This window comes from Cupriavidus sp. HY129, from assembly GCF_059492215.1.
The window spans coordinates 2,003,214-2,059,583 of sequence record NZ_CP083254.1 but is presented as its reverse complement, the minus strand read 5'-3'; the positions used below and the strand labels follow the sequence as shown (position 1 = coordinate 2,059,583).

Below are 56,370 nucleotides of genomic sequence, written 5' to 3'. Positions count from 1 at the left end.
GTGGCGACCGTTATCCTGGCGCCACCGAGGTCTGGCTTGGTGACACAAGCGGACCGCTGGCGTGTTTCCAGTTGGCCGATGTCGAACGGCCCCAGACTGCCGAGCTTCTGGCTTCGCTGACCCGACTCGGTGTGCGCTGTCATCTGGTTTCGGGCGATCAGCCGGCAGCGGTGCGCTGGTGGGCGGACCGCTTTGGCATCGAGACCGCCGTTGGCGCGGTCACGCCTGAAGGCAAACGCGACTATGTAGCCAACCTTCAACAGCAGGGCGCCGTCGTTCTGGCGGTGGGCGACGGCATCAACGATGCGCCGGTGCTGGCCCAGGCGCAGGTTTCGATAGCGATTGGCAGCGGCGCGCCATTGGCGCAGGCCGGTGCCGATGCCGTGCTGACACACGGCGGCGTGGGCGAGATCGCCAATGCCATCGCCGTGGCCCGCAAGACGCGCCGCGTGGTGCGCCAGAACCTGGGTTGGGCCTTTTTCTACAACGTCGTGGCGATCCCCCTGGCAGCTACCGGACTCGTTACGGCATGGATGGCAGGCATTGGAATGTCCGTGTCGTCGTTACTGGTTGTCGGCAATGCATGGCGCCTGTTGCGCGCCGCGGCGGCGCCGGCCAGGGAGTCCTGAATATGGAAACACTCTATCTATTGGTGCCGATGAGCCTGGTGCTGGTGGCTGTGATCGCCGGGGCGCTGTGGTGGGCATTGCACGCAGGGCAGTACGACGATCTCGATCGCCCGGCGGAAGCAATTCTGCTCGACAACGACAAGCCTTGAATGTCAAGGCATATAGGTGACCGTTGCGGCGAACGCGCATTGACCGGAATTAATGCAAGCAGTTCGCAAGGGATGCTGGTGGCTTGATGAAAGTCAACGCGACTTGTAAGCCGATTTTCTAAAGTCACACCGTCAGTAGGTTTATTTTTACTTTTTGCATTGGGGGTCTGAATGGCTGTCACCACCGCGTCCTCACGCGCCGACACCTTCAACTATGGAGTCGTGCGGCAGTTTGCCGTCATGACCGTGGTTTGGGGGATCGTTGGCATGGCCGTAGGCGTTCTGCTTGCGGCGCAATTGATCTGGCCGGATCTGAATTTCAATACACCGTGGTTATCGTTCGGTCGCTTGCGACCGCTTCACACCAATGCGGTGATCTTTGCATTTGGCGGTAGCGCGCTGTTCGCCACGTCGTACTACGTCGTGCAACGCACCTGCCAGGCCCGGCTGTTCTGCGGCCCGCTGGCGTCGTTCACGTTCTGGGGCTGGCAAGCCATCATCATCGCGGCGGTGATCACGCTGCCGATGGGCATTACTTCTTCCAAGGAGTATGCCGAGCTCGAATGGCCGATCGATATCCTGATCACGCTGGTCTGGGTTGCCTACGCGGTGGTGTTCTTCGGCACGATCATCAAGCGCAAGACCCGTCACATCTACGTGGCGAACTGGTTCTTCGGCGCTTACATTCTGACGATCGCCATCCTCCATATCGTCAACAACATTGAAATGCCGGTGTCGATGTGGAAGTCGTACTCCGCCTATGCAGGCGTGCAGGACGCGATGATCCAGTGGTGGTACGGCCACAACGCGGTGGGCTTCTTCCTGACCACCAGCTTCCTGGGGATGATGTACTACTTCATCCCGAAGCAGGCGGAGCGTCCGATCTACTCGTATCGCCTGTCGATCGTCCACTTCTGGGCGCTCAACTTCACGTATATGTGGGCGGGTCCGCACCACCTGCAATACACCTCGCTGCCTGACTGGGCGCAGTCGCTGGGCATGGTGTTCTCGCTGATCCTGCTGGCTCCGTCGTGGGGCGGCATGATCAACGGGATCATGACGCTGTCCGGTGCCTGGCACAAGCTGCGTACCGATCCGATTCTCAAGTTCCTGGTGGTGGCGCTGTCGTTCTACGGCATGGCCACGTTCGAGGGCTCGATGATGTCGATCAAGACCGTGAACGCGCTGTCGCACTACACGGACTGGACGATCGGCCACGTGCACTCGGGTGCCCTGGGCTGGGTCGCGATGATCTCGATCGGCTCGCTTTACTACCTGATTCCGCGCCTGTTCGGAGAGAAGGAGATGTACAGCACGCGCCTGATCGAGTGGCACTTCTGGATTGCGACGATCGGCGTCGTGCTCTATATCGCCTCGATGTGGATCGCCGGTGTGATGGAAGGCCTGATGTGGCGCGCCACGCAGCCTGATGGCACGCTGACCTATGCGTTCGTCGAAGCGGTCAAGGCAAAGTATCCGTTCTATCTGATCCGTCTGCTGGGTGGCCTGTGCTTCCTGAGCGGCATGATCCTCATGGCTTACAACGTGGCACGTACCATCATTGGCAAGCCTGCGGTTGACGCTCCGATTCCGGCCAACCTGCCGGCTTCCGCCCACTGATCGCCGAGGACCGAACGATGTCTCAAAAACAAGGATTCTTTTCCCACGAAACGCTGGAGAAGAACGTCGGCTGGCTGATCATTGCAACCATCATCGTGGTCAGCATCGCTGGCCTGGTGCAGATCGTGCCGCTGTTCTTCCAGCACTCGACGACCGAGCCCGATCCGGGCATCACACCGTACTCGCCGCTGCGCCTGATGGGGCGCGACATCTACATCCGCGAGGGTTGCGTTGGTTGCCACTCGCAGCAGGTGCGTACCCTGCAGGCGGAGACTGAGCGTTATGGCCATTTCTCCACGGCGGGCGAGTCGGTGTATGACCACCCGTTCCTGTGGGGCTCGAAGCGTACCGGTCCAGATCTCGCGCGTGTTGGCGGCCGTTACTCGGACGACTGGCAGCGGATCCACCTGCGCAATCCGCGTGATGTGGTTCCCGAGTCGGTGATGCCTTCGTACCCGTGGCTGGAGAAGACGCAGTTGCCCACCAACGACATCCAGGCACGCATGCACGCGCTGAAGCGTCTGGGTGTGCCGTACAAGGACGAAGAGATTGCTCGTGCGCCTGAAGAGCTGGCAGGCAAGACGGAAGAAGATGCGCTGGTGGCGTATCTGCAGGGGCTGGGCCTGAATCGCCGCAACGTGCGCGTTGACTCGGCGGCGGCTCCGGCGCCGGCGAAGGAGTGATGCCATGGCGATCGTGACCGCAATTGCAACCGTCGTGTCGATGCTGACGTTCATTGGCATCTGCTGGTGGGCATGGTCGGGCGGCCGCCAGGCCGCCAATCAGGAATCGGCGATGTTGCCGTTTGCCCTGCCTGACGAAACCACAACTACAAGCCGGAACCCACAGCCATGAGCGATTTCATTTCCGATTTCTGGAGTTATTACATCGCGGCCATCGCGCTCATCGGGATCGTCTGGTGTGTCTGGCTGCTGTTTTCCCAACGCAAGATGCCGAAAGGTGTCAGCACCACTGATGACACCGGTCATGTCTGGGATGGTGACCTGCGCGAACTGAACAACCCGCTGCCACGTTGGTGGATGTGGATGTTCCTGCTGGCCTGCATCTTCGGTCTTGGTTACCTGGCGCTGTATCCGGGCCTGGGATCGTACGCCGGTATGCTCAAGTTCTCGACGCAGGGCGAGCTTGCCGCTCACCGCGAGGCCGCCGAGAAAACGCAGCACCAGATCTACGCCAAGTATCTGAGCATGGATATCAAGCAGGTGGCGGCGGATCCTGACGCACGCGAGATCGGCCAGCGGTTGTTCCTGAACTACTGCGCGCAGTGCCACGGTTCGGATGCGCGTGGCAGCCGAGGCTTCCCCAACCTGACCGACAACGATTGGCTCTACGGTGGCGAGCCGGAGACGATCCAGCAGACGATCACCAAGGGCCGCAATGGCGTGATGCCATCGTTTGCCAGCACGATCGATGCGAAGCAGGCCGGCGATACTGCCCAGTACGTGCGTTCGCTGTCTGGTCTGTCGTCGGATCCGATTCGCGCATCGCGTGGCGAAAGCACGTTCAAGTCGACCTGCGCGGCCTGCCATGGCGCCAACGGCAAGGGCAACCAGGCACTCGGCGCGCCGAACCTGACCGACAACACGTGGTTGTACGGCAGCTCGGAAGCGACGATCGTCGACGCGATCCTGAAGGGACATAACGGTCATATGCCGGCGCACGAGGAGATTCTGACGCCTGAGCGCATCCGCATGCTGACCGCATATGTGTGGGGTCTCTCAAATACGGGAGGCGCTGCAAAATGACTAACTGCCCCGGGGCCGGGCGGCGTGCCGCCCACCGGGGCGTGAGGGCAACACGATGAGCGCGCCCCTTAACGCCCCCGATCACTCGGACGATCACGCCTCGAACGATCCGTCTGCAAGCCAGTCGGCGAGCGATCGTAACGGCAACACTTGGCGTCCCGCGCCGCCCCCCAAGGGGGCCGAGACCACCGAGGAAGCGCTGTACGAGGTCCGCCGCAAGATCTATCCGCGCTCGACTTCTGGCGCGTTTTCGAGCTGGCGCGTGTGGCTGGTCATCCTGACGCAGTTGATTTACTACGGAACGCCCTGGCTGCAGTGGAATGATCGCCAGGCCGTGCTGTTCGATCTCGGCGCGCGCAAGTTCTACATCTTCGGTCTCGTGCTGTGGCCGCAGGATGTGATCTATCTCGCTGTGCTGCTGGTCATTTCTGCGCTATCGCTATTTCTGTTCACCGCCATCGCGGGACGCCTGTTCTGCGGCTATGCCTGTCCTCAGACGGTCTACACAGAGATATTCATGTGGATCGAGCGACATGTCGAAGGGGATCGCATCGCGCGGATCCGACTCGACGGCGATCCCTGGAGCCTGCGCAAGCTGCGAATCAAGGCGACCAAGCATGTGCTCTGGGTGCTGATCGCACTGTGGACGGGCTTCACGTTTATCGGGTATTTCGCACCGATTCGGGAACTTGGTAGCGAGGTCCTGCATTTCACGCTAGGACCCTGGCAGAGCTTCTGGATGCTGTTCTACGCATTTGCGACCTGGGGCAACGCCGGATTCATGCGCGAGCAGGTGTGCAAGTACATGTGCCCCTATGCGCGTTTCCAGAGCGTGATGGTCGACCGCGATACCTATGTCGTGACCTATGACGTGGGTCGTGGGGAGCCGCGTGGTAGCCGTTCCCGCAAGACCGATCGCCATGCGGCTGGTATTGGCGATTGCGTGAATTGCAGTATCTGCGTGCAGGTGTGTCCGACCGGTATCGATATTCGTGATGGCCTCCAGTACGAGTGCATCGGTTGTGGCGCCTGTATCGACGCGTGCAATCTCGTCATGGACAAGATGGAGTACCCGCGCGGCCTGATCCGATACACGTCGGAAAACGCCATGCGCAAGTCCCTGACGACATCCGACGCGCGCAAACGGCTGCTGCGACCACGCACGATCATCTATACGCTGATCTGGCTGGTTCTGGCGGCGGGCTTCGTCGCATCGCTGGCAATGCGGTCGCCGATCAAGGTCGACATCATTCGGGATCGCGGCGCGCTGGGCCGGGAAGTGGAGGGCCGCTGGATCGAGAACGTCTATCGGCTCCAGGTGATCAACACCACGGAAGCGCCGATGCGGATTCGCGTGCAGGCTGAGGGCGACGATCTGACTGGACTGACGGTCGAGTATGACAAGTCCGCCGAGGCCATGCAGCCAACGTCCAACCGGTTGTTGCCGATTCGCATTCGCGTGCCGATCGACGATGCCAAGGAGGGCACGCACAAGATCAACGTAACCGTGACGGCGGAGGGCGAGGACGGCCGAGACGCGCATATCAGGCAATCCACGAGTTTCATTGTTCCCCGCAATCTGTGATGCTGAGGGTGAAATGGCAGCAAACAAGGAGAGCGCAATGACATCCCAACAGTCCAAGCCCTGGTACAGGGAACCGTGGCCGTGGCTTTTGATGAGCGGTCCGTTGCTTGCAATTATTGGCTGCGGCGTGACCATCTGGCTTGCCAACACGCATCCGGATTTGCCGATTTCCGGCGTGGAGCGTCATGGCCTGGTCGTGGAGAAAACGGGGGCGGAGCATGTAGCGTCGCCGGCTGCGAGGCGCCCATGAGACTCCGCTGGCTGATGTGGGTACTTTGGCCGGCGTTTCTGATGGGCGGAGCGGCCACCGCCACCGTGTTTTCGGTCGTTGATCCGGGCGATCTCACGTTCTTCGGGCACCAGGTGGAAGCGTCTCGTGAGGCGGTCTACACGATTGGCTTCCTGGTGGCGTGGTTGTTTTGCGCATTGTCCAGTGGGCTGACGCTCTACACCATGCCAACCAAGCTCGAGGAGACCGACGAACTCGAGTAATGGCTCGAGTGCTGGCAGAAAGCAAAACGGCCGCACCGGGAGATCTGCTCCCGATACGGCCGTTTTCCTGGCCACGATGCCCGTTAGCAGTTTCGGCTATAGACCTGCCTGATGCCTTCCATGTCCACGAGTTTCACGTGTCGTTGGCGAATCTGAATCAGGCCGGCTTCGGCGAATCGAGAAAAGAGCCGACTCACGGTTTCGAGCTTGAGGCCAAGATAGCTGCCGATTTCTTCGCGGCTCATCCGCAGCACGAACTCGCTCGACGAGTAACCGCGCATCGACAGGCGCTCGGACATGTTGACGAGAAATGCTGCCAGGCGCTCTTCGGCACGCATCGAGCCAAGAGTGATCAGCATGATCTGGTCCTGCGAGATTTCCTTGCTCATCAGCCTCAGGAACTGCTGCTGGAGAGAAGGCAACGTGCCGGACAGCGATTGCAGGTCATCGAATCGCACGACGCAGACCTCTGTGTCCTCGAGCGCGGTGGCGTCGGACGCATGCTGCATCTCGCTGAGGCCGTCGAGCCCGACGACCTCACCGGGCAAATGGAAGCCGGTGATTTGCGTGCGTCCGTCCTCCATGGTCACGTGGGTCTTCAATGTGCCAAAGCGGATCGCATAGACTGCGGTAAGTGGTTCGCCCATGCGATAGAGCGTTTCGCCCTTGTGAACACGAACGCGTTCCTGTACGAGCGTGTCCATCTTTGCGAGGTCCTGTTGCGACATGCCCACGGGAAGGCAAAGCTGGCCCATGGCGCAAGTGGAGCAACGCGGAGACATCTCGGTGACGGGAATGGAGGTAAGCAATTGATGGTGCTCGCATGAATGCGCTTGCGATGGAGGCGCGATGCAGGCATTTTACAGCGTGATGTGACGCAGAAGCGAGGAACAGTTGCCATTTGGTGTGCTTTTCAGTGTCTTTACACTTGCGTTGCTTGGTGGCGTGCATTGCGCCGCCATGTGCGGAGGAATTGCCATTGCCGTCGAGCAACGGCAATCCGGGGGGGCTGTTGCGGTCGTTAGCCTCGTGCATCGCTCGCGATTTCACTGGTGGCTGGAACTGCTGGTCATGCACGCCGGGCGTCTCACGACCTATGTGCTGCTTGGGGCGCTGATGGGAGCGGTGGGTGCGACAGTCTGGAAGCAGGACTACCTTCCAGTGCAGCGCTGGCTCTATGGCGCGGGCAGCCTGTTACTGGTTCTGACCGGGGTGTGGTTGTTGCGGGGCCGCGTCATGCGTGCAGCATGGCTCGAACGGCTGGCGGCGCGGGCTGCCTCGTATGTCGTCCGGGGCGTCGCGTCGCTGGGCATGCAGATGCCGCTTCGCTTGCGTCGGCACGCGCCCATCATGCGGCGCTATGGGATGGGGTTGGCCTGGGGGCTGGTGCCCTGTGGTATGGTGTATGGCGCACTTGCGCTGGCCTTGTTGGCTGGAAATGCGCCATCTGGAGCACTTGTCATGGCGGCCTTTGGCATTGGGACGCTGCCCAACCTGCTGGTGATCTCGGGTTTGTCGGGCTACCTGCGGCAACTGTCGCGCCGCCCCGGCGTTCGAGTGGGCGCCGCGCTTGTTGTGATCGGTTTTGGGGCGCTGGGTGTCGCACGCGCCGTCTGGCTGCCCGATACGCTGGCCAATCACGGCTTCTGCGTCGTGTTCTAGACTTTTTTGCTGGTTGCAGGGCGGGGCTGGAATGCCATACAATCGCGAAAACCACGGTATCGCGCTCCGATGCGCTCGTGGCGTCGCCGGGGCTGCATTCCCGATCTGGGATGTGTGCCCAGGGGGTCTGGGCAGGTCTGGCTTGCCGGGATCGTCCCCACAGTTCATCCGGTTCACAAGATCTGGTTCCAAAGTCCGATGGGGCTGTGTGGAGAGGTGGCGCTGGTGCCAGGCGAAGTTGCCTGGGCCGATATCGATTGTTTCTTGCCGCCTTGGCGATCTGATTGTCCAGGTGAATGTCCACCCCAAAAGGGAGAGGGTGCGACGCAAGAGGTCCGTTGACTGGCGTAGTCTGTCAGCCCCGGACGATCTCCTGCCGGAACGACCCGGCAATTCGATGCAAAGAAAATGAGGTGCACGGCTCCGCTGCGAAAAGCTGCGAGTTGGCTGCGCGATGAGATGGCGGTGGCTCAGGCCTCGCTGTATCTGCAATCTCCAGTGCTTCAGGATTCGTCCAGAAGCAGGTGCAAAGACAGGCTGCACACAATCACATGAATACCCAAGAGGCGAAGATCGTCCTCGAGACCGCGCTGATCTGTGCGCAGGAGCCATTGCGCGTTGGTGATCTGCGACGGTTGTTCGCCGACGACGTCGGTGCCGACACCATCCGGGTTCTGCTCGAAGAGCTGCGCAACGACTGGCAGCAGCGCGGGGTGGAGCTCGTGGCCCTGGCCAGCGGCTGGCGGTTCCAGAGCCGCCCCGAGATGCGCGAGTTTCTTGATCGGCTCAACCCGGAGAAGCCGCCGAAGTACTCGCGTGCCGTGATGGAAACGCTAGCGATCATCGCGTATCGCCAGCCGGTGACGCGCGGTGACATCGAAGAGATCCGGGGCGTAACGGTCAGCACGGAGGTGGTCAAGAAGCTTGAGGACCGGGACTGGATCGAAGTCATCGGTCACCGGGACGTGCCTGGTCGCCCCGCGTTGTATGCAACGACCAAGGCATTCCTGGATGATCTTGGTCTGCGCTCGCTGGATGAGTTGCCGCCGCTCGAGGATGCCCAGGCCCAGGCTCAGGCGGCTCTGCTGGATCAGCAGGCCATCGATTTCGAAGCGGTCGCGACGGCGAATCCGCCTGCTGGTGACGAGGAGGCCTTTTCGGAGGCCACCGTAGAAGTGGCTGAGACGGGTGAGCCGGCAGTTGAGCAGTTGTCGGTCGAGCCGCAATCCGAAGATCTGTCCGGTGGCGCGAGCGATGCCGCCGGCAATGAAAACGAACAGAACGACAGCGTCGCGCAGTTGCCCGAGGGTGATGGGCAAGGCGATGACGCGCCGGTGGCTCTGGCCAACGGATTCCATGTGGACACAGAGTCTTCCTCGCAGGAAGACGCCGCAGTTCCGGCCCCCGACGGTGATATGCCGCTGGCGACCGAGGACGACGACGAGCGCGTGTCCAACTGAACAACATGCAACATCGATAGTGAATACTTTGTCTGATTCCGCTGAGCAAGACGTCCGCCAGCCGGACGTGCCGGGCGACACCGGCGCTGCCCCCGAGGGTAACGGCGCCGAAGGCGCGCCCCGCCGCAAGGGGCTGCGCCGCGGCCTGCGCAATCTAGTGGCTTCCCGTCGCCAGTCGGCGCAGGACCGCGATGGCCGGGAAACGGGGCGCGACGATGCCGAGCCCTCGTCGTCTGGCGAAGGCGGCGATGCTTCGCCGGCCGCTGCCCCCGCGCGTGGCCGCGGGCGTCGCAAGCCGGCGCCGGCCGCCGATACGCAAGCAGTTGCCGGTGCCGAGGAGGCAGGTGGCGACGCGCAGCCGCGATCGGATCAGTCCGCGCAAGGGGCTCGCAAGCGCCGTCAGCAGCCGCAACGCAAGGCTGCGCTGGTAGATGGCGACAACAAGCCAGCCTCGCAACAGCCGGGTCGCCGTAACAAGGGCGGTCAGCGCAAGGGTCAACAGCCTGGTGGCAAGCCGGGTGCTGACAGGGGCGACCAGCGTGTCGAGCAGCGCCAGGGCGACAAGCCCGGTCGGCAAGCCGGCAAGGGCGGCGCGAAGCCTGCTGCCGGTGGCGAGGATCTGTTCCGCTTCGTGATTTCCGAGCAGTTCGATCAGGAAGACACGATCGTGCCGCGCACCAAGGCCAAGCCGGTGCGCGAACTGTCCGCTGACGACGACGCGCCCAAGCTGCACAAAGTCCTGGCGGAGGGTGGACTTGGCTCGCGCCGCGAGATGGAAGAGCTGATCCTGCAGGGGCGTGTGTCGGTCAATGGTCTGCCTGCCCACATCGGCCAGCGTATTCTGCCGACCGACCAGGTCCGCGTGAACGGCAAGCTGATTCACCGCAAGGTGACGACCAAGCCTCCACGCGTGCTGCTCTATCACAAGCCTTCCGGTGAGATCGTCAGCCAGTCGGATCCGGAAGGCCGTCCGACCGTTTTCGATAGCCTGCCGCGCATCAAGAACGGCAAGTGGGTCGCGGTCGGCCGCCTCGACTTCAATACCGAAGGGCTGTTGATTTTCACCACGTCGGGCGATATTGCGAACCGTTTCATGCACCCGCGCTATGGCGTGGAGCGCGAATACGCAGTGCGCACGCTGGGCGAACTGGCCGAAGCCGATCGTCAGCGACTGCTGCATGGCATTCAGCTCGATGATGGCGAGGCAAACTTCCTGCGGATCGCCGATGGCGGTGGCGAGGGTGTGAACCAGTGGTATCACGTGGCGCTGACCGAAGGCCGTAACCGCGAAGTGCGTCGCATGTTCGAGGCCGTTGGTCTGACCGTGTCGCGCCTGATCCGCACGCGTTATGGTCAGTTCCTGCTGCCGCGCGGCTTGAAGCGCGGTCGCTGGCAAGAGTTGGATCCGACGGATGTGCGCGGCCTGATGGCCAACATTGGACTGAAGGCGCCGTCCAAGGAAGCCCAGAGCGGCGGCAAGGGTGTGACGAAGGTTGGCGGCCGCAAGCAGCGCGAAGAAGCAGCGCTGGCGGGCATGCCGATGCACACCGGCATGGATGGTCTGCCGCGCTACGAGAAGAGCGGTGGCCGGGGTGGTAATGCCGGGGGTGCGGGCCGTGGGCAGCCTGACCCGATGCAGACCTCGATGGGATACATTCCGTCCGGCCCTGCGCCGCTGACATCGCACACGACCAAGTTTGGCGGCGGGATGGGCGGTGGCCTGCGAGGCCCCGGCGCCGGTGGTGGTCGCGGCGGGCGGGGTGGCAAGGCCGGAAACGCTGGCAATGCGGGCAACGCAGGTGGCAATCGCCAGCGTCGCGGCGGCGGCGAGGTCAATGGAAATGTGATGCCAAAGGCCGCCAAGGGTGCGGGAGGCGGTAGTCGCCGTCCGCGCGGCCGAGGTCAGCGTTGATTGACGGATCGGGCGGTGCCGGCAATGGTCGGCAATCGCCCTGATCCGGAGCGGAACCTCGGAGGCTTTTGCCTTTTGGACATAATCCGCGTATAATCAAAGTCTATTCAAAAGTATCATCCTCGGCGAGGATGGGCGAATGATGGGCATTGCGCCCATTTTTTTTTGGTTCGCCCGTTTGTACTTGCGGCTGGTTTTCGTCACATGGCGGGCCGGCAGGATGATTGGGCAGGCAGGACGGTTTGCAGGTCGCGTCGAGCATCAATTCCGAGCGTATTGCGTTGTCCGGTGTCTGCCACAGTATTGAAGGCCACTACTCGGGATTACAGTGCATCTGGCAGATTTGATCGAAACCACCCTTATCGGCATGGGCTACGAGTTGGTTGAGCTTGAGCGTGCCCCGGCCGGACTTCTGCGTGTCTACATCGATCAGCCTGAAACTGGCATCGTCATTGAGGATTGCGAGAAAGTCAGTCGCCAGCTCACTCACGTGCTCACTGTGGAGAACGTTGATTACGAGCGCCTCGAAGTGTCGTCGCCAGGCCTGGACCGGCCGCTGAAGAAGTTGGCCGATTACGTTCGCTTTGCCGGTGCTGAGGTCAGGGTTACGCTGCGCCTGCCGGTCAATGGCCAGAAGAATTTCGTGGGCATCCTGTGTGAACCCGCAGGAGACGCTGGGGCCGAGAAGATCGGCCTGGAGTTCGAAGGCAAGGACGGTCCGGCACTGCTGGAATTCGCCATATCCGATGTCGATCGCGCACGTTTGGTGCCGGTGATCGACTTCAAGGGAAATCAAAGAAAAGGGAACAAGCAATGAGCCGCGAAGTTCTGTTGCTCGTCGATGCGCTAGCTCGCGAAAAGAACGTCGACAAGGATGTGGTTTTCGGTGCACTGGAGGCGGCTCTCGCCTCTGCCACCAAGAAACGTTTCGAGGAGGACGTGGATATTCGCGTCCATATCGACCGCGAATCCGGTGAGCACGAGACGTTCCGCCGCTGGCTCGTCGTTCCTGATGAACAAGGTCTGCAGGAGCCGGACAAGCAGATCCTGCTGTTCGAGGCACGTGAGCAGAATGCCGATATCCAGCTCGACGACTACATCGAAGAGCAGATCGAGTCGGTCGAGTTCGGCCGTATCGGCGCGCAGGCGGCCAAGCAGGTCATCCTGCAGCGTATTCGTGACGCCGAGCGCGAGCAGATCCTGAATGATTATCTGGATCGTGGCGAAAAGATCATGACCGGCACGGTCAAACGCGCCGACAAGAAGGGCCTGATCGTCGAGTCGGGCCGCGTGGAAGCGCTGCTGGCACGTGACCAGATCATTCCGAAGGAAAACCTGCGCACCGGCGACCGTGTGCGCGCGTATATCCTCAATGTGGACCGCGCCGCGCGTGGCCCGCAGATCGAGCTGTCGCGTACCGCGCCTGAGTTCCTGATCAAGCTCTTCGAGAACGAAGTGCCTGAAATGGAACAGGGCTTGCTGGAGATCAAGGCTGCCGCACGCGATCCGGGCGTGCGCGCGAAGATCGCCGTGGTGGCGCATGACAAGCGAATCGATCCGATCGGTACCTGCGTGGGCGTGCGTGGCACGCGCGTGACGGCCGTGCGTAACGAGATCGGCGGCGAGGCCGTGGACATCGTACTGTGGTCGGAAGATCCGGCGCAGTTCGTCATCGGTGCGCTGGCGCCGGCACAGGTGCAGTCGATCGTGGTCGACGAAGAGAAGCACAGCATGGACGTGGTGGTCGACGAGGAAAACCTCGCCGTCTCCATCGGCCGCAGTGGTCAGAACGTACGCCTGGCGTCGGAGCTGACCGGCTGGCAGATCAACATCATGACGCAGGAAGAATCGGCGCAGAAGCAGGCCGAAGAAAGCGAAGTGGTGCGCAAGCTGTTCATGGCCAAGCTGGACGTGGACGAGGAAGTGGCGGACATTCTGATCGAGGAAGGATTCTCCTCGCTGGAAGAAGTGGCCTACGTGCCCATCAGTGAAATGATGGAAATCGAGGCATTCGACGAGGACACCGTCAACGAGCTGCGCAATCGCGCCCGCGATGCGCTGCTGACGATGGAACTGGCCCGGGAAGAAAAGGTGGAAGAGGTGTCGCAGGATCTGCGCTCGCTCGACGGCCTGACGCCCGAGCTGATCGGCAAACTGGCCGAAGGCAACATCCACACACGCGACGACCTGGCCGAGCTGGCCGTGGACGAACTGGTCGAACTGGCCGGCGTGGGCGAGGAAGAAGCCAAGGCGCTGATCATGAAAGCACGGGAACATTGGTTTAACTGAGGGACACGTCCGGGGTGAAGCCTGGACGCGCTTTCCGCACACGAATTGTCCCGACGTAGAAACCGAGCATTGAAAGGGTTTGAATGGCAAGCACAACAGTTGCCCAACTGGCCGCAGAACTGAGCCGCAGCCCTGCTGCACTGCTGGAACAATTGCAGGCAGCTGGGGTGGGCAAAGCAACGCCAGACGACGTCATCACCGAATCGGACAAGACCAGGCTGCTGGATTACCTGAAGCGGTCGCATGGTCAGTCCGACGACAGCGCGCGCAAGAAGATCACGCTGACCAAGCGTGAGACTTCCGAGATCCGCCAATCCGACTCCACCGGCAAGACACGCACGGTGCAGGTGGAGGTGCGCAAGAAGCGCGTCCTGATCAAGCGTGACGACGTGGAATCTCACGGCGACGGCGCCGACGCCCAGGAATCGGCCGAGGCCGTTGCCGAGGAAGTGCGTCGCGATGAGGAACAGCGCCGCGAGCAGGCCGAGGCCCTGGCACGTCAGGAAGCCGAGGCTCAGGCAGCCCGCGAGGCCGCCGAGCGCGAGGAAGCCGAACGCCGCGCCAAGCAGGAAGCCCTGGAGGCCGAACAGCGCCGCCAGGCCGAGCTGCTGGCCCAGAAGGCTGCTGAAGAAGCTGCCGCCGCACAGGCCGCAGCCGACGCCGCCGAGGAAACCGCGCGCAAGAAGGCAGAAGACGACAAGGCACGTCTGGCCACGGAACGCGCGCAAGCGCAGAAGAACGCCGACGACGCCAAGGCTGCCGTCGACAAGGCGCGCGCCGAGCAGGACAGCGCGAAGGCTGCAGCCGACAAGGCGCGTGCCGAGCAGGATGCTGCCGCCCGTCGCCGCCGCGAAGCCGCCGAAGCGGAAGCCCGCGCGATTCAGCAGATGCTGAATGCGCCGGCACGTGTGCTGAAGGCGCCGTCGGAGCGCAAGGCCGAGGAAAAGAAGGCCGAGCAGACCGGCACGCTGCACAAGCCGGTGAAGCCGGCTGGCGCCACGACCGAAGCGAAGAAGGACGACAAGAAGCCCGCACCGGCGGCCACGACGACCACGGCTGCCGCTGGCGACAAGAAGGGCGCCAAGGGTGGCAAGACCGGTACCTGGCAGGATGAAAGCAGCCGCGGCAAGAAGGGCGGTGGCCTGAAGACGCGCGGCGATTCGTCCGGCGGTGTCGGTGGCTGGCGCAGCGGCCCGCGTGGCCGTGGCGGCAAGCACAATGCCGATGACGCACGCAGCAACTTCCAGGCGCCAACCGAACCGGTGGTACGTGAAGTGCACGTGCCGGAAACCGTCTCGGTGGCCGATCTGGCGCACAAGATGGCCGTGAAGGCATCCGAGGTCATCAAGCAGATGATGAAGCTCGGCCAGATGGTGACGATCAACCAGGTGCTGGACCAGGAAACCGCCATGATCGTGGTGGAAGAAATGGGCCACAAGGCGTTCGCCGCGAAGCTGGACGATCCTGAAGCGCTGCTGGTGGTGGATGGCGAGGATCACGCCGATGCCGAGATGCTGCCGCGTCCGCCGGTGGTGACGGTGATGGGTCACGTCGACCACGGCAAGACTTCGCTGCTCGACTACATCCGCCGCACGAAGGTTGCAGCGGGCGAAGCGGGCGGCATTACGCAGCACATCGGTGCCTACCATGTGGAAACCGATCGCGGCGTGATCACGTTCCTGGATACCCCGGGTCACGAGGCCTTCACGGCCATGCGTGCCCGCGGCGCCAAGGCAACCGACATTGTGATTCTGGTAGTGGCCGCCGATGACGGCGTGATGCCGCAGACCAAGGAAGCGATTGCGCACGCCAAGGCTGCCGGTGTGCCGATCGTGGTGGCGATCACCAAGGTCGACAAGCCCGAAGCCAACCCGGACCGCGTCAAGCAGGAACTGGTGGCAGAGCAGGTCGTGCCCGAAGAGTACGGTGGCGAGTCGCCGTTCGTGCCTGTTTCGGCCAAGACCGGCCAGGGCATCGACGATCTGCTCGAAAACGTGCTGCTGCAGGCCGAAGTGCTGGAACTGCGTGCACCGGTGGACGCCCCGGCCAAGGGCCTGGTGGTGGAAGCCCAGCTCGACAAGGGCAAGGGCCCGATCGCGACGATCCTGGTCAGCAGCGGCACGCTCAAGCGTGGCGATGTGGTGCTGGCTGGTAGCGCCTATGGCCGTGTGCGTGCGATGCTGGACGAAAACGGCAAGCCCTCCAAGGAAGCTGGCCCGTCGATCCCGGTGGAAATCCAGGGTCTGTCGGAAGTGCCTGCCGCCGGTGAGGAAGTGCTGGTGCTGCCGGACGAACGCAAGGCGCGCGAAATCGCGCTGTTCCGTCAGGGCAAGTTCCGCGACGTGAAGCTTGCGAAGCAGCAGGCCGCCAAGCTGGAAACGATGCTCGAGCAGATGGCCGAAGGCGAAGTGCAGACGCTGCCGTTGATCGTGAAGGCCGACGTGCAGGGTTCGCAGGAAGCGCTGGTGCAGTCGCTGCAGAAGCTGTCGACGGGCGAAGTGCGCGTGCAGATCGTGCACGGTGGCGTGGGTGGCATCTCGGAGTCGGACGTCAACCTGGCGACGGCATCGAAGGCGGTCATCATCGGCTTCAACGTGCGTGCCGACGCAGGCGCGCGCAAGCTGGCCGAGCACAACGGCATCGACATCCGCTACTACAACATCATTTACGATGCGGTAGACGAGATCAAGGCGGCCATGTCGGGCATGTTGGCACCGGAGAAGCGCGAGACCACGATCGGTCAGGTGGAAGTCCGTCAGGTCTTCCGTGTGCCGAAGGTGGGTGCGGTGGCTGGCTGTATGGTCACCGACGGTCTCATCAAGCGGAACTCGATGGTGCGCGTGCTGCGCAACAACGTGGTTATCCACGACGGCGAACTCGACTCGCTCAAGCGTTTCAAGGACGACGTCAAGGAAGTCAAGCAAGGCTTCGAGTGCGGTCTGTCGATCAAGAACTTCAACGACGTTCAGGAAGGCGACCAGCTCGAGGTGTACGAAATCACAGAGGTGGCGCGTACGCTGTAAGGCGATACGTAAAGACGGCAGGCTCCGGCCTGCCGTTTTCACTTCTGCTCACGCTCAGTTTTGAATGGCCAAGAAAGGCAATATCACCTCCCGTAACCTGCGCCTCTCCGATCAGATCCAGAAGGAACTGGCGGAGATGATCCAGCGCGAGATTCGCGATCCGCGCCTGGGCCTGGTAACGCTGCAGTCGGTGGCGCTGACGCCCGACTACGCGCATGCCAAGGTCTACTTCACGGTGCTCGGCGCCGAACCCGAGACGGCTGCCGCCATCCTCAAGGAAAAGGCCGGCTACCTCCATTCGTTGCTGTTCAAGCGACTGCATATCCATACCGTGCCGACGCTGCATTTCCATCACGATACGTCGGTGGAGCACGCGATCGAGATGTCGAAGCTGATCAACGAAGCGAACGCCACGCGCGCCAAGGACGACGAGTAAGTCCACGGTTGCCCAAGTGGTGCCGGTGGATGCCGGCACCACGTTTTTCCTCCCCTGCAATGACCGATTCCTCTGCGACTCGACCGCCCCGGCTGCCACGCCGCGACGTGCACGGTGTGCTGCTGCTCGACAAGCCTCTGGGTCTGTCGTCCAACGATGCGCTGGTACGCGCCAAGCGACTGCTGCGCGCGAACAAGGCTGGCCACACGGGCACGCTGGATCCGCTGGCGACTGGGCTGCTGCCGCTGTGTTTTGGCGAGGCCACCAAGTTCTCCCAGGATCTGCTCGACGCGGACAAGACCTACGAGGCGGAAGTCCGGCTCGGCGCGACGACGACCACAGGCGATGCCGAGGGCGAGATCGTCGTCGAGCGGTCGGTGACATGCGATCGCGCCGCACTTGATGCGGCGATTGCGCGCTTTACCGGCGAGATCGAACAGGTGCCGCCGATGTACTCGGCACTCAAGAAGGACGGCAAGCCGCTGTACGAGTATGCGCGGGCCGGACAGACCGTCGAGCGCGCCGCGCGGCAAGTGACGATTCACGCCATCACGCTGCTGGACGTTGATTTGCCTGCGGCGACGTTCACGATGCGTGTCACGTGCAGCAAGGGCACCTACATCCGCACGCTGGCCGAAGACATCGGTGAGGCGCTGGGTTGCGGCGCGCACCTGACCGGGCTGCGCCGAACCGCTGTCGGAGATCTGACGCTGGAAGGCGCGGTCACGCTCGAGCAGATTGATGCACAGGCTGACGAGGCACGGCCGGGAATGCTCGCGCCTGTCGACGCCTTGCTGCAACGGTGCCCGCCGGTGCATCTCGATGCCGCCGCGACGGGGCGCTTTCTGCAAGGCCAGCGCATCGCACGCCGCGATCTGCCGGAAGGGCAGGTGCCGGATGAGGGCACGCTGGCACGTGTCTATGGCGACGAAGGGCGTCTGCTTGGCGTGGCGCGGATGAAGGAAGGGGCCTTGCGCCCCGAGCGGCTAGTCAAACTCTAGGACGCGGCACAAGTCACGCCCAAGTAAAAAAGGCATCGGATGAACCCGATGCCTTTTTTATTCGATGTTCGACGTCAGTGCGCCCCGGCCGCTTCCGCGCCGCCGCCGCCCTTGGCGCGCTTGGTCAGCCAGACAAAGCCGATCAGCACGAAGAACAGCACGCCGGAAATCCAGAAGATGTCGTTGGCGCCGAGCATCGATGCCTGCTGCGAGATATTCCGCTCCATCAGGCCGATCGCCTGCATCCGGCTCATCCCCATCGACATCAGGTGGTCGAGCTGTGCCTGGTACGTCGGGTTATACGGATTGATCTGTTCGACCAACTGGGCGTGGTGCAGCGCCGAGCGGTTCTCCCAGATCGTCGTCGAGATCGAAGCGCCGATCGCGCCGAATGTGATCCGCACGAAGTTCGACAAACCGGAAGCCGCCGGGATCTTCTCGGCCGGCTGGCCAGACAGGATGATCGACGTCAGCGGGATGAAGAACATCGCCATTGCGGCGCCTTGTATCAGCGTCGGGATGATCAGCGCGCGCGTATCAACGGTTGTGGTAAAGCCAGCACGCATGAAACTGACCACGCCAAACGTAATGAACGCAGCGGTTGCCACCCAGCGAGAGTCGACCTTCGGCAGGATGCGGCCGATGATTGGCGACAGGATGATCGCGAAGATCCCCACTGGCGCCATCACCAGACCGGCGTCCGTCGCGGTGTAGCCGATGATGGTCTGCAGCCACAGTGGCAGAATCACCAGGTTGCCGAAGAACAGCCCGTACGCCACGGAGATTGCCACCACGCCCGCGGCGAAGTTGCGTCCCTTGAACAGGTGAATGTCGACGATCGGGTGCTTCTCATAGTTCTCCCAGATCAGGAAGAACAGGAATCCGACTACCGCCACCACCGTCAGCGTCACGATGATCGAGGAATGGAACCAGTCAAGTTCCTTGCCCTTGTCGAGCATGAGCTGCATCGACCCCACCCAGATCACGAGGAGAGCCAGGCCGATGCGGTCGATTGGCAGGATCTTCGTCGGTGTTTCGCGATCACGATAGATGGCCCATGTGGCATACGCGGTCATGATGCCGATCGGCACGTTGATATAGAAAATCCACGGCCATGTCATGTTGTCGGAGATCCAGCCGCCAAGCAGGGGGCCCATGATCGGCGCTACGAGTGTAGTCATGCCCCATAGCGCCAGCGCCATCGAACTCTTGGCAACCGGATAGCTAGCCAGCAGCAGCGACTGCGACAGCGGGATCATCGGCCCGGCAACGGCGCCTTGCAGCACGCGCGCGGCCAGCAGCGTCTCCAGGTTCGGTGCCACGCCGCACAGCCAGGACGAGAGCACAAACAGCAAGATCGACAGCACGAACAATCGCACGGCGCCGAAACGCGTGGTCAGCCAGCCCGTCAGCGGCACCGAAATGGCGTTGGCGACGGCGAACGACGTGATGACCCAGGTGCCCTGGTTCGGCGACACGCCGAGGTCGCCCGAGATGGCCGGGATCGACACGTTGGCGATCGACGAGTCGAGCACGTTCATGAACGTGGCCAGCGACAGGGCGATGGTGCCAATGACGAGCTTGCCGCCCGTTAGCGGAGGGGGCGCGGCATGTCGGGCTGGCGCTGGCTTCGGCTTTGGGGCCGGCGTCGCGCCGGAATCCGGCACTGCGGTAATGGAATCTGCCATGGACTTCTCAGGCCGCGAATCAGGTGTTGGCAGGCTTGGCCGCTGCGCGTGCCGCGCTGGCGCCGCCCGGCGCCGCCGGTGCCGGCGTGCGGCCGCCGTTGTTGACGGAGATGATGCGGGCGATCAGTTCGTCGGCATCTTGCGCCACCTTGTCATAGACGTCCGTCTGCAGCGGCCGGGCGTTGGCTGCGGTGACCATCGCTGCGCCTTCTTCCTTGCGCACGTCAACGGTGACGTTCATCGACAGGCCGACACGCAGCGGATGCTCCTTGAGTTGTTGGGCGTCCAGCGCGATACGCACCGGCAGACGCTGCACCACCTTGATCCAGTTGCCGGTGGCGTTCTGCGCGGGCAGGAGCGAGAACGCCGCCCCGGTACCGGCCGAGAAGCCCTCGACATGGCCCTGGTACTTCACCTTCGAGCCATAGACGTCAGCTTCCAGTTCCACCGGCTGGCCGATGCGCATATGGGTGATCTGCACTTCCTTGAAGTTGGCATCGACCCAGACCTGATCGAGTGGCACCACGGCCATCAGCGGTGTGCCGGCGGCCACGCGCTGGCCAACCTGCACCGAGCGCTTGGCCACGTAGCCGGTGACCGGCGCCGGCAGCGTGGAGCGGGCGAACGACAGGTAGGCCGAACGCAGATTGGCGGCAGCGCGCTGCACGTTCGGGTGCTTTTCCACGGTGGTCTGGTCGGTCAATACCTGATTCGACGCGAGCTGCTCCTTCGAGGCAAGCAGCGCCGACTCGGCCGCTTTCAGCGCGGTCTGGGCGTGCGATATTTCCTCGCTCGAGACTGCGCCCGAGCCGGCAATCGCCTGGCGGCGGCGCAGGTCATCGCGTGCCTTGGCCACATCGGCATCGCGCAATGCCACGTTCGCAGCCAGTGAGGCGTTGTTCACGTAGAGCGTGCGCACTTCACGCACGGCTTGCGCGAGTTGGGCTTCGGCCTGTTCCATGGCCACCTGCGTGTCGGCGCGGTCAAGCTGGATCAGCGGCTGGCCAGCGGTGACGAGTTGCGTGTCGTCGGCGGCGATTGACACCACCGTGCCGCCCACCAGCGGGGTCACCTGGACCACGTTGCCGGCCACATAGGCATCATCGGTGCTTTCGAAGTGCCGGGCGTAGAGGCCCCAGTACAGGCCATAGCCGATGCCGGCCACCACGATCGCGGCAGTGAGCGTCGTGAGCAGGCGCTTGCGCTTGCTGTCACCGGTTGGAGCGGGTTTCTGGCTGGCCGATTGCTGGTTGTTGCTCATATCGATCTCGTACGTATTTTCGTCGTGTCTTGCATTGCCCGGCGTATCAGCCCCGGGTGCCCTTTTCCGTGTTCTGTTCTACGGCCCCGGCTTTTTCGTCGGCTTCCTCGTGATAGCCGCCGCCGAGAGCCTTGATCAGGCCCATCTGCAGATCCAGGCGGCGCGCCTGCAGATCTGTCGCCTGACGGCGTTGCTGCAGCACGGTGCTCTCCGCGTTCAACACGGTCAACTGCGTGCCGAGGCCGGCCTTGTAGCGCGTGGTGGCCAGCGAGTACGCGTGCTCGGCCAGTTCGAGTGCTTCGCGCTGCGTCTTGATCTGCTGATCAACGCTGCGGATGCTGATCACCGTATCGGCGGCCTCGCGCAGCGCGTCGACCAGCGTCTGGTTATAGCTGGCCACGGCGATGTCGTACTGCGCGTACTTGCCCTTGAGGTTGGCGCGCAGGCGGCCACCTTCGAAGATCGGCAGGCGCAGCGTCGGGCCGAAGCCGAACGTGCGGCTGACACTCATCAACAGGTTGGCGGGGTCCAGCGACGCCAGGCCGGCGAACGCGGTCAGTGTCACGTCGGGCAGGAATTCCTTCTTGGCGACGCTGATGTCCTTGGACGTGGCCTCCACGCGCCAGCGGGCGGCAACGAGGTCGGGGCGGCGGCCGATCAGGCCGATCGTCAGGTCGTCCGGCAATTGTGGCGTCGGGTTAGCCAGCAGCGTCGGGCGCGTGATCTGCAGGCCGCGGTCCGGACCCTTGCCGAGCAGCGCGGCGATCTGGTTGCGCGCCAGGGCGATTTCCTCGTCGATGGCCTGCAGTTCCGTTTGCGCCGATGCAACCGTGGCACGGGCCTGCGTGGTTTCCACCTGGGTGTCGAGGCCAGCGGCCAGCCGCTGACGGGACAGATCGGTCAGGTCCCGGCGCTGGGCGATGGCACGTTCGGCCACGTCCCGCTGCGCGAAGAGCGCGGCCAGCCGGTTGTAGCTGCGTGCGATCGACGTGGTGAGCATCAGGCGTGCGGCCTGGCTCTCGGCCTCCATTGAGCGGTCATCCGACAGGGCAGCTTCGAGCGCGTCGCGATTCTTGCCCCAGAAGTCGAGATCCCACGACAGTCCGAACTGCAGGCGGGACTGGTTCTGCCAGGAGCCCGCTAACGGCGTGCCAGTGAAGAGGTCGGTGGCCGAGAAGCGCTGGCGAATGATGCTGCCTTCGAAATCGACGCTCGGGTACAGCGCCGCGCGCGTGGCATCGGCCATTGCGCGCGATGCCTCCAGGCGTGCCAGCGCGACCTGCAGATTCGGGTTGTCCTTGACGGCTTCGTCGGCCAGTGCGCGCAGTTGCGGATCATGGAACTGGTCGACCCAGTCCTGTGACGGCCATTGGCCGTGATCGGCGGTGAACGTCTGCGGCGAGGCCATCGTGCCGGGTTCGGCCAACGTCTGCGTGCTGTGCGAGTTGCCCAGCGCGGCACAGCCGGAAATGACAGCGGCAGCCAGGACCGTCAAGGCCAGGCTGCCGGTGCGGGCCGCAACGCCATTGCGGCCGAGGGTGGAGGAAGGGGAGAGATTCATTGTGTGACTGTGACCAGATCTTGCTTCAACGGGAAGGGCGCTCATCCTCGATTCGAATATTTGTTCAGCGCTATCCCGTGTTCCTTTCGAGCGGACAACTGGCCGCCGACGCAACGCCACCGTTGTTGGCGATCAGCCTTAGCAACATGTCGCGCAGGCTCTCTATTTCTTCCTGGCTGAATCCCACGAAGTGTCGGCGCATCACGTTGCAAAACACCACGGGCAGTTTTTCGACCATGGCTTCACCTTCGGCGGTCAGCGACAGATCCACCACGCGGCGATCATCGTCGCGCCGCGTGCGTTCGATCAGGCCGCGCTTTTCCATGCGGCTCAGGAGCCGGGTTACCGAGCCGGCATCTGTATTGAGATTGCGGGCCAGGTCGGTCACCGTTGTGGCCTCGCCCTTGGCCAGCATCATCAGGCAACTGGCCTGGGCGTGCGTCATGTCCAGGCTGCTGACCTCCTGCTCAACGCCCTGGGAGAGTGCACTCTTGGCGCGGGCGAGCAGATAGCCGACACTTTTGCCGATTTCGTAGTGATCCGGATCGAACAGGTCGCCGGGTGTGTTTGACGTCATCTCTTGTCGCTGCAATCTTTGCCTGGGCAAATATAAGCATGTGCTAATGATATGGCAACAATAGAAATTTGCCATTGCAGGAAACGCAATGGTGTCCCTTGATCTATTCTGAGCAAAAGCACATCGTTCCGCGCTGCAACATGCTAGAATGTTGGGTTAATTTTTTCGATCGCTCCGCCTTCAGGGGACGCCGCAATGACCCGCGCCATCCGTAATATCGCCATCATCGCTCACGTTGATCATGGCAAGACCACCCTGGTCGACCAACTCCTGCGCCAGGCAGGCACCTTCCGCGAGAACCAGCAAATCGCCGAACGGGTGATGGACTCGAACGACCTGGAAAAGGAACGCGGGATTACCATCCTCGCGAAGAACTGTGCCGTCGAGTACAACGGCACGCACATCAATATCGTGGACACCCCGGGCCACGCCGACTTCGGCGGTGAAGTGGAGCGCGTGCTGTCGATGGTCGACGGCGTGCTGCTGCTGGTGGATGCCGTGGAAGGCCCGATGCCGCAGACGCGTTTCGTGACGCGCAAGGCACTGGCCCTGGGCCTGAAGCCGATCGTCGTGATCAACAAGGTTGACCGCCCGGGCGCCCGTCCGGACTGGGTGATCAACCAGACCTTCGACCTGTTCGACAAGCTCGGCGCCAACGACGAGCAGTTGGACTTCACCGTGGTGTACGCCTCGGGCCTGAATGGCTATGCCGGCCTGACCGAAGACGTGCGCGACGGCGACATGAAGCCGCTGTTCGAAACCGTGCTGGACAAGGTGCCAGTGCGTAACGATGACCCGAACGGTCCGCTGCAGATGCAAATCATCTCGCTGGACTACTCGAGCTACGTCGGCAAGATCGGCGTCGGCCGTATCTCGCGTGGCCGCGCCAAGCCGCTGCAGGACGTGGTGGTCAAGTTCGGTCCGGAAGGCAACCCGATCAAGGGCCGTATCAACCAGGTGCTGAAGTTCAGCGGCCTGGAGCGCGAGATCGTGGACGAGGCGGAAGCCGGCGACATCGTGCTGATCAACGGTATCGAGGAACTGGGCATTGGCTGCACCGTGTGCGCCCCCGAGGCCCAGGATGCGCTGCCGATGCTGAAGGTGGACGAGCCGACGCTGACGATGAACTTCTGCGTCAACACGTCGCCGCTGGCCGGCCGCGAAGGCAAGTTCGTGACCAGCCGCCAGCTGCGCGAGCGTCTGGACCGCGAGCTGAAGTCGAACGTGGCGCTGCGCGTGGCCGAAACGGGCGACGACACGATCTTCGAAGTCTCGGGTCGTGGCGAACTGCACCTGACCATCCTGCTGGAAAACATGCGTCGTGAAGGCTACGAGCTGGCCGTGTCGCGCCCGCGCGTGGTGTTCAAGGAAATCGACGGCGTCAAGAACGAGCCGTACGAACTGCTGACCGTGGACGTGGAAGACGGCCACCAGGGTTCGGTAATGGAAGAGCTGGGCCGCCGCAAGGGTGAACTGCTCGACATGGCATCGGACGGCAAGGGCCGCACCCGCCTGGAATACCGTATTCCGGCGCGTGGCCTGATCGGCTTCCAGGGTGAATTCCTGACGCTGACGCGTGGTACCGGCCTGATCAGCCACATCTTCGACGACTACGCGCCGGTGCGCGAAGGCGGCCTGGGCGAACGCCACAACGGCGTGCTGATCTCGCAGGACGATGGCGACGCCGTGGCCTACGCACTGTGGAAGCTGCAGGATCGCGGCCGCATGTTCGTGAAGCCGGGCGATGCCCTGTACGAAGGCATGATCATCGGCATCCACAGCCGTGACAACGACCTCGTCGTGAACCCGATCAAGGGCAAGCAGCTGACCAACGTCCGTGCCTCGGGTACCGACGAAGCGGTACGACTGGTTCCGCCGATCCAGATGTCGCTCGAGTACGCGGTGGAATTCATCGCCGACGACGAACTGGTGGAGATCACGCCGAAGAGCATCCGTCTGCGCAAGCGCCACCTGAAGGAGCACGAGCGCAAGCGCGCCTCGCGCGAATCGGTGGCCTGACAGGCATCCGCTCGAAGAAGAAACCGCGCCCGGTGTGGCGCGGTTTTTTTATGGGCGCTTGCCGCCCCAAGTGCGCAGGTTCGTATCAGATCGCGTCGGAGCGCTGTCCGTGCCCGGCAGCGGGCGTTTGGCCCGCACCGGGCATCAATGCGGATCGAGGGCTGCGCCACTCGGGCGGCTTCCACAGATATCGTGGGTCACGCTCGCGCCAGGCATCCGCGAACATGTCGCGCCATTCGTGGAATGTCAGCGTCAGCGGGTTGTAGGTGCGGACCTGCCGCGTAATGCCGTACTGCGGCGCTTCCTCTTCGGGCACGAAGGTACCGAAGATCCGGTCCCAGATCGTCAGCACTCCGGCGTAGTTGCGGTCGATGTACTGAGGATTCTTCGCGTGGTGGACGCGATGGACCGATGGTGTGTTGACGAGCCTCTCAACCAGCGGCCAGCGTCGCCCCAGTCGCGTGTGCACGAAGAACTGGAATGCCAGGTTCAGTCCCACCGCAAGGATCACCCAGTCAGGCGTGAAGCCGATGAGGGCCAGAGGGATCCAGAATATCCACATGCCGGAGATCGGGTAGGTCAGGCTCTGCCGGAAGGCCGTCGAGAAGTTCATGCCCTCCGACGAGTGGTGCGCCACGTGCGACGCCCACATCCAGCGGACCCGGTGGCTGGCACGATGGAACCAGTAGTAGAGGAAGTCCTGCAGGATCAACAGCAGCGCGAACGACCACCAGGTTTCCGGCACCGCGCGAAGCCCGTGCGCGTAGCACCACGTGTAGATCGTGCGAACCATCAGCCAGAGAAACAGCGCATCAGATGCCTGATGCATCAGCGCAAGCGTGGCATTCGAGAGCGTGTCGCGCCAGCTATAAACCGAGCGATCGCGCTTCCACCAGTACCAGGCTTCCCAGCCTATCGTCAGCACGAAGACCGGCGCAAAGGCCAGGAGAATCAGGCCGGGATCGAACGCCTCGGGGGCAGGGGTTTGGGGTGTCATGGCCGACAGTGTGCATATTTTTCGCAGTTTCGCATGGAGGGATTCCTCCATACGCATACGCGCATTGGGGGTTTCCCGCGGTGTGCCCTGGCAGGCGCTTAGGCGGGTCTGTCGTAGAATCGCTGCCTGCAATAATGGAGACAGAAATGACGGAGTTTGTATCGACCCAGGTGCAGGGCGGCGTGGCGTATCTGACACTGACCCGGCCGCAGGCCCTCAACGCGCTGTCGCTCGAGATGATTCGCGCGATCACCGGCGCACTGCAAAACTGGGAGAACGATCCCGCAGTCCACGCCGTGGTAGTGGCTGGCGCGGGCGGCAAGGCATTCTGCGCCGGCGGCGATATCCGCTGGTTCTACCAGGCGCACCAGGCGAACGATCCGCTGCTGGACCAGTTCTTCGTCGAGGAATATGCGCTCAACCATCTGATTCATCGCTATGCCAAGCCTTACATCGCGCTGATGGACGGCGTGGTCATGGGCGGTGGTATGGGAATCTCGCAAGGTGCGCGGCTGCGCATCGTCACCGAGCGGACGAAGATGGCGATGCCGGAGACCAATATCGGTCTGTTCCCCGATGTTGGCGGTGGATGGTTCCTGGCGCGCACGCAAGGCCATATCGGCGAGTACCTGGGCCTTACCGGCGCGGTAATCGGCGCGGCCGATGCCATTTACGCGAAGCTGGCCGATGCCTATCTGCCAACGAACGCGATCGCCGAGATGGTTGCAGCGTTGCAGGCGCGGCAGTTCACCAGTGGCGATGCGGTGCTCGGTCAGATTGCGTCGTTCACGCGCCAGCACGCCGACGCCTGCGTGCCATCCACCAGCCAGCTGGCTTCGAATGCTGCCCTGATCGATAGCTTGTTCGCCTGCGCCTCCGCACAGGCGATTCTGGCGGCCGTCAGCGACGCCGATGGCGATTGGGCCGCGCAAACCGCCGCCACGCTGCGCAGCCGCTCACCGCTGATGCTCTGCGTCACGCTCGAACAGATCCGCCGCGCTCGCACGATGTCGCTCGAGGATGAACTGCGGATGGAGCTCGACATGATGCATGACGTGTTCCGTCACGGCGACGGCATCGAGGGAATCCGCGCGCTGGTGATCGACAAGGACCACCAGCCGAAGTGGAATCCGCCACGCCTGGACGAGGTAAGTGCGGCGCGCGTGCGTGCGTTCTTCGATAGTCCGTGGCGCAAGGATGACCATCCCTTGGCCACGCTGGGCGCGTAAGTCGAGTAGAGTGTCGGCTGGACTGGCCCGCAGCGTTGTCGCGGGCCAGGCTTCACTTCGTTCGAACTCGTTCAAGCCGTGAAAGGAACCGTTATGAGCAATCCTCGCGATGTTGCCGTATTGGTGGGAAGCCTGCGCAAGGACTCCTTCAACCTGAAACTGGCCAAGGCCCTCGCGGCGCTCGCGCCGCCGCAGCTGAAGCTCGAGATTGTCGAGATCCGGCAGCTGTCGCTGTACAACCAGGACGACGATGCCAATCCGCCGGCGGAATGGTTGGCGTTCCGCGACCGTGTTCGTCGTGCTGACGCCGTGTTGTTTGTGACGCCCGAGTACAACCGCTCGGTGCCAGCCGCACTTAAGAACGCGATCGACGTTGGCTCGCGCCCCTATGGCCAGAGCGCCTGGGATGGCAAGCCGGGCGGTGTGATCAGCGCATCGCCGGGCAATATCGGCGGTTTCGGCGCCAACCACCATCTGCGCCAGTCGCTGGTTTTCCTGAATGTCCCGGTGCTGCAGCAGCCCGAGGCCTATATCAGCGGTGTGGACAAGCTCTTCGACGATCATGGCAATATCGCCAATGAATCCACGCGTGGCTTCCTGAACAAGTACCTGACGACTTTCGCGGCCTGGGTGGAAAGGAACGCACCGCGCTGATTGCAGCGGATGGCATTCCGAGTATCGTGACGGCGCCTTTGGGCGCCGTTCTTGTTGGCAGCTGCGTTGATGTGCGGGCGATGCCTCAGCCTGTCCCAAATCGGCAAGTCGCGTGTGCTTTCGCATCTTCCTTCTTGAGGCCCGATTCGTGGCTGCAAATGCCCGCGTCTTTCGTGCCGCTTCTCCATGCTTGGAGCGCAGAGCCTGATCAGGGTGTGACAGCGGCCAGAATTTTCTTTGCAAATTGCAGAGTTACGCCCAAAGCCCGTACGGTTCACGCCGCGCGGGCTTTTTTGCATTTTCTTGTATCAATGCGCTGCAGATCCGCGTATAGTTCGCCCCGCGGGGTGGAGCAGTTGGCAGCTCGTCGGGCTCATAACCCGAAGGTCGCAGGTTCAAGTCCTGCCCCCGCAACCAAATTCGAAAGCCCGCTCGGTTCATGCCGCGCGGGCTTTATGTTTTTGTGTTTTTGGCATGATTGTCAAAAGTCCAGAATTATTTCGACGCAGCATGATGGCATCGGCGTCAGCGTTTACACGAATGAAGATCGGTGCATGGCGTGGTTGTCTTTCGTGTGGTTCGCTAGAGTGGGCGCGGCCGCCAAAAAAAGCCGGCATGACATGCGCAAACTTGTGGACTCCATTCGGCGCGACTCCTTGGGCGAAGGCGTGTGGGCGCGTCGTCGCAAGCTGAGCGATGTTGCCGGTGTAGTTCGTCGGCTCCGGAGCGGCGCGAGCGACGTTGCTTTGTCGGAGGCCGTCGGCGTTGGCGCTGAGGGCACGCCAGGTAGACCTGCGGACGGGTTTGATGTTCTCAATCTGCGGACGGTGGCGACTTGAATCGAACCAGAAAGTAACCACCCGTTAGCGAGAGCACCACCGCGGCCACGCCCATCAGGGCACTGCCCGACATGTGTTCCACATCTAAATTAATCACGTGGCGGCCGACGGCAATGATGGCCACGGCCAAGATGGTTTCCAGCCGAACGCGGTGCGATCTGAAATACACGCGCAGTGTTTCCATAAGTTCGAGCCCGAGAATGATGAGCAGTACGCCGGAAAAGGCTGTCTGCACCGACTTCATCAACTCCGGGACGGTATCGATGCTGCTAACGCGCTCGAGAATATCGGACGAAAACATGATCCAAAGCTGAATGACCATCGCCAAGATTACCGCCATCAGCAGGATCTGAGCAGCCACAAGGATGGATTGTTCGAACCAGAATGTGATTTTGGCAGTGATCTTCTTTTCCACTTGCATAACCGGCGAGACTCCTCGTTAAGAACTTGTCCGCAAATAGTTGGTGCCGCCAAGGCGTCCTGACCGAGAGTTTCGCGTCAGATCACGGCGACTAGGATGACTGCGTAGACGGCATAGATTGTCGGTTTCACCTTCATACCTTCCCCGCTTGATGGGTCTGTCCCGCTTCAGGAAAATTTCGACCATCTGGTCGTCCCTGAGGTGCCCGTAAAGAGCCGGTTTGGCGCCGACTGCAAAGAGGTTGGCGCTAAATATCAGACCGAGGCAGGCACACGCGCCGATGGCAGGGAGGTGGCTCAAAACCCTGAGTGACTCACGAGACCTCAATTGCGCGCCCTCTCACACGCAAAAGATTCCCCTTTTTCAAATGGGAACTCAAATGGCTGGAGTCAAAGGGCGCAACGGAGGGGCTCGTTCGGGGACGGTCCGCAAGCCGAGGGTGGTCAACACTGAGGAGGCGCACATTTCCATGAGCGTCGCGACGAGTAAAAGGCCGGACGTCCACTTCGAGGCCGCCCTAGCGGTCGGCGCTGCGGTTCTTGGTGCTAGACCTGATTTCGTTCTTGCGTTCGCGGCGGAGGGCCTCCGAGTTGGCGATGAACGCGCCACCTTCAGGACGATACTCCAGGATGGCTTCGGCCTTGGATGTGCGCCATCGGTAATGGTGTTTCAGATCGGGATGGGGCTGGCTGGGTACACCGTATGCTTCGGTTAGCGCCAGCTTTATCGCGTCGCCGTCGCGTTCGCTCGGGAACGTAATGACCAAAGAAGAGAACCGGTCCTTGTAGAAGCAATATCGGATGTCGCTCAAGGTTGCCTTGCCCATTGTGAGCGTGTCGTCTGGTCGCTCATAACAGTGCTCCCCTATTGCAAGACTCTGAGTTTTCCGGGCATTCGGGATTGACGAGACAGGATCACCCCAGCGCAAACCGCGGAACCCGTTGATGGGCTGTGCTGCGAAGACGGCGCCGTTGAATACTGAGACGGCCAAGACGAGCAGGAGCAGCGCTGGGGCAGGGGATTTCATCGGTGAGTCCTACCGCTCGCACTAGAGCTAGTCGTTCCGTTGCTCGTCGAGATAAATCGACTGTAGTCCGTCCGCAATCTGCGTGGTCGTCAGGTCCGGGACTTTGCCTCCCCAGGGGTCTGGTGAGGCCAATATCTGGAGGTCTGTAGGAAATAGCTCGAGGACGGCTCCAGGGTAAAGACATGCTGGAACTGCATCCAACTCACCTGTCGGCTTCACCAGAAACACCTCGAAAAGGCGTGGCCTGCCTTGGTGGTCTTTGCCAGCTACGTAGTAGTAACGTCGTTCGTTCGCTACAAGAGACGATGCAATGTAAGGCGGGATGATGTCGGGAATTTGCGAGCTCTTTTCGGCGAATATGCGAGCGAGCTCAATCAGAGTTGGTTCTTCTGCGGCAGGTTCCAGGGATTCTGTCGTTCTTATCCTGCTGTCCATCTATGCAATCGAGCGCCCCAGATTCTCCGGTGCGTACGTGTCGTGGTGTATGCACTTCTCGAAACGCCATAGTCCGGGCCGCGTCGATGTCGCAGAAAAAAGCGCCCGACGAGGGGCGCTATGCAGATAGCGGGGGTTGAGCGCGCTAGTGGCGTTTTGATTCTGCTTACGTCGCGCCAGGTGGTCCATAGGCCTGGGCTGAAAGTGCTGGGAGCACATGCTGCCTCGTTCCGCATGTCATGGAAGTGCAGGTTGCCGATTTCGAGCATTTTGCAGGCGCGGGTAAAGGCGGTGCTCACGGGGTCGCCTGTTTCCGGTCAAACGTCTTGGCCTCGGTGAACATCACGCCGCCGCCTTGCTTCAGGCGAATCTGCGCGGTGTACCCTATACTTCCGTCCTTTCGCACGCGTTGCATGATCGTCCCCATGGCCCCGGTGCTACACGAGTAATAGTGGTGCTATATCGTGGCGCTTTACCCGGAAAATGGGACGAAACAGGCAGAATCAGTAGGCAATGGAACAGACCAGCAGCACCCCGCAAACCGATTCCAGAGGCGGAATCCAAGGAAATATCAGGCCCCGTAGAATTTCTGTGGCGCCCATGATGGACTGGACTGATCGCCATTGTCGGACGTTTCACCGCGCCCTGAGTCAATACACCTGGCTCTATACGGAGATGGTGACGACTGGTGCGCTGCTGCACGGCGATGTCGCGCGGCATCTCGATTTCAGTGCGGCGGAGCAACCCGTGGCGCTGCAGCTTGGCGGTAGCGAGCCGGCGGACCTTGCCCAGGCGGCAAAACTGGGCGAGCAATGGGGCTACAAGGAAATCAATCTGAACTGCGGTTGTCCGTCCGAGCGCGTGCAACGCGGTGCGTTTGGTGCGTGCCTGATGGCCGAACCGCAGCTTGTGGCCGACTGTGTGAAGGCAATGCGCGATGTCGTGTCGGTGCCGGTGACGGTCAAGCACCGCATCGGCATTGATACGATCGAACACTACGGATTTGTGCGTGATTTTGTCGGCACCATTGCGGAGGCCGGCTGTGACATATTTATCGTCCACGCGCGCAATGCGATTCTGAAGGGGCTGAGCCCAAAGGAGAATCGCGAAATTCCACCGCTGCGATATGAAGTTGCCTATGAGCTAAAGCGGGAATTTCCACATCTGGAGATCCTGATTAATGGTGGCGTTGTTTCGTACGGTGAAATAGACGAGCACCTGAGGCACGTCGACGGCGTAATGATCGGGCGTCAGGCTTATCACGATCCCTATTTCCTGTCGGAAATGGATGCGCGTTTCTATGGCGGGACTGAGCCTAACGTGACGCGCGAAATGGCCGAACTGGCGATGCAGGCATATATCGGCGATCTCGTGGAGAAGGGCGGGTATATGGGGGCTGCAACGCGCCATATGCTTGGCCTCCATCGCGGAATCTATGGTGGCCGTGGTTGGCGCCGTGTGCTTTCCGATGCCCGTCGAATGAACGCAGCGCGCTCCCGTGCAGATGTTGATGCCCTGTTCGAGGAGGCGCGCTCACACCTTCGTCCAGGCCTCCAGGAAGCGGCGTAATTTGATGTCAGTCAGATTTCTGCATGTCGAGGAAAGGTTCTAAAAACGAACGCTCGTGCCATGCGATCGGGCGCAAATGTATGCTGCTGAGCCGTTTGCGCCCGTCGGACCGTCCGAAACCCGCGCCGGCAAAGGGATTCCCCTAATTCGCCAGTGGCGCCTCATGTTCTTAAACTGTGCCTGCCCTCGAATACAGGGCTTTCTTCAACTGATTTTGCAGCCCGCCTTGTGCGGGCTGTTTTTTCTTGTTGGGCCTGTTTCGTCACATCTCGACCCTTGGGTTTGCCCGGATAGTGTGTGCTGCATGCAGCGACTACATTGAAAGCGCCTTCAGGGCATTGAGATCGCAAATTGAGAGTCCGCGCTGCGGGCTCTTTTTTTGTCTCCATACCTGTGAGGATGCTTTTCGGACACAGCGCTTCGACGCACATGTGGTGAAAGAGTTCCGTGCCTGTCGGGTGGAAATAATATAATTGGCCGGCAACGAATTATTCCAATTATCCTGGCCTGACAAAAAAACAGGCGACGCTTGTTCGAGAGTCGCCTGACGGGAATGTCGAGGGGGGTCAATTTCCCTCGCGAAAGAGTATCTATCAGCACCGCCTTCAGGTTGTACCCTGCATTGGTGGGGCAGGCAGTTCACATTGCCAGCGCGGATTGCAATCAATCCAAACTCAAGAAATTCAACGCGCGTGCTTGTCGGTTGTTGGGGTGATTCTCGGGTAATAGAACTGAAGAGCAGGCGCTGCCACCATGCTAGGATGCCGACCGGTGTCATGAGAGTGACGCTCGGGCTGAACCACGACGATGTCTGGCGTGGTCTCAGTGGAGGAATAGAAGAGTAGGGGTTGGCCGGTCGCTCCCAAAGCATTTGCGCATGCAAGTGCCGTGAGTGCGCCCGGAAGCGAATCCTGGAGGTTCAGAATGGGATCAGAAGAGCCGTTCGGCGAAGTTTTCGAGGGCTGCCGGGTGATATGGGTAGTCGAGCAACTACAGGACGGGAAATGGACGGCGCGTTACTGCTGGCACGCGGGGATTTCGGCCGAATCAGGCAGGGCGCTACAGAGTGATGTACTTAACGGCAAGTCGAAGCGACTGCTGGCCCTGTATCCGACCGAGGCAGAGACGATCGCCGCCATCAAGGAAGCTGTGCTGCTGGAGGCAAAGTGGCAGGGAAGTCGATAAAGCATCTGGAAGCGTTGTCGAATTTTTTGTGCGTGATACTAGCCACAGAATCAAAAGCCATGTATAGTCTTGTTCTTCGTTGAACGGCAGTGCCGGCAGCGAAGAATCTCTACGGTGGCTGTAGCTCAGTTGGTAGAGTCCAGGATTGTGATTCCTGTCGTCGTGGGTTCGAGTCCCATCAGCCACCCCAAAGAATTGTCGTCAAAACAGCGCCTCCGGGCGCTGTTTTGCATTTCGGCAAAGCTTCTTGTGGACGAGGGATAGGCGCGCTTGCGTTGGATCAACTATCCCCGCAATCAGTCGTACGTCCAGATTCGCCAGGGCTACTATCAAGCCATCGGACAACAGCCTCTCTCGCTTGTCATGGCTAAGAAGTTTCCCCTGCATCCCGCACACCCGGAGCGCGTGTGCTGGGGGTGCGACAAATTCTGTTCGACCGATGCAATGGGCTGTGGCAATGGCTCAAGCCGCACACAGCACCCCGCCGAATTGCTCGGCGAAGATTGGTATCTACATGGCGACTGGGGCATCGAGCCTCAACTCGATGCCCCAGCAAAGACCGGGCTTGGATAACCAGTCGGTCGATTTGATCGCTTCAATCCCCTGAAGCCGGTCTGCACCGCCCAAATGCAGCTTGAGCGGCGCAAACGCTCATGAAAGTATCATGATGACGACCATCCCCCAGATTGTCAGCAGGGTGTTGCCCACAGCGTAGGTCACGGTATATCCAAGGCCTGGCACTTGGCTTTTTGCCGTCTCGCAGATCATGCCGAGCGCAGCAGTGGTTGTGCGCGCGCCGGCACAGACTCCAAGCACGAGTGCCGGATGAAAGCGGAAGACGTACTTGGCCAGGTACATGCCGATAATCAGCGGAACCGATGTGGCGAAAATACCCCAGAGGAAGAGGCTGACACCGAGTTTCTGCAGGCCGGCAATAAAGCCAGGGCCCGCGGAAATACCGACGACCGCGATGAACACATTGAGGCCAACCGAGTTCATGAACCAAAGAGTCGGTTCAGGTATGCGTCCGAAAGTCGGGTGAATGGCCCGGTACCAACCGAAGATAATACCCGCGATCAGCGCGCCACCTGCCGTGGAAAGCGTCAGGGGAATACCGGCGACGTTGATCACGATGGCGCCGATAAATGCGCCGACGGTAATCGCCAGCGACACGAATGCCACGTCGGTCACCGTCGTCGGGCGGTCGATATATCCGACATGCTTTGCCGTTGCATTGATGTCCTGCGTGCGGCCGACCACGGTGATGACGTCACCGCGGTAGAGCTTGGTTTTCGGCAGTACGGGGATGACTGTTTCCGTTGGTCCGCGCTTGATCTTCTTCAGGAAAATTCCACGCGCACCGGGCCACCGAGACATCTCCTGCAGCGTGTGGCCATCAACCTCCTTGTTGGTGATATAGATGTCCACACCCTCCGTCTGCACATTGAGCAGTTCTGAGTCTTCCACTTCCCGGCCGCTTGGTCCCAGTCTGGCAATCAGTTGATCGCGCTTTCCGCCTATTGCGACGATATCGCCAGGCTCCAGAACGGTATCGAGTTGTGCCTCGATAATCTTGCCGCCTCGGCGAATGCGTTCGATAAAGGCGCGTACGCCTTCGGCCGTGCTGGCCTCCAGTTCGGCTACGGACTTGCCGATGTATGGGCTGTGGGGGGCCAGCGCGTAGGCTCGCAGCTCAAACTCATGCCATTCGGTGCCTTCTCCGTCTGCTCCGGCTCCAAGTTGCTGCTCATAATCCTTGCAGGCAGCTACAAGGTCGATGCCAAGCAGTTTGGGGCCGATCTGCGCCAGGAGAATTGCCGAGCCGACTGTACCGAAGATATACGTGACCGCATAGGCGATCGGCATGCCGTCCAGAAGCTGTTTGGCCTCTTCCGGAGATCGGCCCAGGCGATTGATGGCATCAGTGGCGAGACCCATGGAAGCCGAGATTGTCTGCGAACCCGCAAACAATCCGGCTGCCGACCCGAGATCGTATCCGGCGACCATCGCCGCAATGATTGATGCGGCGAGACACAGCACCGCGACTATCGCAGCAAAAATGGCTTGGGGAATGCCATCCTTCGCAATGCCGCGAACGAACTGCGGGCCGACGCCATAGCCCACCGCAAACAGAAACATCAGGAAAAAGACGGATTTCACGTTCGCGGAGATCTTCACGCCGAGGATGCCGATGACGATCGCCACCAGCAGCGTCGATGTCACGGCGCCCAGGCTGAACCCCTTGTAGCTCTTCCCGCCTACCCAGTAGCCGATTCCCAGTGCGAGAAAAATCGCGATCTCGGGGTACGCCTTGAGGGTGGAGACAAACCAGGTCATAGCCTACTCCTGTATTTGTAGACTGATTAGTCAGAACTGCCTTGCCGCGACCGGGTTATTTCTTTTTCGGCTTCTGCGTCTTGCCGCCGGACTCCTGGTATCGCGCCAGATATTCGTCGCGCAGCTTGCGCACCGAGCGCCCGATCTTCACGTAGTCCTCTTCATTCAGATTGGCGAGCGAAACGCGACCAGAGGGGTGACGGGTGCCGAAGCCACCGCCAGGCAACAGGACCACGCCGGCTTCCTCAGCGAGTCTGAACAGGAGCTCATGCGGCTGAATCGATTCGAGCAACCATTTGACGAAATCGGCGCCGACTTCGCGGCTCATTTGTTCGACATCGAGCAGCGTGTAGTAGTCGACCACGTTCTCGTCGACGGGTTCCGGCGCAACGCCCATGCCGCGATAGAGCGCGGCCTTGCGGCTTCTGATCAGCCGCTTCATGGTTTGCTTGTAGTGGTCGGCGGAATCCATCAGCGAGAACAGGGAGAACAGCACCATCTGCACCTGCTGCGGCGTGGAAAGACCGGCGGTATGGTTCAGTGCCACCGTGCGGCTGTCGGCAACCACTCGGTCGATAAAGGGCAGCTTCTCCGGTTCGGTGGTGATGGAGGAATAGCGCTTGTTCAGATCCTTCTGAATATTCTTGGGTAGGTTCGCCAGTTGCTCGTCGAAGAGATTCGACTTGTGGGTGGCAATAACGCCGAGGCGCCAGCCAGTGGCACCGAAGTACTTGGAGTACGAATACACCAGGAGCGTGTTCTTGGGACACATCGCAAACAGCGAGACGAAATTGTCGGCGAAGGTACCGTACACATCGTCTGTCAGGAGAATCAGATCTGGGCGTTCTTCAACGATGCTGGCGATGTATTTCAGGCTTTCATCGCTCATTTTTACGGAAGGCGGATTGCTGGGGTTCACCAGGAAAAACGCCTTAACCTTGGGATCTCGCAGCTTGTCGAGTTCCTTCTTCGGGTACTGCCATCCACTTGCGGGGTCGGCATCGATCGAAACCTCGGTCAGGTGGTATTCGGCCAGTTCCGGAATTTCGATATACGGCGTGAAGATCGGCATTCCCAGTGCGATCGTGTCACCGGGATTGATCAGATGATTGACCTTCAACGAATTGAAGAGGTACGTCATCGCGGCGGTTCCGCCTTCCACGGCGTACAGGTCGAAATCGCCCAGGAACGGATGCGCGCCAATCATTTCCTTGCGGATGTACTGTTTGACGATCTTCTCGCTCAGTCGGAGCATCCGGTCGGGAACCGGATAGTTGCAGGCCAGGATCCCTTCGCACATTTCGTACAGGAAATCACCGCCATCCAGACCGAGCTGGTCGCGCACATACGATACGGCCCCGGTCAGGAACTTGACGCCGGGAACGTCCTTGTGCACGCGGGCATAAAGGTCGAACCGCTCCTCGATACCTGCGCGTCGCGGGAAACCGCCGACACCTTCTGGCAAATACGAAAATGACCTTTCCGATTCGATCATGGCGAACTGGCCGAGCTGCCAGAAACCATGTCGCGGGATGGTTGCCAGAAAATTCGGATTACCTCGCCCGGCGTTTAGCATCAGGCGATTCGATACGCTTCCTGCCAACTTGATGAGTTCGTCCTTGAGTTCGAAAGGCGACAGGCTGGCGAGCCCTGACGTATCGTGCTTGGCCATCGTGCATCTCCTGAAGGTGCTGTGCGGTATAGGGGCGTGGGAGGGACGAAAGGCTTCAACCTCTCGTCATCGTCGGATCGAATGGGGCAAAACTATGCTGGGTTGGCGCTTTCCGCCACGATCGACGTTCTCGGTTGTTACCCTAGCCGGAGAGCGAGAAATTTTCATTGGCCCAAAGAACTACGAATGGTCAGGAAAATGCGCGACGTCGCGAAATCGGGCAAATAATCTGTAAAGATCAGGAATTGCAGATGCTGCGGAGGAGAAGCATGACGCTCAGATTTCACGAACTCTCTCCCGATGTGCGGGAGGCTCTGGAGTCCATTTGCGCCAGGCACGGATTCGTCCCCGAGGATTTCAAATTCGCGGTTGCGTACGCGCTCAATCCGGGGGAGGGGGCTGCGGATATGGTGACTGTCGAACGCGTGGTCGGCGGTCAGTTGCAGAAATACAAAGGAGGCGCTAGCGGGGCTGCGACCTGGCTGGCTGCCTTTGAGGCAGACCTCGCGTCCGATTGGTTCGGCGCGCCGTTGGCCGATTAATGTCGAGTCAGATTGATGATGGTCGGGCCCCGATCAGCGTCGGGTCCCGGGGCCATCATCGCCCGTACATGCAGCAATGCGCTGCAGTGCATGGTGGCGGAAGAGAGCGGGCTGCCTCAATCAAGAGTTTTCGAGGAGGGTTCAGCAAGCTCGAGCATTCGGCAGATGGCGGCCATATTGCCGACCATGGTGCGGCGATGGGTGCCCTGGTAGACGCGAACGCCCTTGATCTGGCGGAAGGGGACCGGCTTGACCGGACGGCGGGATGCGACGGTTTCGGATTGCAGCATGGCAACACCTCGTAATTTGCGTTCAGCAGAAGTCCGCACCCGTCGTCCGTAAAGGACGGGGCGGCGTTGGCAAAGCAAAAGCGGGTGACCGGGGCAGGTGGCCAGCTGCCTGGGTCCGGAGAGTCAGAAGCCTGAAGATCTGATCAGGCCAACTGCGATACCCTCCAGGGAGAACTCATCACGTCCTGCATGCAAGACGATGTTCTGGAAGTCGGGGTTCTCGGCGATCAACTCGATCGTATCGCCGCGTTTCTTCAAGCGTTTGACGGTGACGTCATCGCCCAGACGGGCGACGACAACCTTACCGTTCGCAGCTTCGCTGGCTTTCTTCACGGCAAGCAGGTCGCCATCCAGAATGCCGGCGTCGCGCATGCTCAGGCCGCGAACGCGAAGTAGATAGTCGGGGCGCTCGTCAAAGACAGAGGCATCGACTTGATACTGCCGGTCGATATGCTCGGCAGCCAGAATCGGGCTGCCAGCTGCGACACGACCGACTAATGGCAATGTCAGTTGCAGCACACCCGCCATCGGTAACGAGAACTGATCGGGTCGTTCAGAGTCGCTACGCGTCACCTTCAGGCGAATGCCTCGCGATGCGCCCGGCGTCAGCTCGATCACGCCCTTGCGCGCCAGAGCCCGCAGGTGTTCCTCGGCCGAATTGGGGGAGGAGAAGCCGAATTCGGCGGCGATCTCAGCACGAGTGGGCGGAAAGCCCGTGTTGCGGATCGTGTCGCGGATCAGGTCGAAAATCTGCTGCTGCCGGGGTGTCAGGGTCGCCATGGGTCGCAGGTCTTGTGCCGAAGCACTGTATGTTTAAACAGTATGCTGTGATTTTATACAGTATCGGGTGAAGTGCAAGCACATTTTGCGCAGCCGGCTCAACACGAGTAGTTCCGTGGGGTGAGGCCCACGGGTTTGCCACGGGTTCGGCCAAGCGTTCGCGCAGTTACAATCGGCCCGCCTTCAAGCTCCGTCAACCCCGTCCATGTCCGTACTCCTGCCTCGTATCGTTGTGCTCGCGACTGGCGGCACCATCGCCGGTTCGTCCGCTAATCCTGCCAGTAGCGCGCACTATCAGGCTGCGACAGTACCTGTATCGCAACTTGTGCAGGCAGTGCCCGCGCTGGCAGATGTGGCGCGGGTCGAAGCGGAGCAGGTGGCGCAGGTGGACAGCAAGGACATGATGTTCGATCTCTGGCGGTTGCTTGCCGCGCGAATCGGGTATTGGTCCGCGCAGGCCGATGTCGCCGGAATCGTGATCACACATGGCACTGACACGCTGGAAGAGACGGCGATGTTCCTGCATCTGACGCAGGCTTGCCCGTTGCCTGTCGTGATGACTGCGGCCATGCGCCCATCGACATCGCTTTCGGCTGACGGGCCGCTGAACCTGCTCGATGCGGTGCGCGTGGCGGCAAGCCCGGCGGCGGTTGGCAAGGGTGTGCTCGTGGTCCTGAATCAGCAGATTCATGCCGCGCGTGATGTCGTCAAGGCGCATACGTCGGCTGTCGATGCTTTCCATTCGCCAGTTGCCGGTCCGCTTGGCTTTGTGCAGGATACCTACGTCCATTTCTCGCGCACCCCGGGTCCTGGTCAGGCGCCGCGCTTGCCGGTGCCCGCTGTATGGCCGTTGGTGGAGATCGTCGCCAGCTATGCGCAGCCGGGGAGGGTAGCTATCGACGCGATGGTGGCCGCAGGCGTGCTAGGGTTCGTCGTGGCCGCGGCTGGCAACGGTTCCGTGCACGAAACGCTGACGGCCGCGCTGGTCGACGCCGCGGCATGTGGTATAGCGGTGGCGCGTAGTTCGCGTACCGGTGCTGGTCATGTGGCAATCCCCGCACCGCCGCGACCGATAGGTGGCGTATTCGTCTCGTCGGGTGACCTCAACCCCTACAAGGCGCGCGTGCTGCTGCTGCTGGCGTTGGCTGACGACCCTTCGCTGGGGCGCGATGCGGCCCGGCTTCAGGCGCTCTTCGAGCGGTACTGAGGCAGGCCGGGCGCCGAATTCTTGCGGGAAGGCCCCTTTCCGGGCTATACTCGCGGGCTACTCAACCTTGCCGCACCGGACGTGACGCCCGGGTGGCTCATCCCAAAAGGAGCGTCAATGCGTCATTACGAAATCGTATTTATCGTCCATCCGGACCAGAGTGAACAAGTGCCGGCGATGATCGAGCGTTACAAGCAGCTCGTCACGTCGCAAAACGGCCAGATTCACCGCGTGGAAGACTGGGGCCGTCGTCAAATGGCCTACATGATCCAGAAGCTGGCCAAGGCTCACTACGTTTGCCTGAACATCGAATGCGGCAAGGACACGCTGGCTGAACTCGAACACGCGTTCAAGTTCAACGACGCCGTGCTGCGTCACCTGATCGTTCAGACCAAGAAGGCCGAGACTGCTCCTTCGCCGATGATGAAGGAAGTGCAGCGCGAAGAAGCCCGCAAGGCCGCGCAAACGACCACGGAAGGCCAGCCCGCCTAAGAGCGGACTGCATTGTTGCGGTGAACCAGCTTCGGCTGACCGCCACGCTCGTCGAGCGAGAGGCGTTGCGCTATACGCCGGCCGGAGTGCCCGTCGTCAACTGCATTCTGCAGCATACCGGCGAGGCGCTGGAGGCGGAAACGCCCCGGCAGGTGGAGTTCGCAATCGTGGCCATGGGCATTGGCGCCGTTGGCCAGCAGCTTGAGCGGTTGCCGCTCGATACGCTGCTCGATTGCGAAGGCTTTCTAGCCCACAAGCACCGCAACAGCAGGACACTGGTCTTTCACATCACTCGATGTAAAGCATTCGAAAAGGATTGAATCATGGCATTCGTCAAACGTGACAACAAGAACAAGAAGCGCTTTCAGCAACAGAACCCGCTGTTCAAGCGCAAGCGCTTCTGCCGCTTCACCGTGGCTGGCGTCGAACAGATCGACTACAAGGATCTGGACACGCTGAAGGACTTCATCGGCGACAACGGCAAGATCACGCCGGCTCGCCTGACCGGTACCAAGGCTCACTATCAGCGTCAGCTGGATACGGCCATCAAGCGCGCCCGCTTCCTGGCGCTGATGCCGTACACCGACCTGCACAAGAACTGATAGTCCCAGGACCGCAAGGAGAAATACACGATGCAAGTCATTCTGCTGGAAAAAGTCATCAACCTGGGTAGCCTGGGTGACATCGTTCGCGTGAAGGACGGTTACGCTCGTAACTTCCTGATCCCGACCAAGCGCGCACGCCGCGCAACGCAAAGCGCCATCGCCGAATTCGAAGTGAAGCGCGCCGAGCTGGAAAAGGCCGCCGCCGAGAAGCTGGCTGCCGCTCAAACCGAAGGCGAGAAGCTGAACGGCCTGACCGTCCAGATCACCCAGAAGTCGGGTGTGGACGGCCGTCTGTTCGGTTCGGTGACCAACGCCGACATCGCTGAAGCCCTGGCTGGTCAAGGCTTCAAGCTGGAGAAGGCTCAGGTTCGCATGCCGGCCGGTCCGCTGAAGGTTGTTGGCGACCACCCGGTCAGCGTTGCTCTGCACACCGACGTGGTGGTGGATGTGACCGTGGCCGTTCTGGGCGAGCACGTCTAAGCCGTACCCCGCGAAGCAGTGCGCCAGCTCGGTCTGGCGTACGCGATGCACAGAAAGGCAGGAGCTGCGCTCCTGCCTTTTTTGTTTGCGCGGCCCTCAGCGCCGCTATAATTGCCCCCCATGAACGCGCCCGCCGCAGATCCCCAACTAGACAGTCTCAAGGTTCCACCGCATTCCATCGAGGCCGAGCAATCGGTACTTGGCGGGTTGCTGCTGGATAACGCCGCCTGGGACCGGATTGCCGACTTCATTTCCGAAGCCGATTTCTATCGTTTCGACCATCGGCTGATCTTTCAAAGCATTGCCCGCCTGATCTCGGCGACCAAGCCGGCCGACGTGATCACTGTCTTCGAGATGCTCCAGGGAGCCGGCAAGGCCGAGGAGGTCGGAGGGCTGGCTTACCTGAACTCGCTGGCGCAAAACACGCCGAGTGCGGCCAATATCCGTCGTTACGCGGAAATCGTGCGCGAACGTGCGGTGCTGCGCAAGCTCGTGACCGTCGCCGATGACATTGCGTCGGCGGCCTTCGCGCCCAAGGGGCGTGAGGTGCGCGAGCTGCTCGACGAAGCCGAGTCGAAAGTATTCGCCATTGCCGAAGAGGGCGCGCGTGGCCAGAAGGGCTTCCAGGAGATCCAGCCGCTGCTGACGCAGGTGGTCGAGCGGATCGACGAGCTTTACCACCGTGACTCCACCAGCGATGTGACCGGCGTACCCACCGGTTTCATCGACCTCGACCGCATGACCAGTGGTATGCAGGCGGGGGATCTGATCATCGTGGCGGGACGCCCCTCGATGGGTAAGACGGCATTCTCACTGAATATTGGCGAGCACGTGGCCGTCGAGCAGGGGCTGCCTGTAGCGGTCTTCTCGATGGAAATGGCGGGCGTCCAGTTGGCCATGCGTATGCTGGGCTCGGTGGGGCGCCTCGATCAGCATCGCCTGCGTACCGGTCGACTGCTCGACGAGGACTGGCCGCGCTTGACGCACTCGATTCAGCGCATGAACGACGCGCAGTTGTTCATCGATGAGACGCCGGCGCTGAATCCCATGGAGTTGCGTGCCCGTTCCCGCCGTCTGGCGCGGCAATGCGGGCAGCTTGGCCTGATCATCATCGATTACCTCCAGCTGATGTCGGGTTCGGGTAGCGGCGAGAACCGTGCCACCGAGATCTCGGAGATCTCGCGTTCGCTGAAGGGGTTGGCCAAGGAGCTCAACTGCCCGGTCATTGCCTTGTCGCAGCTGAACCGCAGTCTGGAACAGCGCCCGAACAAGCGCCCCGTAATGTCCGACTTGCGAGAGTCGGGCGCTATCGAACAGGATGCCGACGTGATTCTGTTCATCTATCGCGACGAAGTTTACAACCCGGATTCGCAAGACAAGGGCACGGCCGAGATCATCATCGGCAAGCAGCGTAACGGTCCAATCGGCACCGTTAGGCTCACGTTCCTGGGTCAATTTACGAAGTTTGACAACTTTAGCGGTGGCCCGGCGTTCTTTGACAACGACACCTGATTCGCCGTGATTACCCCGCAGGGCGGCGCATACCTGTAAAATATTGCGCTTTGATGACAGCCGCCCTCGCGCGGCTGTCATGCAATTTGCCCTGCATCCCATTTGCAAAACAACCAAGCGCGGCCCTGAGGCGCGCCACAAGGACATTTCATGTTCGGTCGATTCATGCCCACTGAGGGCAAGTTCTTCGAATATTTCAACCAGCACGCCGATTGCGCGGTGACTGCAGCCCATGAGCTGGAGGCGCTGGTCAACGACCTGCCCAACGCCGAAGCCCATGCCCGGCGCGTGCAGGCCACCGAAAAGAAGGCGGACCGCGTCACGCATGACACGATCGACCTGCTGCACAAGACGTTCATCACCCCGCTGGACCGCGACGAGATTCACAAGCTCATCACGACCATGGATGACATCCTGGACCTGATGGAGGATGTGGCCGAGACGATTTCGCTGTACGACGTGACGAGCCTGACCGACGAGGCCCGTCGTCTGGCGGCGATCTGCGTGCAGTGCTGCGATCAGGTGAAGATTGCCGTTGCGCTGCTCGAAGACATGGGCAACGCCAGTGCGATCCTGAAGACCACGCAGCAGATCGACCAGCTCGAATCCGAGGCCGATCGTGTGATGCGCTCGGCGATGTCGAAGCTGTTCCGCGAGGAAACCGACGTCAAGCGTCTGATCAAGCTGAAGGCGATCTACGAACAGCTCGAGTCCATTACCGACAAGTGCGAGGACGTGGCCAACATCATCGAAGGCATCGTCCTGGAAAACGCCTGAGGCGCGTACTCGCATGCATACTGTTCAAATGAGCTTGTGGGTGATCGGCCTGTTGGTCGCGCTTGCGCTGCTGTTCGACTTCATGAACGGCTTCCACGACGCGGCCAACTCGATCGCCACGGTGGTTTCCACGGGCGTGCTCAAGCCGCACCATGCCGTGGCCATGGCGGCCATGTGCAACGTGATCGCCATCTTTATTTTCCACCTCAAGGTGGCAGCCACAGTCGGTACCGGAACCATCGACGTCAATATCGTCGATCATTACGTGATTTTTGGTGCCTTAGTTGGGGCGATTGCCTGGAACGTGATTACCTGGCTGTATGGCATCCCTTCGTCGTCCTCGCATGCCCTGATCGGCGGGCTGGTGGGTGCTGCGGTGGCCAAGGCAGGCACGGGCGCGCTGGTCGGCAACGGCCTGCTCAAGACCGTCGCGTTTATCCTGATCTCGCCGCTGCTCGGCTTCATCCTGGGTTCGATCATGATGGTGATCGTCGGCTGGACGTTCTTCCGCACGCCGCCGTCGCGCGTGGATCGCTGGTTCCGTCGCCTGCAACTGGTGTCGGCGTCGCTCTACAGCCTGGGTCATGGCGGTAATGACGCGCAGAAGACCATCGGCATTATCTGGATGCTGTTGATTGCCAGCGGTCATGTCGCAGTGGGTGGCGCTGCACCGCCGATGTGGGTGATTGTGAGCTGCTACCTGGCCATCGGTATGGGCACGCTATTCGGCGGTTGGCGGATCGTGCGCACGATGGGTCAGAAGATCACCAAGCTGAAGCCGGTGGGTGGCTTCTGTGCGGAGACGGGCGGTGCGATCACGCTGTTCATTGCTTCCGCGCTGGGTGTGCCGGTGTCGACCACGCATACGATCACCGGTGCGATCGTCGGCGTTGGCTCGGCTCAGAAGATGTCGGCCGTGCGCTGGGGCGTGGCGGGCAACATCGTGTGGGCCTGGGTCCTGACGATTCCGGCCTCGGCATTTATGTCCGCCATTGCCTGGTGGATCGGTAAGCAGATTCTGTAACGCTGGCAAGCGCGAGCGGAATCCCAGTGACAAGCCAGGCTTCGTGCCTGGCTTGTTCGTTTACCGGTTTGCGAATGCGGCAATCGGATCGTCGTCGTCCGGGGTGGGCGGGGTGAGTGGGGTGGCTGGGGCCGAAGGGACCGGGCTGGGAACCGGGGTCATATCGAGGCTGCCGGCGGCCACGACACGCCGTGCGCCGTTGTAGCGCGACGCCCAGTACGACTTGGTCATGTCTTCCAGCCGGACGGTGCCACCGGTGGCCGGGGCGTGGACAAAGCGATTCTGTCCGACGTAGATGCCGACATGAGAGTTGGCGCGCCCCGTCGTGTTGAAGAAGACAAGATCGCCCGAAGCGACATCGCGCCGATCGAGTGACGTGCCACGTTGTCCCATCTGCTCGGTGGTGCGCGGCAGGTTGACGCTGGCGGCGCGCTGGACCACGTAACGGACCAGGCCGCTGCAATCGAATCCGGAGTCAGGCGTGTTTCCGCCGTAGCGGTATGGCGTGCCAACGAGGGACATTGCCTGAATCGAGATTTCCTCGAGTCCGGCGCTGGGATCGACGATTGGCTTGCCCGGTGTGCGGGGCAGCGACGCGCCCTGACGTACAGGCGGCCCGCCGGCGCAGGCGGCGAGCAGCAGTGCCGCGGCGCACAGTGCGGATAGTGAAAGTCGGCGAGAGGGTGAGTGAAACGGGCGCTGCGGCATCCTTCTTCTGATTCGGTTGCCGGGTCATGCGTCCATTCCCACGATTGCCTACCAGCGCAATTGCGCGTTACGCGTGCCGGTGGTGATCTTGATGGACTTTGTCTGACCCTTGTAACTGGCCTCGATATTGTAGCTGCCTTCGGGCGCACGTATGAGGCAGCGAGGGCCGCCGGCCTTGAAATTGGCCACGGGCTGGCCTTCCAGTGTCATCTTTACGTCAACGTCGGACAGGTATTCGCCATCACCCTGGGTGAACAGGACACCTATGTTGAAGTTCTTTTCCTGAGCCGCCAGTTTCGCGCGTTCATCCGCGGCAATGCCGCCACAGACGTAGCTGACAGGGCCCATGGTGCGAATCACCATCTCGTCGGCAGCAAATGCGGGGCACAGTGCGGCCCCAATCGTCACGGCCATACCCACCAGTGTTGCCGCGATGACGCGCCTGCGCCGCGTTACGCGGGCAGTTCGCGAGAACAGCGTTCTGCTGTTCGAGAGATACCGATTGAACGCTTCCTGCTTGTCCATCGACGCCTCCGTGTTGACATGTGCACCCGGAAATCATAACCGGGCCATGTGGTCCTTGCTGTCAGCAGGACACCGACGCCGTTCGCGTTGCCACGCCCGGCAGCGTGCCGCCCGCGGTCTGGATGGCCAGAGCCGCGGGTTTGGCGTTGCAAGCTCCGATCCTACAGTACGTCAGCGGCGTGGTCGGCCAGGCGCGAGCGTTCCCCGCGCGCCAGCGTTACATGACCGCTGTGGCTCCAGCCCTTGAATCGGTCCACCACGTACGTCAGGCCGGACGAACCTTCGGTCAGGTAAGGCGTGTCGATCTGCGCGATGTTGCCCAGACAGACGATCTTCGTGCCAGGGCCCGCCCGCGTGACCAGTGTTTTCATCTGCTTCGGCGTCAGGTTCTGCGCCTCGTCGATGATCACGAACTTGTTCACGAAGGTGCGGCCGCGCATGAAGTTCATGCTCTTGACCTTGATGCGCGAACGGATCAACTCCTGCGTGGCGGCACGGCCCCACTCGCCCGCGCTGTCGTCGCTCTTCTGCAGTACCTCGAGGTTGTCGTCGAACGCGCCCATCCAGGGCTGCATCTTCTCTTCCTCGGTGCCGGGCAGGAATCCGATATCCTCGCCCACGGGCACGGTGGCGCGCGTGACGATGATCTCGTTGTAGAGTTTCTGGTCCAGCACCTGCTCCAGGCCGGCTGCAAGCGCCAGCAGCGTCTTGCCGGTGCCAGCCTGGCCGAGTAGCGTGACGAAGTCCACGTCCGCGCTCATCAGCAAGTTCAGCGCGAAGTTCTGCTCGCGATTGCGGGCTACCACGCTCCACACATTGTTCTTGTTGTGGGTGTAGTCCTTCAGCGTCTGCAGCAGGGCGGTCTTGCCGTTGATCTCCTTGACCTGCGCGTAGAGCGGCAGGCTGCCATCCATCGGCTCCAGGTAGACGAACTGGTTGACCAGGAACGACGGCACCAGCGGCCCGGTCAGGCGATAGAACATCGTGCCGGACTTTGGATCCTGCCAGCTTTCCACGCCTTTGCCGTGCTTGGCCCAGAAATCGTTGGGCAACTGAAGCACGCCCGAGTAGAGCAGGTCCTTGTCCTCCAGGACCTGGTCGTTGAAGTAGTCCTCGGCGGGCAGGCCCAGGGCGCGCGCCTTGATACGCATGTTGATGTCTTTCGACACCAGCACGACCTGGCGGTCCGGGTACTGCTGCTGCAGGGCGCTCACCACCGCAAGGATCTGGTTGTCCGCCTTGCCTTGCGGCAGGCCTTCCGGCAGCTTGATGTCGTTCAGGCGCGTCTGGAAGAACAGCTTGCCCTGGGCGTCGCGATTGCCGAGCTTGGCCAGCGGCAGCCCTTCGTCGAGCACGCCGTCGGTGCCTCCCACGAGCTGGTCCAGCGTACGGCTGACCGTGCGCGCGTTACGCGCGACTTCGCTCATGCCTTTCTTGTGGTTGTCCAGTTCCTCGAGCGTCATCATCGGCAGATAGATGTCATGCTCTTCGAAGCGGAACAGCGACGACGGATCGTGCATCAGCACGTTGGTGTCGAGGACGAACAGCTTGCTCGGGCCGGTGGCCTTGCGCGCGCGGCGCGTGGGACTGGCGGCGGGCTGGACCAGGCTGACGGCTGGCGTCGCGGCCGGAGCCTTGGTAGATGCCGGGGTATCGGTGGTCTTGGCCCGGGTGGTGCTGCCAGCGCGCGCGGTGGCAGGCGCATTGGTGTCGCCGGTCTCGAGCAATGCCACACGCTCGAGGGCCGGCACAGGTTTCTTACCCTGCGCGACTTTGGCCTTGGGCAGTGTGACCGGGGCGAACTCGCTCGGGTCCAGCAGTTGGGCAGGCTTGGCGGGCATGGTAGGCAGCGGCATGCTTGGCTTTCCTTTCAGGGGAACAGACGGGGGCGGAATGGCTGGCGCGTCAACGCCAACGAACGGCAGAAAACCGGAAAACCGTAGAGTGAGGTTGAGGGCGTGGACAAACAAAAAAGCCGCCAGACCTGGTGGACAGGGATGGCGGCTTGCTTGCGGACCCGCGACGCGGCAGGTCCGCTACCAGCCCGGGGACTGAGCCTGCTGGGCTGGACCGATACGGCAGCGTGGCAACTGGGATCTGAACGCATTACGACCCAATCTACCCGAACGATTCCGGTTTGGCAATCAGGCGAAAACGCATCGTTGCGTCACTGTTGCATCACTGTCGCGAGGATGCCTCCGGTCACATCCCCTTGACGATCTCCAGCACTTCGTCCACGTGATTCGGCACCTTGATGCCGCGCATCTCGTGGCGCAGGACACCCTTGGCATCGAGGATGAACGTACTGCGCTCGATGCCGCGCACGTCCTTGCCATACATCTTTTTCATCTTGATGACATCGAAGAGCTGGCAGATCGCCTCGTCGGCGTCCGAGATCAGTTCGAACGGCAACTCCAGCTTGGCCTTGAAGTTCTCGTGCGACTTCATGCTGTCGCGAGAGATGCCGTAAACCGCGGCGCCAGCCTTCTCGAAATCTTCGTACTGGTCGCGGAAGTTCATCGCCTCCGTTGTGCAACCCGGCGTGTTGTCCTTCGGGTAGAAGTACAGCACCGTGGTCTTGCCGCGCTGGTCGGCAAGGCGGAAGTCCCCACCGGTGGCGGGGGCCTGGAAGTCGGGAATGGCCTTGTTGAGACTGACGGTCATGCTGTTGGCTCTCCTGGGATGGCGTGCATCATCGGTGACGGCGGCAGCCCGATGTCGGTCTCGGGCTTTGCGGCCATGGCGAGTGCAGATTGGGGCAGTTCTACGGACTTCAAGCGTGGCGTAAACCGAACCCGGCGGGAATCCCGGGCCCCGGTGGCACGCGCTGGCACGTCAGGCTGCCTGATGCCTTGCGCCGGCCAGTCAGGCAGCCGGCTCCACCAGCAGCACCGCCGCAACCTTGCGGCCCTCGGCCATGAGGATATTGTAGGTGCGGCATGCGGCCTGCAAGTCCATTGCATCCACGCCGATATGCAGGCGGGAGAGGGCGGCGGTCAGGCGCGGGTGGGGAAAGCGCAGCGTGCTGCCGGTGCCCAGCAGCACGACTTCGGGCGATTTTTGCAGCAAGGCTTCGAAATGGGCGGGTTCCAGGTCCTCGAAACGGCTGACCGGCCATGGTTCGACGCTGCCTTCGGGCATCACGAGCACCGCCGTTTCGTGCCGGATCGCATTGATTTCTATATAGCCGGGACCGTAGCCGGTCACGGTATTGAGGCTCTGGGGTTGGTCGGCGTGGAGTTTCAAGTGGGGGCCTCATGCCGTCGGGATGTGTCCGGCGAGCCACCCGGTGCAGAAGGGGGGGCCGTAGCGGGAGACTGGCGACGGGTTGGTGGCAGGATCGTGCGCGCGGGAGGGCAAAACGCTCGCCGCAATGCAAGAATCCGTGCCGAAGTCTGTCATAATCCGATATCTTATAGCTTTTGCCTCCAGGTCTGCCACGCCTCGCGAGCCTCATTGCGGACGCGCCGCCAGACGCGCAGGACAATCCAGAGATTCCCAGATTCCGCTGCCGCCAGAGACCGGCAGCTTGCCCTGACATCGCCAACACCGCCGTGAAACCCATCCAGAAATCGCACAAGCTCCAGAACGTTTGCTATGACATCCGCGGCCCGGTGCTGGAAAAGGCCAAGCAAATGGAGGAAGAGGGGCACAAGATCATCAAGCTGAACATCGGCAACCTGGCGGTGTTCGGCTTCGACGCGCCGGAGGAGATCCAGCAGGACATGATGCGCAACCTGCCCAATTCGGCGGGTTATTCGGACTCCAAGGGCATCTTCGCCGCACGCAAGGCGATCATGCACTACACCCAGGAAAAGAAGATCCAGGGCGTGGGGCTGGACGACATCTATGTGGGCAACGGCGCGTCCGAGCTGATCGTGATGGCGATGAACGCGCTGCTCAACAGCGGCGACGAAATGCTGGTGCCGGCGCCCGACTACCCGCTGTGGACGGCCGCGGTGAGCTTGTCCGGCGGCACGCCGGTGCACTATGTGTGCGACGAGGCCAACGAGTGGATGCCGGATCTCGACGATATCCGCCGCAAGATCACCCCGAACACGCGCGGCATCGTCATCATCAACCCGAACAACCCCACCGGGGCACTGTATTCGGACGAACTGCTGAAGGAGATCGTGGCCATCGCGCGCGAGCACGGCCTGATCATCTTCGCCGACGAGATCTACGACAAGGTCCTGTACGACGGCAATACGCATACGTCGATCGGCTCGCTGTCCACGGACGTGCTGACCGTGACCTTCAACGGCCTGTCTAAGAACTACCGTTCGTGCGGCTACCGCGCGGGCTGGATGGTGGTGTCGGGCGACAAGCGTCCCGCGCTCGACTATATCGAAGGGCTGAACATGCTCTCGTCGATGCGCCTGTGCGCCAATGTGCCGGGCCAGTGGGCGATCCAGACGGCGCTGGGCGGGTATCAGAGCATCAACGACCTCGTGACCGAAGGCGGCCGCCTGCGCCGCCAGCGCGATCTGGCCTATGAGCTGATTACCAAGATTCCGGGCGTTACGTGCGTCAAGCCCAAGGCGGCGCTGTACCTGTTCCCGAAGCTCGACCTGTCCATGTACCCGATCCAGGACGATCAGGAGTTCATTTACGAACTGCTGCAGGAATCGAAGGTGCTGCTGGTGCAGGGTACCGGCTTCAACTGGGGCGCGCCGGACCATTTCCGGATCGTGTTCCTGCCACACGAGGAAGACCTGCGCGAGGCCATCACCCGCGTCGGCCGCTTCCTTGAAAGCTATCGCAAACGTCACGGTACGGCCTGAGCCGCCGGACGTCCCCATTTCAGAATCAAGCAAACCAGAGTCAGACGTTCATGAATCCCATCAAAGTCGGCCTTCTCGGCATCGGTACCGTCGGTAGCGGCACGTTCAACGTGCTCAAGCGCAATCAGGAGGAAATTCGTCGCCGCGCAGGCCGCGGCATCGAGATTGCGGTGGTGGCTGACCTTAACACCGAGCGCGCCCGCGAGCTGACCGGTGGGACGGTGGACGTCGTCAGCGATGCGAACGACGTGGTGACGCGTCCGGACATCGACATCGTCATCGAGCTGATCGGCGGCTACGGCATCGCCCGCGAGCTGGTGCTCAAGGCGATCGAGAACGGCAAGCACGTGGTCACCGCCAACAAGGCGCTGCTGGCCGTGCATGGCAACGAGATTTTCGAAGCCGCGCGCAAGAAGGGCGTGATCGTCGCCTTCGAGGCGGCAGTGGCAGGCGGCATTCCCATCATCAAGGCGCTGCGCGAAGGCCTGACCGCGAACCGCATCCAGTGGATCGCCGGCATCATCAACGGCACGACGAACTTCATCCTGTCCGAGATGCGCGACAAGGGTCTGGATTTCGATACCGTGCTCAAGGAAGCGCAGCAACTGGGCTACGCTGAGGCCGATCCGACCTTCGATATCGAAGGCATCGACGCCGCGCACAAGGTCACGCTGATGAGCGCGATCGCATTCGGGATGCCGGTGCAGTTCGACCGCGCCCACGTGGAAGGCATTACCAAGCTGTCGGCTATCGATATCAAGTACGCCGAGGAACTGGGCTATCGCATCAAGCTGCTTGGTATCACCCGCCGCCGCGACGAAGGCGTGGAGCTGCGCGTGCATCCGACGCTGGTGCCGGCCTCGCGCCTGATCGCCAACGTGGAAGGCGCGATGAACGCCGTGCTGGTGCAGGGCGATGCCGTGGGCGCCACGCTGTACTACGGCAAGGGCGCCGGCGCCGAGCCGACCGCCTCGGCCGTGATTGCCGATCTGGTCGACGTGACCCGCCTGCACACCGCCGATCCGAACCACCGCGTACCGCACCTGGCATTCCAGCCGGACGAGCTGTCGAACGTGCCCGTGCTGCCGATCGACGAAGTCACCAGTTCGTACTACTTGCGCATGCGTGTGTCGGACGAGACCGGCGTGCTTGCCGAGATCACGCGCATCCTGGCCGAAGCCGGCATCAGCATCGACGCGATGCTGCAGAAGGAATCGCGCGAAGGCGAACCGCAGACCGACATCATCATCCTGACGCACCTGACGCGCGAGAAGCACGTCAATGCCGCCATTCGCAGCATCGAAGCGCTCCAGACCGTGCTGTCGCCGGTCACGCGCCTGCGCATGGAAGAACTGAACTGATAGCTGACAGACGGACCTGACTCGCCTCATGAATTACCAGTCGACGCGCGGCCATGACGTGCCGCAATCGTTCTCCGAGATCCTGCTCGGTGGCCTGGCGCCCGATGGCGGCTTGTACCTGCCCAAGCAGTACCCGCAGATCACGGCCGAGGAACTCGAAGCCTGGCGCAAGCTCCCGTACGCCGACCTGGCGTTCGAGGTGCTGTCGCGCTTCTGTGACGACATCCCCGCCGAGGACCTGCGCGCGCTGACGCGCAAGACCTACACGGCGGACGTGTACTGCAACGCGCGGGCCGGCGACAACACCGCCGACATTACGCCGTTGCGCACACTGGGCGAAGAGGGCGGCACGAAGCTGCAACTGCTGGGCCTGTCCAACGGCCCGACGCTGGCCTTCAAGGACATGGCGATGCAGTTGCTGGGCAACCTGTTCGAGTACGCGCTCAAGCGCGCAGGCCTGAAGCTGAACATCCTTGGCGCGACTTCCGGCGATACCGGCAGCGCGGCCGAATACGCGATGCGCGGCAAGGAAGGCATTCGCGTGTTCATGCTGAGCCCGCACCGCAAGATGAGCGCGTTCCAGACCGCCCAGATGTTCAGCCTGCAGGATCCGAACATCTTCAATATCGCGATCGAAGGCGTGTTCGACGACGCGCAGGACATCGTCAAGGCCGTCTCGAACGATCATGCGTTCAAGGCGCGCCAGTGCATTGGCACGGTCAACTCGATCAACTGGGCCCGTGTGGTCGCCCAGGTCGTGTACTACTTCAAGGGCTGGATGCTGGCGACCAGCGGTCCGGGACAGAAGGTGTCGTTCTGCGTGCCGTCGGGCAACTTCGGCAACGTCTGCGCTGGTCACATCGCGCGCATGATGGGCCTGCCGATCGACAAGCTCGTGGTGGCCACCAACGAGAACGACGTGCTGGACGAATTCTTCCGCACCGGCACGTATCGCGTGCGGACCTCGGCCCAGACGTACCACACGTCGAGCCCGAGCATGGATATCTCGAAGGCATCGAACTTCGAGCGTTTCGTGTTCGATTTGCTGGGCCAGGACGCCGACAAGCTGGTGGCGTTGTTCCGCGACGTCGACACCAAGGGTGGCTTCGATCTGGCCGGCACGCCGGACTTCGCGCGCATCGGTCAGTTTGGCTTTGTGTCCGGCCGCAGCTCGCACCAGGACCGTCTGGCGACGATCCGGGACGTGAACCAGCGCTATGGCGTGACGATCGACACCCATACCGCCGATGGCGTAAAGGTGGCGCGTGAGCACCTGCAGCCGGGCGTGCCAATGGTGGTACTGGAAACCGCGCTGCCGGCCAAGTTCTCCGAAACCATCCACGAGGCTTTGGGTCATGAACCGGAGCGTCCGGCTGCGTTCGACGGTATCGAGAAGCTGCCGCAACGCTTCGAGGTGATGCCGGCCGACGCGGACCGCGTGAAGGCGTATATCGCCCAGCACACCGGTTTGTGATCGAAGGGCGAATAGCCCTTATCACAGCAGGATCGGCCGGTCCGGCGCCAACTCGCTACAATCGGGTTTGCCGGGCTCCGCTGCCACGGCCCCCAGGCTTCCCGGCCCGGGGGCTGTTTCATTTGGAGCCAACCTGAATCCCATACGCATCCCATGACCCAGACTGCTGCGCGCCCTCCGATGCTGACGATGGCCCAGGCGCTCGATGCCCTGATGGCCGGCGTTCGCCCGATCACCGATTCTGAAACTGTCGATACGCTGCAGGCCAACGGCCGGGTGCTGGCGGCCGGGGTCACCAGCGCGTTGCGCGTGCCGCCTGCCGATAACACGTCGATGGACGGCTACGTGATGCGTGCCGCCGATGTGCCGGAGCCGGGCACGCGGCTGCCAGTCTCGCAACGGATACCGGCGGGCCACGTGGGCACCGAACTGGCCCCGGGTACCGCGGCGCGCATCTTTACCGGCGGCCTGATTCCGCCCGGCGCCGATGCGGTGGTGATGCAGGAGCAGTGCCAGGCCGATGGCGACGCGGTGATCGTCAATCATGTACCGGCATCGGGCGAGTGGATTCGCCGTGCTGGCGAGGATATCGAGGCCGGCAGCGAGATCCTGCCCGCCGGCACACGCCTGTCGCCGCAGGCGCTGGGCCTGGCCGCGTCGGTGGGACAGGCAAAGCTCGACGTGGTCCGCCGCGTGCGCGTGGCCGTGTTCTTTACCGGCGACGAACTGGCGATGCCCGGCGAGCCGCTCAAGCCCGGCGCGATCTACAACTCGAACCGGTTCACGCTGCGCGGTCTGCTGGAGAACCTCGGCTGCGAAGTGACCGACTTCGGTATCGTCCCGGACACGCTGGCGGCCACGCGCGATACGTTGCGCCGCGCCGCGGAGGGCAACGACCTGATCATCACGTCGGGCGGCGTATCGGTAGGCGAAGAAGACCATATCCGTCCGGCCGTTACAGCGGAAGGTCGGCTGGACCTCTGGCAGATCGCGATCAAGCCGGGCAAGCCGCTGGCCTTCGGGCAGGTGGCCAACGGCACCGAGCTGCCCGCGTTTTTCCTGGGCCTGCCGGGAAATCCCGTGTCGAGCTTCGTTACGTTCCTGCTGTTCGTGCGCCCGTTTATCCTGCGTTTGCAGGGCGTCGCGGATGTGACGCCGCGTCGTCTGCCGCTGCGTGCGGATTTCGATCTGCCGCGCGGCGACCGCCGCAACGAATTTCTGCGTGCGCGCGTCAACGATGCGGGCGGCCTCGATCTGTTTCCGAACCAGAGCTCAGGCGTGCTGACGTCCACCGTGTGGGGCGATGGCCTGATCGACAATCCGCCGAACCAGACCATCCAGCGCGGCGACGTTGTGCAGTTCATTCCATTTGCCAGTTTGCTGGCCTGATCATGCAACTAGAACTCCGATACTTCGCCAGCGTGCGCGAACAGGTGGGGCAGGGCGCCGAACGCGCCGAGGTGCCCGCCGAGGTCCGCACGGTTGGCGACCTGCGCGCATGGCTGCGCGGACGCGGCGGCGCCTGGGCCGAGGCTTTGGCCGATGGCCGCGCGCTGCGCATGGCCGTGGACCATGCCGTGGCACGTGCCGACACCCAGTTGGCCGATGGCTGCGAGGTGGCCTTCTTTCCTCCCGTGACCGGAGGCTGAGATGGCGGTACGCGTTCAGCACGAGGATTTCGATCTCGGCGCGGAAGTGGTGGCGCTGCGCGCCGGCAATCCGGGCGTGGGGGCGGTGGCCAGCTTCATCGGGACGGTGCGCGATGTCAGCGAAGGCACGCGCGTCAGTACGATGGAGCTCGAGCACTATCCCGGCATGACCGAGAAGGCGCTGGAGACGATCGAAGCGGCGGCGCGCGAACGCTGGCCGCTGCTTGGCGTGACCATCGTGCATCGCGTGGGCCTGCTGCAGCCGCTGGACCAGATCGTGCTGGTTGCCGTGTCCTCGGCCCACCGTGGCGCCGCGTTTGCGGCGTGCGAGTTCATCATGGACTACCTGAAGTCCGAGGCACCGTTCTGGAAGAAGGAAGACACGCCGGAAGGCGCGCGCTGGGTCGACGCGCGGGTCTCGGACGATGCCGCGCTGCGCCGCTGGGGTATCGAATCGTTCAACGCGGATCCCGCCAATAACAAGGAAGAATGATGGGCCCGATGGGTTTCGTGGCGGTCGGCGTTGGTGCCGCCGTTGGCGCCTGGCTGCGCTGGTTTTTCTCGGTCACGTGGAACGCCATCAATCCGGCACTGCCATATGGCACGCTGGCGTCGAACCTGGTCGGAGGCTACCTGATCGGCCTGGCCGTCGCGTTCTTCGAAAC

56 protein-coding genes and 2 tRNA genes (2 of these 58 running past the window's edge) are annotated in these 56,370 nt (G+C 61.9%); 41 read left to right on the top strand and 17 right to left on the bottom strand.

The annotated features are described in order from the left end of the window. The 9 genes from K6G35_RS09325 to K6G35_RS09285 all read left to right on the top strand — a co-directional run. Positions 1-629 carry the 3' end of a heavy metal translocating P-type ATPase gene (locus K6G35_RS09325; protein ID WP_035882351.1) on the top strand. 1,957 nt of this gene lie to the left of the window's left edge, so only the last 629 of its 2,586 coding nucleotides appear in the window; its start codon lies off the left edge, out of view; it ends in the stop codon at positions 627-629. Between the two features lie 2 nt (positions 630-631). Then, positions 632-778, top strand: a complete 147-nt coding sequence (gene ccoS, locus K6G35_RS09320; protein WP_008647465.1) for a cbb3-type cytochrome oxidase assembly protein CcoS — start codon at positions 632-634, stop codon at positions 776-778. Positions 779-949: 171 nt separating this feature from the next. After that, positions 950-2,398, top strand: a complete 1,449-nt coding sequence (gene ccoN, locus K6G35_RS09315; protein WP_008647464.1) for a cytochrome-c oxidase, cbb3-type subunit I — start codon at positions 950-952, stop codon at positions 2,396-2,398. 17 nt (positions 2,399-2,415) lie between these two features. Beyond that, the gene (gene ccoO, locus K6G35_RS09310) at positions 2,416-3,081 is read left to right on the top strand and encodes a cytochrome-c oxidase, cbb3-type subunit II (protein ID WP_008647462.1); all 666 of its coding nucleotides are present in this window, start codon (positions 2,416-2,418) and stop codon (positions 3,079-3,081) included. A 4-nt stretch (positions 3,082-3,085) separates the two neighbouring features. Beyond that, complete coding sequence (locus K6G35_RS09305; RefSeq protein ID WP_008647460.1) at positions 3,086-3,253, top strand: cbb3-type cytochrome oxidase subunit 3; 168 nt, start codon at positions 3,086-3,088, stop codon at positions 3,251-3,253. Then, positions 3,250-4,164, top strand: coding sequence for a cytochrome-c oxidase, cbb3-type subunit III (gene ccoP / locus K6G35_RS09300; RefSeq protein ID WP_008647458.1), 915 nt, complete (start codon positions 3,250-3,252; stop codon positions 4,162-4,164). Before K6G35_RS09305 ends, ccoP begins: the two co-directional genes overlap by 4 nt. Positions 4,165-4,219: 55 nt before the next feature. Beyond that, the gene (gene ccoG, locus K6G35_RS09295; protein ID WP_008647456.1) at positions 4,220-5,749 is read left to right on the top strand and encodes a cytochrome c oxidase accessory protein CcoG; all 1,530 of its coding nucleotides are present in this window, start codon (positions 4,220-4,222) and stop codon (positions 5,747-5,749) included. A gap of 13 nt (positions 5,750-5,762) precedes the next feature. Next, positions 5,763-5,999, top strand: coding sequence for a hypothetical protein (locus tag K6G35_RS09290; protein ID WP_008647454.1), 237 nt, complete (start codon positions 5,763-5,765; stop codon positions 5,997-5,999). After that, complete coding sequence (locus tag K6G35_RS09285) at positions 5,996-6,241, top strand: hypothetical protein (RefSeq protein ID WP_008647451.1); 246 nt, start codon at positions 5,996-5,998, stop codon at positions 6,239-6,241. Before K6G35_RS09290 ends, K6G35_RS09285 begins: the two co-directional genes overlap by 4 nt. Before the next feature lie 83 nt (positions 6,242-6,324). On the opposite strand, the gene fnr is transcribed toward K6G35_RS09285, so the two are convergent. After that, a complete protein-coding gene (gene fnr, locus K6G35_RS09280) occupies positions 6,325-7,050 on the bottom strand; it encodes a fumarate/nitrate reduction transcriptional regulator Fnr (protein ID WP_008647449.1) in 726 nt (241 codons plus the stop codon). An 85-nt stretch (positions 7,051-7,135) separates the two neighbouring features. Here fnr and K6G35_RS09275 point away from each other — a divergent pair, with 85 nt between their 5' ends. The 8 genes from K6G35_RS09275 (at position 7,136) to truB (ending at position 18,024) form a co-directional block, all read left to right on the top strand. Beyond that, the gene (locus K6G35_RS09275; protein ID WP_035882352.1) at positions 7,136-7,903 is read left to right on the top strand and encodes a sulfite exporter TauE/SafE family protein; all 768 of its coding nucleotides are present in this window, start codon (positions 7,136-7,138) and stop codon (positions 7,901-7,903) included. 551 nt (positions 7,904-8,454) lie between these two features. Continuing rightward, entirely contained in the window at positions 8,455-9,363 is a 909-nt protein-coding gene (gene scpB / locus K6G35_RS09270; protein ID WP_495675600.1) for an SMC-Scp complex subunit ScpB, read from the top strand. Between the two features lie 28 nt (positions 9,364-9,391). Then, on the top strand, positions 9,392-11,275 hold the full coding sequence (gene rluB, locus K6G35_RS09265; RefSeq protein WP_286882151.1) for a 23S rRNA pseudouridine(2605) synthase RluB: 1,884 nt from the start codon (positions 9,392-9,394) through the stop codon (positions 11,273-11,275). 328 nt (positions 11,276-11,603) lie between these two features. Next, positions 11,604-12,092, top strand: a complete 489-nt coding sequence (gene rimP / locus K6G35_RS09260; protein WP_008650612.1) for a ribosome maturation factor RimP — start codon at positions 11,604-11,606, stop codon at positions 12,090-12,092. After that, on the top strand, positions 12,089-13,564 hold the full coding sequence (nusA, locus tag K6G35_RS09255; RefSeq protein WP_008650614.1) for a transcription termination factor NusA: 1,476 nt from the start codon (positions 12,089-12,091) through the stop codon (positions 13,562-13,564). Before rimP ends, nusA begins: the two co-directional genes overlap by 4 nt. Positions 13,565-13,647: 83 nt before the next feature. Then, on the top strand, positions 13,648-16,587 hold the full coding sequence (gene infB / locus K6G35_RS09250) for a translation initiation factor IF-2 (protein WP_286882149.1): 2,940 nt from the start codon (positions 13,648-13,650) through the stop codon (positions 16,585-16,587). Positions 16,588-16,651: 64 nt separating this feature from the next. Next, positions 16,652-17,023 (top strand): 30S ribosome-binding factor RbfA, encoded by a 372-nt coding sequence (gene rbfA, locus K6G35_RS09245; protein ID WP_008650618.1) that lies wholly within the window; start codon positions 16,652-16,654, stop codon positions 17,021-17,023. 59 nt (positions 17,024-17,082) lie between these two features. Then, a complete protein-coding gene (gene truB / locus K6G35_RS09240; RefSeq protein WP_495675599.1) occupies positions 17,083-18,024 on the top strand; it encodes a tRNA pseudouridine(55) synthase TruB in 942 nt (313 codons plus the stop codon). A gap of 74 nt (positions 18,025-18,098) precedes the next feature. Here the strand turns inward: truB and K6G35_RS09235 are convergent, their stop codons facing one another. The 4 genes from K6G35_RS09235 to K6G35_RS09220 all read right to left on the bottom strand — a co-directional run bounded on the left by K6G35_RS09235 (position 18,099) and on the right by K6G35_RS09220 (position 23,111). Beyond that, positions 18,099-19,712: a DHA2 family efflux MFS transporter permease subunit gene (locus K6G35_RS09235; RefSeq protein ID WP_035882353.1), complete on the bottom strand. Its 1,614-nt coding sequence runs from the start codon at positions 19,710-19,712 to the stop codon at positions 18,099-18,101. Between the two features lie 19 nt (positions 19,713-19,731). Beyond that, a complete protein-coding gene (locus K6G35_RS09230; protein WP_008650621.1) occupies positions 19,732-20,973 on the bottom strand; it encodes an HlyD family secretion protein in 1,242 nt (413 codons plus the stop codon). Positions 20,974-21,019: 46 nt separating this feature from the next. Next, positions 21,020-22,534 (bottom strand): AdeC/AdeK/OprM family multidrug efflux complex outer membrane factor, encoded by a 1,515-nt coding sequence (locus tag K6G35_RS09225; protein ID WP_035820801.1) that lies wholly within the window; start codon positions 22,532-22,534, stop codon positions 21,020-21,022. A 70-nt stretch (positions 22,535-22,604) separates the two neighbouring features. Beyond that, positions 22,605-23,111 carry a MarR family winged helix-turn-helix transcriptional regulator gene (locus K6G35_RS09220; RefSeq protein ID WP_286882147.1) on the bottom strand — a complete coding sequence of 169 codons (507 nt, stop codon included), beginning with the start codon at positions 23,109-23,111 and terminating at the stop codon, positions 22,605-22,607. A gap of 195 nt (positions 23,112-23,306) precedes the next feature. On the opposite strand from K6G35_RS09220, the gene typA reads away from it, so the two are divergent. Then, the gene (gene typA, locus K6G35_RS09215) at positions 23,307-25,130 is read left to right on the top strand and encodes a translational GTPase TypA (protein WP_008650631.1); all 1,824 of its coding nucleotides are present in this window, start codon (positions 23,307-23,309) and stop codon (positions 25,128-25,130) included. An 85-nt stretch (positions 25,131-25,215) separates the two neighbouring features. Here the strand turns inward: typA and K6G35_RS09210 are convergent, their stop codons facing one another. Continuing rightward, the gene (locus K6G35_RS09210; protein WP_035882552.1) at positions 25,216-26,127 is read right to left on the bottom strand and encodes a sterol desaturase family protein; all 912 of its coding nucleotides are present in this window, start codon (positions 26,125-26,127) and stop codon (positions 25,216-25,218) included. 146 nt (positions 26,128-26,273) lie between these two features. Here K6G35_RS09210 and K6G35_RS09205 point away from each other — a divergent pair, with 146 nt between their 5' ends. The 3 genes from K6G35_RS09205 (at position 26,274) to K6G35_RS09195 (ending at position 28,427) form a co-directional block, all read left to right on the top strand. Continuing rightward, positions 26,274-27,356 (top strand): enoyl-CoA hydratase/isomerase family protein, encoded by a 1,083-nt coding sequence (locus K6G35_RS09205; RefSeq protein WP_495675598.1) that lies wholly within the window; start codon positions 26,274-26,276, stop codon positions 27,354-27,356. Positions 27,357-27,449: 93 nt separating this feature from the next. Then, complete coding sequence (locus K6G35_RS09200) at positions 27,450-28,010, top strand: NADPH-dependent FMN reductase (protein ID WP_186425033.1); 561 nt, start codon at positions 27,450-27,452, stop codon at positions 28,008-28,010. 341 nt (positions 28,011-28,351) lie between these two features. After that, positions 28,352-28,427, top strand: a tRNA-Met gene (locus K6G35_RS09195). A gap of 396 nt (positions 28,428-28,823) precedes the next feature. On the opposite strand, the gene K6G35_RS09190 is transcribed toward K6G35_RS09195, so the two are convergent. Continuing rightward, positions 28,824-29,270 carry a phosphate-starvation-inducible PsiE family protein gene (locus tag K6G35_RS09190; protein WP_495675597.1) on the bottom strand — a complete coding sequence of 149 codons (447 nt, stop codon included), beginning with the start codon at positions 29,268-29,270 and terminating at the stop codon, positions 28,824-28,826. 517 nt (positions 29,271-29,787) lie between these two features. Continuing rightward, complete coding sequence (locus K6G35_RS09185) at positions 29,788-30,297, bottom strand: hypothetical protein (RefSeq protein WP_495675596.1); 510 nt, start codon at positions 30,295-30,297, stop codon at positions 29,788-29,790. A gap of 1,035 nt (positions 30,298-31,332) precedes the next feature. On the opposite strand from K6G35_RS09185, the gene dusA reads away from it, so the two are divergent. The 4 genes from dusA to K6G35_RS09165 all read left to right on the top strand — a co-directional run bounded on the left by dusA (position 31,333) and on the right by K6G35_RS09165 (position 34,059). After that, complete coding sequence (gene dusA / locus K6G35_RS09180) at positions 31,333-32,301, top strand: tRNA dihydrouridine(20/20a) synthase DusA (RefSeq protein ID WP_051705377.1); 969 nt, start codon at positions 31,333-31,335, stop codon at positions 32,299-32,301. 924 nt (positions 32,302-33,225) lie between these two features. After that, positions 33,226-33,486: a hypothetical protein gene (locus K6G35_RS09175; RefSeq protein ID WP_008650643.1), complete on the top strand. Its 261-nt coding sequence runs from the start codon at positions 33,226-33,228 to the stop codon at positions 33,484-33,486. 114 nt (positions 33,487-33,600) lie between these two features. Then, positions 33,601-33,676 (top strand) — tRNA-His (locus K6G35_RS09170). 173 nt (positions 33,677-33,849) lie between these two features. Beyond that, entirely contained in the window at positions 33,850-34,059 is a 210-nt protein-coding gene (locus tag K6G35_RS09165; protein WP_008650658.1) for a DUF3079 domain-containing protein, read from the top strand. Positions 34,060-34,137: 78 nt separating this feature from the next. Here K6G35_RS09165 and aspT read toward each other — a convergent pair whose 3' ends face one another. After that, positions 34,138-35,823 carry an aspartate-alanine antiporter gene (gene aspT / locus K6G35_RS09160; protein ID WP_008650662.1) on the bottom strand — a complete coding sequence of 562 codons (1,686 nt, stop codon included), beginning with the start codon at positions 35,821-35,823 and terminating at the stop codon, positions 34,138-34,140. Between the two features lie 55 nt (positions 35,824-35,878). Then, positions 35,879-37,495 carry a bifunctional aspartate transaminase/aspartate 4-decarboxylase gene (locus K6G35_RS09155; protein ID WP_008650666.1) on the bottom strand — a complete coding sequence of 539 codons (1,617 nt, stop codon included), beginning with the start codon at positions 37,493-37,495 and terminating at the stop codon, positions 35,879-35,881. A 269-nt stretch (positions 37,496-37,764) separates the two neighbouring features. On the opposite strand from K6G35_RS09155, the gene K6G35_RS09150 reads away from it, so the two are divergent. Beyond that, positions 37,765-38,037: a hypothetical protein gene (locus K6G35_RS09150; RefSeq protein WP_495675595.1), complete on the top strand. Its 273-nt coding sequence runs from the start codon at positions 37,765-37,767 to the stop codon at positions 38,035-38,037. 116 nt (positions 38,038-38,153) lie between these two features. Here the strand turns inward: K6G35_RS09150 and K6G35_RS09145 are convergent, their stop codons facing one another. Further along, complete coding sequence (locus K6G35_RS09145; RefSeq protein ID WP_008650669.1) at positions 38,154-38,327, bottom strand: hypothetical protein; 174 nt, start codon at positions 38,325-38,327, stop codon at positions 38,154-38,156. Between the two features lie 123 nt (positions 38,328-38,450). Beyond that, entirely contained in the window at positions 38,451-39,107 is a 657-nt protein-coding gene (gene lexA, locus K6G35_RS09140) for a transcriptional repressor LexA (protein WP_008650670.1), read from the bottom strand. Positions 39,108-39,312: 205 nt separating this feature from the next. Here lexA and K6G35_RS09135 point away from each other — a divergent pair, with 205 nt between their 5' ends. The 8 genes from K6G35_RS09135 (at position 39,313) to K6G35_RS09100 (ending at position 45,204) form a co-directional block, all read left to right on the top strand. Further along, complete coding sequence (locus K6G35_RS09135) at positions 39,313-40,314, top strand: asparaginase (protein WP_040011238.1); 1,002 nt, start codon at positions 39,313-39,315, stop codon at positions 40,312-40,314. A 117-nt stretch (positions 40,315-40,431) separates the two neighbouring features. Next, the gene (gene rpsF / locus K6G35_RS09130) at positions 40,432-40,806 is read left to right on the top strand and encodes a 30S ribosomal protein S6 (RefSeq protein ID WP_008650672.1); all 375 of its coding nucleotides are present in this window, start codon (positions 40,432-40,434) and stop codon (positions 40,804-40,806) included. A gap of 20 nt (positions 40,807-40,826) precedes the next feature. Then, positions 40,827-41,126: a primosomal replication protein N gene (priB, locus tag K6G35_RS09125; protein ID WP_495675594.1), complete on the top strand. Its 300-nt coding sequence runs from the start codon at positions 40,827-40,829 to the stop codon at positions 41,124-41,126. A gap of 3 nt (positions 41,127-41,129) precedes the next feature. Next, positions 41,130-41,408 (top strand): 30S ribosomal protein S18, encoded by a 279-nt coding sequence (gene rpsR / locus K6G35_RS09120; protein WP_006163606.1) that lies wholly within the window; start codon positions 41,130-41,132, stop codon positions 41,406-41,408. Positions 41,409-41,438: 30 nt separating this feature from the next. Then, positions 41,439-41,891, top strand: a complete 453-nt coding sequence (gene rplI / locus K6G35_RS09115) for a 50S ribosomal protein L9 (RefSeq protein ID WP_495675593.1) — start codon at positions 41,439-41,441, stop codon at positions 41,889-41,891. A gap of 120 nt (positions 41,892-42,011) precedes the next feature. Then, positions 42,012-43,403 (top strand): replicative DNA helicase, encoded by a 1,392-nt coding sequence (locus K6G35_RS09110; RefSeq protein ID WP_008650675.1) that lies wholly within the window; start codon positions 42,012-42,014, stop codon positions 43,401-43,403. A gap of 150 nt (positions 43,404-43,553) precedes the next feature. Then, positions 43,554-44,180: a DUF47 domain-containing protein gene (locus K6G35_RS09105; RefSeq protein ID WP_008650676.1), complete on the top strand. Its 627-nt coding sequence runs from the start codon at positions 43,554-43,556 to the stop codon at positions 44,178-44,180. Positions 44,181-44,193: 13 nt separating this feature from the next. Beyond that, positions 44,194-45,204: an inorganic phosphate transporter gene (locus tag K6G35_RS09100; protein WP_008650677.1), complete on the top strand. Its 1,011-nt coding sequence runs from the start codon at positions 44,194-44,196 to the stop codon at positions 45,202-45,204. A 60-nt stretch (positions 45,205-45,264) separates the two neighbouring features. Here the strand turns inward: K6G35_RS09100 and K6G35_RS09095 are convergent, their stop codons facing one another. The 5 genes from K6G35_RS09095 to K6G35_RS09075 all read right to left on the bottom strand — a co-directional run bounded on the left by K6G35_RS09095 (position 45,265) and on the right by K6G35_RS09075 (position 49,683). After that, positions 45,265-45,912, bottom strand: a complete 648-nt coding sequence (locus tag K6G35_RS09095) for a C40 family peptidase (protein WP_035882576.1) — start codon at positions 45,910-45,912, stop codon at positions 45,265-45,267. 48 nt (positions 45,913-45,960) lie between these two features. Continuing rightward, the gene (locus K6G35_RS09090; protein ID WP_008650679.1) at positions 45,961-46,437 is read right to left on the bottom strand and encodes a hypothetical protein; all 477 of its coding nucleotides are present in this window, start codon (positions 46,435-46,437) and stop codon (positions 45,961-45,963) included. Positions 46,438-46,598: 161 nt separating this feature from the next. Beyond that, positions 46,599-48,293, bottom strand: coding sequence for a PhoH family protein (locus tag K6G35_RS09085; RefSeq protein WP_008650680.1), 1,695 nt, complete (start codon positions 48,291-48,293; stop codon positions 46,599-46,601). A 346-nt stretch (positions 48,294-48,639) separates the two neighbouring features. Then, complete coding sequence (locus tag K6G35_RS09080; RefSeq protein WP_008650681.1) at positions 48,640-49,101, bottom strand: peroxiredoxin; 462 nt, start codon at positions 49,099-49,101, stop codon at positions 48,640-48,642. A gap of 201 nt (positions 49,102-49,302) precedes the next feature. Continuing rightward, positions 49,303-49,683: an Mth938-like domain-containing protein gene (locus K6G35_RS09075; protein ID WP_008650682.1), complete on the bottom strand. Its 381-nt coding sequence runs from the start codon at positions 49,681-49,683 to the stop codon at positions 49,303-49,305. A 308-nt stretch (positions 49,684-49,991) separates the two neighbouring features. Here K6G35_RS09075 and K6G35_RS09070 point away from each other — a divergent pair, with 308 nt between their 5' ends. The 7 genes from K6G35_RS09070 to crcB form a co-directional block, all read left to right on the top strand. Further along, positions 49,992-51,221, top strand: a complete 1,230-nt coding sequence (locus K6G35_RS09070) for a pyridoxal phosphate-dependent aminotransferase (protein WP_008650683.1) — start codon at positions 49,992-49,994, stop codon at positions 51,219-51,221. 50 nt (positions 51,222-51,271) lie between these two features. Beyond that, the gene (locus K6G35_RS09065; RefSeq protein ID WP_008650684.1) at positions 51,272-52,582 is read left to right on the top strand and encodes a homoserine dehydrogenase; all 1,311 of its coding nucleotides are present in this window, start codon (positions 51,272-51,274) and stop codon (positions 52,580-52,582) included. A 28-nt stretch (positions 52,583-52,610) separates the two neighbouring features. Beyond that, positions 52,611-54,056: a threonine synthase gene (thrC, locus tag K6G35_RS09060; RefSeq protein WP_186425038.1), complete on the top strand. Its 1,446-nt coding sequence runs from the start codon at positions 52,611-52,613 to the stop codon at positions 54,054-54,056. Between the two features lie 153 nt (positions 54,057-54,209). Beyond that, positions 54,210-55,445, top strand: coding sequence for a molybdopterin molybdotransferase MoeA (locus K6G35_RS09055; RefSeq protein ID WP_186425039.1), 1,236 nt, complete (start codon positions 54,210-54,212; stop codon positions 55,443-55,445). Between the two features lie 2 nt (positions 55,446-55,447). After that, on the top strand, positions 55,448-55,705 hold the full coding sequence (moaD, locus tag K6G35_RS09050) for a molybdopterin converting factor subunit 1 (RefSeq protein ID WP_035882582.1): 258 nt from the start codon (positions 55,448-55,450) through the stop codon (positions 55,703-55,705). A gap of 1 nt (position 55,706) precedes the next feature. Continuing rightward, a complete protein-coding gene (gene moaE / locus K6G35_RS09045) occupies positions 55,707-56,198 on the top strand; it encodes a molybdopterin synthase catalytic subunit MoaE (RefSeq protein WP_008645431.1) in 492 nt (163 codons plus the stop codon). Then, positions 56,198-56,370: the 5' portion of a fluoride efflux transporter CrcB gene (gene crcB / locus K6G35_RS09040; RefSeq protein WP_008645434.1), read on the top strand. 208 nt of this gene lie beyond the right edge of the window; the window shows 173 of its 381 coding nt (coding positions 1-173); the start codon lies at positions 56,198-56,200; the stop codon falls past the right edge of the window. Before moaE ends, crcB begins: the two co-directional genes overlap by 1 nt.

Excerpts from the sequence above, each read along its gene's own strand:
- ccoS (WP_008647465.1), top strand. The coding sequence starts at position 632 with ATGGAAACACTCTATCTATTGGTGCCGATGAGCCTGGTGCTGGTGGCT.
- ccoN (WP_008647464.1), top strand. The coding sequence starts at position 950 with ATGGCTGTCACCACCGCGTCCTCACGCGCCGACACCTTCAACTATGGA.
- ccoO (WP_008647462.1), top strand. The coding sequence starts at position 2,416 with ATGTCTCAAAAACAAGGATTCTTTTCCCACGAAACGCTGGAGAAGAAC.
- K6G35_RS09305 (WP_008647460.1), top strand. The coding sequence starts at position 3,086 with ATGGCGATCGTGACCGCAATTGCAACCGTCGTGTCGATGCTGACGTTC.
- ccoP (WP_008647458.1), top strand. The coding sequence starts at position 3,250 with ATGAGCGATTTCATTTCCGATTTCTGGAGTTATTACATCGCGGCCATC.
- ccoG (WP_008647456.1), top strand. The coding sequence starts at position 4,220 with ATGAGCGCGCCCCTTAACGCCCCCGATCACTCGGACGATCACGCCTCG.
- K6G35_RS09290 (WP_008647454.1), top strand. The coding sequence starts at position 5,763 with ATGGCAGCAAACAAGGAGAGCGCAATGACATCCCAACAGTCCAAGCCC.
- K6G35_RS09285 (WP_008647451.1), top strand. The coding sequence starts at position 5,996 with ATGAGACTCCGCTGGCTGATGTGGGTACTTTGGCCGGCGTTTCTGATG.
- scpB (WP_495675600.1), top strand. The coding sequence starts at position 8,455 with ATGAATACCCAAGAGGCGAAGATCGTCCTCGAGACCGCGCTGATCTGT.
- nusA (WP_008650614.1), top strand. The coding sequence starts at position 12,089 with ATGAGCCGCGAAGTTCTGTTGCTCGTCGATGCGCTAGCTCGCGAAAAG.
- infB (WP_286882149.1), top strand. The coding sequence starts at position 13,648 with ATGGCAAGCACAACAGTTGCCCAACTGGCCGCAGAACTGAGCCGCAGC.
- rbfA (WP_008650618.1), top strand. The coding sequence starts at position 16,652 with ATGGCCAAGAAAGGCAATATCACCTCCCGTAACCTGCGCCTCTCCGAT.
- truB (WP_495675599.1), top strand. The coding sequence starts at position 17,083 with ATGACCGATTCCTCTGCGACTCGACCGCCCCGGCTGCCACGCCGCGAC.
- K6G35_RS09235 (WP_035882353.1), bottom strand. The coding sequence starts at position 19,712 with ATGGCAGATTCCATTACCGCAGTGCCGGATTCCGGCGCGACGCCGGCC.
- K6G35_RS09230 (WP_008650621.1), bottom strand. The coding sequence starts at position 20,973 with ATGAGCAACAACCAGCAATCGGCCAGCCAGAAACCCGCTCCAACCGGT.
- K6G35_RS09225 (WP_035820801.1), bottom strand. The coding sequence starts at position 22,534 with ATGAATCTCTCCCCTTCCTCCACCCTCGGCCGCAATGGCGTTGCGGCC.
- K6G35_RS09220 (WP_286882147.1), bottom strand. The coding sequence starts at position 23,111 with ATGACGTCAAACACACCCGGCGACCTGTTCGATCCGGATCACTACGAA.
- typA (WP_008650631.1), top strand. The coding sequence starts at position 23,307 with ATGACCCGCGCCATCCGTAATATCGCCATCATCGCTCACGTTGATCAT.
- K6G35_RS09210 (WP_035882552.1), bottom strand. The coding sequence starts at position 26,127 with ATGACACCCCAAACCCCTGCCCCCGAGGCGTTCGATCCCGGCCTGATT.
- K6G35_RS09205 (WP_495675598.1), top strand. The coding sequence starts at position 26,274 with ATGACGGAGTTTGTATCGACCCAGGTGCAGGGCGGCGTGGCGTATCTG.
- K6G35_RS09200 (WP_186425033.1), top strand. The coding sequence starts at position 27,450 with ATGAGCAATCCTCGCGATGTTGCCGTATTGGTGGGAAGCCTGCGCAAG.
- K6G35_RS09190 (WP_495675597.1), bottom strand. The coding sequence starts at position 29,270 with ATGCAAGTGGAAAAGAAGATCACTGCCAAAATCACATTCTGGTTCGAA.
- K6G35_RS09185 (WP_495675596.1), bottom strand. The coding sequence starts at position 30,297 with ATGAAATCCCCTGCCCCAGCGCTGCTCCTGCTCGTCTTGGCCGTCTCA.
- dusA (WP_051705377.1), top strand. The coding sequence starts at position 31,333 with ATGATGGACTGGACTGATCGCCATTGTCGGACGTTTCACCGCGCCCTG.
- K6G35_RS09175 (WP_008650643.1), top strand. The coding sequence starts at position 33,226 with ATGGGATCAGAAGAGCCGTTCGGCGAAGTTTTCGAGGGCTGCCGGGTG.
- K6G35_RS09165 (WP_008650658.1), top strand. The coding sequence starts at position 33,850 with ATGGCTAAGAAGTTTCCCCTGCATCCCGCACACCCGGAGCGCGTGTGC.
- aspT (WP_008650662.1), bottom strand. The coding sequence starts at position 35,823 with ATGACCTGGTTTGTCTCCACCCTCAAGGCGTACCCCGAGATCGCGATT.
- K6G35_RS09155 (WP_008650666.1), bottom strand. The coding sequence starts at position 37,495 with ATGGCCAAGCACGATACGTCAGGGCTCGCCAGCCTGTCGCCTTTCGAA.
- K6G35_RS09150 (WP_495675595.1), top strand. The coding sequence starts at position 37,765 with ATGACGCTCAGATTTCACGAACTCTCTCCCGATGTGCGGGAGGCTCTG.
- K6G35_RS09145 (WP_008650669.1), bottom strand. The coding sequence starts at position 38,327 with ATGCTGCAATCCGAAACCGTCGCATCCCGCCGTCCGGTCAAGCCGGTC.
- lexA (WP_008650670.1), bottom strand. The coding sequence starts at position 39,107 with ATGGCGACCCTGACACCCCGGCAGCAGCAGATTTTCGACCTGATCCGC.
- K6G35_RS09135 (WP_040011238.1), top strand. The coding sequence starts at position 39,313 with ATGTCCGTACTCCTGCCTCGTATCGTTGTGCTCGCGACTGGCGGCACC.
- rpsF (WP_008650672.1), top strand. The coding sequence starts at position 40,432 with ATGCGTCATTACGAAATCGTATTTATCGTCCATCCGGACCAGAGTGAA.
- rpsR (WP_006163606.1), top strand. The coding sequence starts at position 41,130 with ATGGCATTCGTCAAACGTGACAACAAGAACAAGAAGCGCTTTCAGCAA.
- rplI (WP_495675593.1), top strand. The coding sequence starts at position 41,439 with ATGCAAGTCATTCTGCTGGAAAAAGTCATCAACCTGGGTAGCCTGGGT.
- K6G35_RS09110 (WP_008650675.1), top strand. The coding sequence starts at position 42,012 with ATGAACGCGCCCGCCGCAGATCCCCAACTAGACAGTCTCAAGGTTCCA.
- K6G35_RS09105 (WP_008650676.1), top strand. The coding sequence starts at position 43,554 with ATGTTCGGTCGATTCATGCCCACTGAGGGCAAGTTCTTCGAATATTTC.
- K6G35_RS09100 (WP_008650677.1), top strand. The coding sequence starts at position 44,194 with ATGCATACTGTTCAAATGAGCTTGTGGGTGATCGGCCTGTTGGTCGCG.
- K6G35_RS09095 (WP_035882576.1), bottom strand. The coding sequence starts at position 45,912 with ATGCCGCAGCGCCCGTTTCACTCACCCTCTCGCCGACTTTCACTATCC.
- K6G35_RS09090 (WP_008650679.1), bottom strand. The coding sequence starts at position 46,437 with ATGGACAAGCAGGAAGCGTTCAATCGGTATCTCTCGAACAGCAGAACG.
- K6G35_RS09085 (WP_008650680.1), bottom strand. The coding sequence starts at position 48,293 with ATGCCGCTGCCTACCATGCCCGCCAAGCCTGCCCAACTGCTGGACCCG.
- K6G35_RS09080 (WP_008650681.1), bottom strand. The coding sequence starts at position 49,101 with ATGACCGTCAGTCTCAACAAGGCCATTCCCGACTTCCAGGCCCCCGCC.
- K6G35_RS09065 (WP_008650684.1), top strand. The coding sequence starts at position 51,272 with ATGAATCCCATCAAAGTCGGCCTTCTCGGCATCGGTACCGTCGGTAGC.
- thrC (WP_186425038.1), top strand. The coding sequence starts at position 52,611 with ATGAATTACCAGTCGACGCGCGGCCATGACGTGCCGCAATCGTTCTCC.
- K6G35_RS09055 (WP_186425039.1), top strand. The coding sequence starts at position 54,210 with ATGACCCAGACTGCTGCGCGCCCTCCGATGCTGACGATGGCCCAGGCG.
- moaD (WP_035882582.1), top strand. The coding sequence starts at position 55,448 with ATGCAACTAGAACTCCGATACTTCGCCAGCGTGCGCGAACAGGTGGGG.
- moaE (WP_008645431.1), top strand. The coding sequence starts at position 55,707 with ATGGCGGTACGCGTTCAGCACGAGGATTTCGATCTCGGCGCGGAAGTG.